At 47.7% G+C, this 46,217-nt stretch carries 38 protein-coding genes and 1 riboswitch; of the genes, 20 read left to right on the top strand and 18 right to left on the bottom strand.

Features of this window, described 5'->3' with window-relative positions; translation table 11 throughout:
• Positions 1–592: 592 nt before the first annotated feature.
• Positions 593–895 (top strand): hypothetical protein, encoded by a 303-nt coding sequence (locus H595_RS0111855; protein WP_027671414.1) that lies wholly within the window; start codon positions 593–595, stop codon positions 893–895.
• 260 nt (positions 896–1,155) lie between these two features.
• Here H595_RS0111855 and H595_RS23485 read toward each other — a convergent pair whose 3' ends face one another.
• From H595_RS23485 to H595_RS0111840, 3 genes are all read right to left on the bottom strand, one after another.
• Entirely contained in the window at positions 1,156–1,923 is a 768-nt protein-coding gene (locus tag H595_RS23485) for a M15 family metallopeptidase (RefSeq protein WP_051219860.1), read from the bottom strand.
• 110 nt (positions 1,924–2,033) lie between these two features.
• Entirely contained in the window at positions 2,034–3,917 is a 1,884-nt protein-coding gene (locus tag H595_RS0111845; protein WP_037054617.1) for a putative bifunctional diguanylate cyclase/phosphodiesterase, read from the bottom strand.
• Between the two features lie 123 nt (positions 3,918–4,040).
• Entirely contained in the window at positions 4,041–4,886 is an 846-nt protein-coding gene (locus H595_RS0111840) for a cation diffusion facilitator family transporter (RefSeq protein WP_276202261.1), read from the bottom strand.
• Positions 4,887–5,118: 232 nt separating this feature from the next.
• Between H595_RS0111840 and H595_RS24600 the strand changes: the two genes are divergently transcribed.
• Positions 5,119–5,424: a hypothetical protein gene (locus H595_RS24600; protein ID WP_037054614.1), complete on the top strand. Its 306-nt coding sequence runs from the start codon at positions 5,119–5,121 to the stop codon at positions 5,422–5,424.
• Positions 5,425–5,563: 139 nt separating this feature from the next.
• Positions 5,564–6,754 (top strand): methyl-accepting chemotaxis protein, encoded by a 1,191-nt coding sequence (locus H595_RS22205; RefSeq protein ID WP_240474879.1) that lies wholly within the window; start codon positions 5,564–5,566, stop codon positions 6,752–6,754.
• A gap of 58 nt (positions 6,755–6,812) precedes the next feature.
• On the opposite strand, the gene H595_RS0111830 is transcribed toward H595_RS22205, so the two are convergent.
• Positions 6,813–7,637, bottom strand: coding sequence for a nidogen-like domain-containing protein (locus H595_RS0111830; protein WP_051219858.1), 825 nt, complete (start codon positions 7,635–7,637; stop codon positions 6,813–6,815).
• A 162-nt stretch (positions 7,638–7,799) separates the two neighbouring features.
• Positions 7,800–7,896, top strand: a riboswitch (TPP riboswitch).
• A 39-nt stretch (positions 7,897–7,935) separates the two neighbouring features.
• Between H595_RS0111830 and H595_RS0111825 the strand changes: the two genes are divergently transcribed.
• Genes H595_RS0111825 through H595_RS0111810 form a run of 4 tightly spaced genes read left to right on the top strand, consistent with a single transcriptional unit; the run spans position 7,936 to position 11,724 of the window.
• Positions 7,936–10,023: a TonB-dependent receptor gene (locus tag H595_RS0111825; protein ID WP_027671410.1), complete on the top strand. Its 2,088-nt coding sequence runs from the start codon at positions 7,936–7,938 to the stop codon at positions 10,021–10,023.
• A gap of 11 nt (positions 10,024–10,034) precedes the next feature.
• On the top strand, positions 10,035–10,283 hold the full coding sequence (locus H595_RS0111820) for a YkoF family thiamine/hydroxymethylpyrimidine-binding protein (protein WP_027671409.1): 249 nt from the start codon (positions 10,035–10,037) through the stop codon (positions 10,281–10,283).
• Entirely contained in the window at positions 10,280–10,909 is a 630-nt protein-coding gene (gene pnuC / locus H595_RS0111815) for a nicotinamide riboside transporter PnuC (protein WP_027671408.1), read from the top strand. Before H595_RS0111820 ends, pnuC begins: the two co-directional genes overlap by 4 nt.
• Complete coding sequence (locus tag H595_RS0111810; RefSeq protein WP_027671407.1) at positions 10,861–11,724, top strand: choline/ethanolamine kinase family protein; 864 nt, start codon at positions 10,861–10,863, stop codon at positions 11,722–11,724. Before pnuC ends, H595_RS0111810 begins: the two co-directional genes overlap by 49 nt.
• Before the next feature lie 3 nt (positions 11,725–11,727).
• Here H595_RS0111810 and H595_RS0111805 read toward each other — a convergent pair whose 3' ends face one another.
• On the bottom strand, positions 11,728–11,910 hold the full coding sequence (locus H595_RS0111805) for a MerR family transcriptional regulator (RefSeq protein ID WP_027671406.1): 183 nt from the start codon (positions 11,908–11,910) through the stop codon (positions 11,728–11,730).
• A gap of 185 nt (positions 11,911–12,095) precedes the next feature.
• Between H595_RS0111805 and H595_RS0111800 the strand changes: the two genes are divergently transcribed.
• Complete coding sequence (locus H595_RS0111800; protein ID WP_027671405.1) at positions 12,096–14,219, top strand: S9 family peptidase; 2,124 nt, start codon at positions 12,096–12,098, stop codon at positions 14,217–14,219.
• Between the two features lie 38 nt (positions 14,220–14,257).
• On the opposite strand, the gene H595_RS0111795 is transcribed toward H595_RS0111800, so the two are convergent.
• Entirely contained in the window at positions 14,258–14,911 is a 654-nt protein-coding gene (locus H595_RS0111795) for a hypothetical protein (protein WP_156885974.1), read from the bottom strand.
• 172 nt (positions 14,912–15,083) lie between these two features.
• On the opposite strand from H595_RS0111795, the gene H595_RS22200 reads away from it, so the two are divergent.
• Positions 15,084–15,944 (top strand): DMT family transporter, encoded by an 861-nt coding sequence (locus H595_RS22200; RefSeq protein ID WP_051219857.1) that lies wholly within the window; start codon positions 15,084–15,086, stop codon positions 15,942–15,944.
• A 55-nt stretch (positions 15,945–15,999) separates the two neighbouring features.
• On the opposite strand, the gene H595_RS0111785 is transcribed toward H595_RS22200, so the two are convergent.
• The gene (locus H595_RS0111785) at positions 16,000–17,502 is read right to left on the bottom strand and encodes a S10 family peptidase (RefSeq protein WP_027671403.1); all 1,503 of its coding nucleotides are present in this window, start codon (positions 17,500–17,502) and stop codon (positions 16,000–16,002) included.
• 256 nt (positions 17,503–17,758) lie between these two features.
• Here H595_RS0111785 and bfr (H595_RS0111780) point away from each other — a divergent pair, with 256 nt between their 5' ends.
• From bfr (H595_RS0111780) to H595_RS0111760, 5 genes are all read left to right on the top strand, one after another.
• Positions 17,759–18,232 (top strand): bacterioferritin, encoded by a 474-nt coding sequence (bfr, locus tag H595_RS0111780; RefSeq protein ID WP_027671402.1) that lies wholly within the window; start codon positions 17,759–17,761, stop codon positions 18,230–18,232.
• 2 nt (positions 18,233–18,234) lie between these two features.
• Entirely contained in the window at positions 18,235–18,702 is a 468-nt protein-coding gene (bfr, locus tag H595_RS0111775; RefSeq protein WP_027671401.1) for a bacterioferritin, read from the top strand.
• 245 nt (positions 18,703–18,947) lie between these two features.
• On the top strand, positions 18,948–21,827 hold the full coding sequence (locus H595_RS0111770) for an insulinase family protein (protein WP_027671400.1): 2,880 nt from the start codon (positions 18,948–18,950) through the stop codon (positions 21,825–21,827).
• 383 nt (positions 21,828–22,210) lie between these two features.
• The gene (locus H595_RS0111765; RefSeq protein ID WP_027671399.1) at positions 22,211–23,260 is read left to right on the top strand and encodes a hypothetical protein; all 1,050 of its coding nucleotides are present in this window, start codon (positions 22,211–22,213) and stop codon (positions 23,258–23,260) included.
• A gap of 6 nt (positions 23,261–23,266) precedes the next feature.
• Complete coding sequence (locus tag H595_RS0111760; RefSeq protein ID WP_027671398.1) at positions 23,267–24,325, top strand: DUF4785 family immunoglobulin-like domain-containing protein; 1,059 nt, start codon at positions 23,267–23,269, stop codon at positions 24,323–24,325.
• Between the two features lie 11 nt (positions 24,326–24,336).
• Here H595_RS0111760 and H595_RS0111755 read toward each other — a convergent pair whose 3' ends face one another.
• From H595_RS0111755 to H595_RS0111725, 7 genes are all read right to left on the bottom strand, one after another.
• Positions 24,337–24,858 carry a response regulator transcription factor gene (locus tag H595_RS0111755; RefSeq protein WP_027671397.1) on the bottom strand — a complete coding sequence of 174 codons (522 nt, stop codon included), beginning with the start codon at positions 24,856–24,858 and terminating at the stop codon, positions 24,337–24,339.
• A complete protein-coding gene (locus tag H595_RS0111750) occupies positions 24,855–26,180 on the bottom strand; it encodes an ATP-binding protein (protein WP_027671396.1) in 1,326 nt (441 codons plus the stop codon). Before H595_RS0111750 ends, H595_RS0111755 begins: the two co-directional genes overlap by 4 nt.
• A gap of 166 nt (positions 26,181–26,346) precedes the next feature.
• Positions 26,347–27,756: a PepSY domain-containing protein gene (locus H595_RS0111745; protein ID WP_027671395.1), complete on the bottom strand. Its 1,410-nt coding sequence runs from the start codon at positions 27,754–27,756 to the stop codon at positions 26,347–26,349.
• Between the two features lie 8 nt (positions 27,757–27,764).
• Positions 27,765–29,918: a TonB-dependent receptor gene (locus H595_RS0111740; protein ID WP_027671394.1), complete on the bottom strand. Its 2,154-nt coding sequence runs from the start codon at positions 29,916–29,918 to the stop codon at positions 27,765–27,767.
• Between the two features lie 112 nt (positions 29,919–30,030).
• Positions 30,031–30,600, bottom strand: coding sequence for a DUF1826 domain-containing protein (locus H595_RS0111735; RefSeq protein ID WP_027671393.1), 570 nt, complete (start codon positions 30,598–30,600; stop codon positions 30,031–30,033).
• Positions 30,597–31,817: a zinc metallochaperone GTPase ZigA gene (gene zigA / locus H595_RS0111730; RefSeq protein WP_027671392.1), complete on the bottom strand. Its 1,221-nt coding sequence runs from the start codon at positions 31,815–31,817 to the stop codon at positions 30,597–30,599. The genes H595_RS0111735 and zigA overlap by 4 nt, the downstream gene beginning before the upstream one ends.
• On the bottom strand, positions 31,804–32,178 hold the full coding sequence (locus H595_RS0111725) for a MerC domain-containing protein (protein ID WP_027671391.1): 375 nt from the start codon (positions 32,176–32,178) through the stop codon (positions 31,804–31,806). Before H595_RS0111725 ends, zigA begins: the two co-directional genes overlap by 14 nt.
• A gap of 202 nt (positions 32,179–32,380) precedes the next feature.
• On the opposite strand from H595_RS0111725, the gene H595_RS0111720 reads away from it, so the two are divergent.
• The 5 genes from H595_RS0111720 (at position 32,381) to H595_RS0111700 (ending at position 40,157) form a co-directional block, all read left to right on the top strand.
• Positions 32,381–34,822, top strand: coding sequence for a TonB-dependent receptor (locus H595_RS0111720; RefSeq protein WP_027671390.1), 2,442 nt, complete (start codon positions 32,381–32,383; stop codon positions 34,820–34,822).
• A 63-nt stretch (positions 34,823–34,885) separates the two neighbouring features.
• Positions 34,886–36,265, top strand: a complete 1,380-nt coding sequence (locus H595_RS0111715; protein WP_051219856.1) for a YncE family protein — start codon at positions 34,886–34,888, stop codon at positions 36,263–36,265.
• A gap of 144 nt (positions 36,266–36,409) precedes the next feature.
• Positions 36,410–37,438, top strand: a complete 1,029-nt coding sequence (locus H595_RS0111710; protein WP_037054609.1) for a Fe(3+) ABC transporter substrate-binding protein — start codon at positions 36,410–36,412, stop codon at positions 37,436–37,438.
• Positions 37,439–37,476: 38 nt separating this feature from the next.
• On the top strand, positions 37,477–39,117 hold the full coding sequence (locus tag H595_RS0111705) for an ABC transporter permease (RefSeq protein WP_027671387.1): 1,641 nt from the start codon (positions 37,477–37,479) through the stop codon (positions 39,115–39,117).
• Positions 39,117–40,157: an ABC transporter ATP-binding protein gene (locus H595_RS0111700; protein ID WP_027671386.1), complete on the top strand. Its 1,041-nt coding sequence runs from the start codon at positions 39,117–39,119 to the stop codon at positions 40,155–40,157. The genes H595_RS0111705 and H595_RS0111700 overlap by 1 nt, the downstream gene beginning before the upstream one ends.
• 37 nt (positions 40,158–40,194) lie before the next feature.
• Here H595_RS0111700 and H595_RS0111695 read toward each other — a convergent pair whose 3' ends face one another.
• Positions 40,195–41,307, bottom strand: coding sequence for an AraC family transcriptional regulator (locus H595_RS0111695; protein WP_027671385.1), 1,113 nt, complete (start codon positions 41,305–41,307; stop codon positions 40,195–40,197).
• A 174-nt stretch (positions 41,308–41,481) separates the two neighbouring features.
• Here H595_RS0111695 and H595_RS22195 point away from each other — a divergent pair, with 174 nt between their 5' ends.
• Positions 41,482–42,588, top strand: coding sequence for an alkane 1-monooxygenase (locus H595_RS22195; protein WP_051219855.1), 1,107 nt, complete (start codon positions 41,482–41,484; stop codon positions 42,586–42,588).
• A gap of 66 nt (positions 42,589–42,654) precedes the next feature.
• On the opposite strand, the gene H595_RS0111685 is transcribed toward H595_RS22195, so the two are convergent.
• From H595_RS0111685 to H595_RS0111675, 3 genes are all read right to left on the bottom strand, one after another.
• Positions 42,655–43,020, bottom strand: a complete 366-nt coding sequence (locus H595_RS0111685) for an HPF/RaiA family ribosome-associated protein (protein ID WP_027671384.1) — start codon at positions 43,018–43,020, stop codon at positions 42,655–42,657.
• Between the two features lie 242 nt (positions 43,021–43,262).
• Positions 43,263–44,426, bottom strand: coding sequence for an E22 family MetX-like putative esterase (locus H595_RS0111680; protein ID WP_027671383.1), 1,164 nt, complete (start codon positions 44,424–44,426; stop codon positions 43,263–43,265).
• A gap of 9 nt (positions 44,427–44,435) precedes the next feature.
• Positions 44,436–45,737 (bottom strand): GntP family permease, encoded by a 1,302-nt coding sequence (locus H595_RS0111675; RefSeq protein ID WP_027671382.1) that lies wholly within the window; start codon positions 45,735–45,737, stop codon positions 44,436–44,438.
• Positions 45,738–46,217 lie beyond the last annotated feature (480 nt).

Raw genomic sequence — 46,217 nt, 5'->3', positions numbered from 1 at the left:
ATTAGAGTGAATACCCCGGCCAATGCTGGTGACGGTAGCGGCACTGCCGTTTGCCAGGCTTTGCACGCAATCAATCACTGCTTTTTGTCTGGTTGCATGCATTTTGGGTGTGACAAATGAAACGATATTGGTCAAGATAGTACGAACATTCATGGCTGTTTGGTCTCAGTGATGTTTGGCGATTGATCTGATCACCGAACGCCATGAATGTTCCTTCTGAGTTCATCTTTTTGTTTTAGCTAATAATTTTGTGGGGATACCTCAGGGTCGGAGCTAATTAGCTTTGTAAAGTGATAACAATGATAAAAAATAATTTAAGCTACCATAGCCTTATTGTTTTCGGTTGGCGTGCACACTGATATTACAGTATCGATATATAAAAATATTATGTATGAAGGCAATAACCTGATTATAACTTACCTTGTAGATGAGGTTTAATATGTGCTGGAATGTTTATTTCGGTGACGTTATTAAAATTAATGGCAATACTCGAATTATATAATGTTACTTTTTGTATGAACGTTAATTTTTTTTGATTTTTAAATAGAGTTATTTTAAAATAATTTATATTTAATTTTAATTTGGAAATAATATGAAAATATATTTATCTGTTGCGGCATTGCTGCTTTCAACGAGTGTTTTTGCCAATGTTACTGTACAAGGTGAAATCGAGCGGATCTTTCCTAATCTTGGAGTGGTTAACTTTAAACTTAAAAATGACCGGTGTGGTAACACAGGCCAATACTATTATTTCCCTTTAACAAATGAAAGAGAAAAAGCGTGGTACAGCATGATTTTGGCCGCTGCTAATACCGGTAAACGTGTAGTCGTATCCGTGCCTCAATGTCCTACAAACGCGTATGTACAAGTACGTTATATTTATCAAGAATTTTAATGTTAAAGGGGAGTGTATTAATTAATTTAAGCAATAAATACATATTAATAATCTCCCCTATCATTCTTGGTTTTTTATTTAGTCAAACGTGCCTGTAAACTTGTTATTTATTAAATTAAGTTGAATTTTTTAATAGCAACATTACGTTGGAGTTTGCCTTTATTATGCTACAGGCTGTGTTCTGTATCATTAAACAGTATTAACTTTGTAAGCTTAAACCCCAATGCTTCAGGGGTTATTTGATACCACAGCACTAACAGCTAACGCAATGCAGCTAAATAACCACTATGGCAATACCCGTCGGCCAGCCCATCTCCTTGAATATCTATCTGGCTCCAGTCACCGCTGTGTTGCATGATATAGATTAACTGGTTGGGTTTTAGCGTGCTTTTAATGTCAAAGCTGGTACCCGGGCCGGCGCGCAGACGCAAACCATCCCGCGCTGTTACTCTGGCTTGCACGGCTTGTTGCACTTCCATTACGTTGTCAACCGAGAGCGAAGTGGCATTGCTAAGTTCGGGCCTATTGGGTGCGGCATCTGGCACCGGTGGCGCGCTGGGTGAGCCGCGCCAATCAAGTATGGCTTGTTGCAGGTTTTCAGCCCAACTGCTGTCACCTCCTGCCGGATAATGCCCTGCTTTTAGCTGCGCCAGTTGTTGACCTTTTTGTTGCAAATGCGGCAGCTCCCAACTAAGAGGCTCTAAGTCGACTGTTGCCGCAAGCTCGTGCAGTTTTTGCCACCATGCTTTACGTGGACCCTTATCGTCCCAGCTCCACTTACCATCGATGAACAACACAAAGTCTGCAGCCACGCCGTATTGGTGAAAAGAACTCCAGGCATCAGCATTGGTGACTTTGGCACCTCGGGTAGTGCGGCCTTGGCTATACAATTGATGTTGACGCTGTGCGGAACGAAATCCTTCAAATAAGCGAAACGGCAGGTCAGCCTTTGTTAATTCAGACTGCAGTTGTTGTACTTTTTGTCTGAATGTGGGATGCAGGTGCTCAAGGGCAGTATCTCTACTCATAACATGATCTCTTTAAAAAAATTAACCTGATACTGCGAGGGCCGAAGCAGAGTATAGCGGTTTAGTGGCAAGATGCTGTGCTGCCGTTAAAATTGTTGTTTCGATCTGGTTTATGGCTGGGTGTTTAACATGGTTAAAATAGATTGTTCTGGTAGTGCGGGCGCCCAATAGTATCCCTGACCTACATCACAGCCAAGCTGTGTTAGTAATTGGGCGGTTTGGGCATCTTCTATGCCTTCAGCAACTGTTTTTAAACCGAGGCTGGCAGCCATTTGAATGATAGCCTTCACTAAGGGCTCATCACGTTCTGACTGGCAAAGTGACATAATAAATGAGCGATCTATTTTTAATGTGGTGGCGTTAAAGCTTCGAAGATAACTAAGGTTAGAGTAGCCAGTGCCAAAGTCATCTATGGCAAAGGTAACGCCTAACGTGCTAAGCGCATCTAACTGTCGTTTGATAAAATCATCGTCATCAATAAGTAAAGACTCGGTCAATTCCAGCTCCAGGCTACTGGCTGGAAGAGCAGCTCGCTGCAAAGCCTGTTTTATAACATGCTCTAGTTGCCCGTTTTTAAACTGTACGTAGGATAAATTTACTGCAATGCGCAAATGTGGGTAACCTTGCCTACGTATACGTGCGCAAGCTTGACACGCCTCATCAATAACCCAGGCACCTAACTCCGTGATGAGGCCACTGCTTTCAGCCAGCGGAATAAACTCAGTGGGGCTTACAAATCGTCCATCTGCTTGCTGCCAGCGTAACAAGGCCTCCACAGAGGTAATCTGGCCGCTGCGTAGTGAGATTTTAGGTTGATAATACAGAGAGAATTGTCTTGAATTTATTGCCGACCTCAGGTTTTGCAGCAAGTTAAACTTGTCTACATTTGCCTGATCCATATGGCTATCATAAAAGCGAAAGGTATTGCGCCCATCTTCCTTTGCTTTGTACATTGCCATATCTGCTTTGCGGCAAAGTACGCTAAATTCGTCATCATCAGCGGAGGCTACCGCAATACCCACGGACCCTGAAATCTGTAGTTGTGTGTGCATAATATTAAAAGGTTTCACTGTTTCTGTAATAATTCGGTTGGCTAAAACAGTAAGTGAGTCAGTGCTTTGTTCATAAGGTACTAAAAATAAAAACTCATCGCCGCCAAACCGAATCACATGCTGTTGTTCATTCAAACAAGAATTTAAACGACTCGATAACTGGCTTAGTAAGATATCACCTGCAGAGTGCCCAAGTGCGTCATTGACCGGTTTAAAGTTATCTAAATCAAGAAATAATACTGCAAGTTGTAGTTGTTTTTCCTGACAGTAATTCAGCTGTTGTAGATATAGTTGCTCTCCAAATACCCTATTTGGCAGGCCTGTTAGCAGATCATAATGTGCTAGCCGCTCTATTTTTACTCGGCTGTGTTTAACTTTGATATTTTCCTGATGCAGTACCTTCATCAAATTTCGCATGTCTTTAACCATCAGGTAAACACTCATAGCAGTGACGGTGAGGATGATAAAGACAAAGATAAGGTCAAACCAACTTAGCACTTGAGTATGTGGAACTAACAGGCCGCTTAATGTTAGCCAGGTTAGCAAAGTACACGTTGCCAGGACAAACAACAGTAGCGAATAAAATAAGGCCACGCTACCCAGAATGGCGGCATACATTAGCAAGCCCGGATAACCCAATAACGCATAATCGAGCATGCCAGCGCCTAAAAATGCTAAGGCAGATAACATAATCGTCATAGACCACAGTAAAATGTAGGCTGCAGGGAGCGGTCGTTTGTTTACTGAGAATCCAATAGAGCAAATAAGTGCAATACAACCAGTTATAAAGATGAGTTGTGCGATGCCATATGAAATAAATGCAGCAATAAGCAAGCCTATTAAGGTAAACCCGGCTATTTGTATTAGACGGCGCATCCTAAACTGACTGAAGCGCTCGATAAGGTCAGGTTCTAGCGTTGGGCGAAAGTACTTTTTCAACATACTGCTTTAGCCGAAGTATTTTAACATAGTCGACTTACTGTAGCGCCAAACAGGCTAAACACCAAATGCCGTATGTGTTCTTGCCAGCTCTGTGAATTGGCACCACTAATTGTTAAGTTATTATCAGGTGTTTTCTGTATGTGCATGCTGTGGTTCAATATGAATGGTTAACGTTATTCCTTCTGCCATAAGAGCAATTTCGACCTCATCTGCTAGTTGGTGAGCTCGCTCAACACTCCAGTTTCCCGGAACTTGCATATCGACCTGAGCAAATTGCAATGTAGCTGCTGCCCGTGTACGCAAGTTAAGAAAGAGTACCTGCTGGTTGCTAAATGTGGTCAATAATTGATGTATTTCAACTAGCTTTTCATCTGGTAAGGCGTTGTCCATAAGGCCATTAATAGCTTTATAGAGAATTTGTCCGCCTTCAAACACGATATGAACCGCCACGGCAATAGCCACTAGCGGGTCTAACCAGCTGTAACCACTAATCGAAGCCAATGCGACGCCCGCAATAACGCCGGCTGTGGTCCAGACATCGGTCATCAAGTGTTTGCCCCCGCCTTCTAATGCTAGTGAATTATAGTGTTTGCCCCCACGCAACAACAAAAACGCAACACCAAGGTTTATCAGGCTGGCCAATACGATAAACGTGGTACCAATACCCAACGTAGAAATGGGCTGAGGATTAATTAGTCGTTCTAACGCTGTGATACAGATGGCCAGAGCGGCGAGTACGATCAGGCCCCCTTCAAAAGCTGCAGATAAATACTCTGCCTTGCTATGCCCATAAGGATGATTATCGTCTGCAGGACGGCGTGCTAAGGTGACCATAAATAGTGCAAAACCTGCACCAGCTACATTCACCAGTGACTCGATTGCATCAGACAAAAAACCAACAGAGCCGGTGATATACCAAGCGAGGGTCTTTAACGCCATGGTTGCAAAAGCCGCCAATAAAGACAGCATGAGTAGTTGGCGCGGTCGTAGGCTTTGCATAGAGGTTATTGGCACATTTCAAGGCGATAATTGCAGTCTAGAGCAGCGTCAGCGCAAAGTCACCTAGGGTATCTTGCTTATATAAGATAATTAAACCAAATTACTGCCATGACATTAAGATGACATCAAGCTAGTGGGGTCACAATTTTGTCATATTGCAGGCATAGACTTACGCTTAGTGAACACCGCTGAGGATTGACTTGTGCTGGCAAAACTGAAAATTTCTGGTCGGATATTACTGTTGGGTACTATACCGTTAGTCATGGTTGTTTTGGTATTAATTGCGGCATTTTTCAGTGTTCAAGAAAAAGATAAGCTTTTCAATACACTCTACAACGATCACTTGGCTATTTTGTCCGATGTCATGTCTGTACAGCAAATCCTGCAGCAAACGGCACTGCAAGACATACGCAAGTATCGTACCGGATGGGCATCTGCTCAGGCAACAGAAGAGGCGATAAAGCAACACTTGCAGCTGGCAGAGGCCAAATGGCTAGGCTATTACTAATAGTCGGCCAAAGCAAAACAATGCAGAACACTACGCAGAATTAGATCAGGCGTTTGAAAAATCCATTAAGCACTACCAAGAGTGGATAACCTATGCAGGCAGTGACGCGCTGTTGGTGCGTATTCTCAATGAATCTACTGTGAATAATGAAATTGAACTACGCATTACCGGTTTTACCAAGTTGGCCGAAGCCTTTATTCAAAAACAATTAGCCGCAGGTGCGGAAGTTCGTGATTCTGCGGAGCAATTTACTGCGCTGTTGGTCCAAGCCTATTTAATTGCTGGGATCATACTTTTGTTGTTAATCAGTGTGCTAATTTGGCGGGTACAGCGTTCAGTGTGTCAGCCATTATGGGCACTACGCGACATAGTAAAGCAAGTGCAACAACAGTCAGATCTAAGCTTAAGGGCAGATACCCGCGGCAAAGATGAAGTTGCAGAAGCCGCGCAGGCATTAAATCAGATGATAGCGCATTTTCAACAGTTGGTGTTCAGACTAGGTAGCAGTGCAACGGCGCTAAGTGCGCAGGCAGCAACCGTTTTTCAAAGTAGTGATGATGTCAGTAACAGTGCTGAACGTCAGGCTGATCAAGCTGCGCAGCTTGCTGCAGCAGTGCAGCAAATGAGCGCCAGTGTGTTGCATGTAGCCGGTAACGCAAAAAACGCCGCTGATGCTGCACAAAAAGCCGAGCAGTTGTGTAATGCGGGTAGAGGTGTCTCATCCGACAGTGCGAAAGGTATTGCTGCGCTGACGCAACAACTTAAACACAGTACTCAGGCTGTAAGCGAGCTAAAGCAGGAGTCAAGCCAGATTTCGACCGTATTAGATGTGATCCGTAAAATTTCAGAGCAAACCAACCTACTTGCACTTAATGCAGCGATAGAAGCCGCACGTGCTGGCGAAGCCGGCCGTGGATTTTCGGTTGTTGCAGATGAAGTGCGCACCTTGTCGGCAAATACACAGCAAGCAACTGAATCTATAGATAAGATGATTAGCCAGTTGCAGCAACGGGCGGTAAGTGCTGTCGACGCTATGCAACAGGCATATAGTGATGCTGATAACAACGTAGCCTTGGCGCAAAGTGCAGGAGAGCGATTTGCAGAACTGGCTCGTGCTGTTGAAAGTATTGCTGGGGCAAATCTAACTATTTGTAGTGCTACGGAGCAACAGCAAATTGTCTCAACGGATATTGCTAACAGTATTAACCTGCTAAACAGCGATATCTCACAATTAAGCGCAGGTGCTGGCCTTGCAGCTAAAGCAAGTGAGCAACTTAATCAACTGGCAAAGCAATTAAATGATGACTGGTTGGTGTTTGAGCAAAAATAACGCGAACATGTAGAGTCTCTGTGGCGGCAAAAGCGCCGCCAACAGATCTTGTATTGACTTAAGCTTTACGTTTAAGCAGCTTACGACTACCAATAAGCAATAAACCTGTAGCCAATAAAATCATTGTGCCAGATTCTGGAACTGGGTTTGGCTCAGCAGTAATATCGCCATTTCGGGCATTAAAAATATAACGCCCATCCATATTACTGTTTAGACGTCCGTCAATCAGCGAATTAGCACCACCATTTAACAAAGCGCCATTGATGGCTGAACCTTGCAATTCAAAAAAAGTGCCCGCATTGCCAGTACCATTGGAAAAACCGACCCTGGCAGACGAACCACCTAAGCCGTTGGCATCACTATCACTTGCCGTGCCTGCTTCCCATAAGATACTGTCATAGTTAAAGATAATGTCGAAATCGCCAACCGCAATATCATTGCGATTAACTAAAAGCAGTTGAAAGCTATTGAAGTTGGTATGAGTAATTGAGCTAGAAAAATAATCAACATTAACCCAATTTACACCAAATGCATCCATACCATCAAATGAGCCGTAGCCATAAGTGACAGGTGAACCGTTTTCGCTGGTATCAACATCACCAAAAAATGGCGCAATAATTTGCCGGCCAGTTGACGTTAAATCAAAAGGGGTAAAAGTAGACAATGGACTGTCAAAGGTAATGTTGGCATTGTTATTAACAAATAATTGGCTAAAAACCAAGCCAAAAAAATCTACATCAAAACCGATAGATACGGCTCCTGTAGAACCATCATCATTTGGATTAAGGGTAAAATCATTGAAACCAGCGGTAATTGCACCGCCAAAGGCTGGCGCGCAAAGTGATAAGGTCAAAATCCCTGTAGCAAGTGCTTTTTTTAACATTTTAGTCTCCATTAATTAATGTCGTGCTCGCAATGCAATAAATGCGCCATTAAAATAATTTATTTATTTCAAAGCATTACGTACCATCTGGTTTGTTGATGTAAAAAAACTGTCATTGCGGGGGCTAATATTGCGATGGATTTGAAAAAGCTATACACTTGCGACGCAACCAAGGGGTGCAATTGCTGAGATGCCGAAAGGCAAACCCTTAGAACCTGATCCGGATTATACCGGCGGAGGGATGGTGCTAACTCCTCAAGCTGGTGTGATCTCTGTTTTTTTGGAGATTCATACGAAAATGCGTTTTATACCGTCATTAATTACTGTTGCAATATGCAGTAGCTACCCTCTTTATGCTTCTGATGCTGAAACGGCCGTCGAACGTATTCGTGTGCAAGGCGATTTCCGTCAGCAAGCGTTACAGAATATCTCAGGCAGTGTTGCCGTTGTCGGTGAGCAAGATACTAAACGTACCTCAGCGCAGCATCTTGATGATGTGCTCAATCAACTTGCTAATGTAAACTTTACTGCTGGGGCATCTCGCGGTCGTTATATTCAGGTGCGTGGTATCGGAGAGCGTAGTGAATTTGTCGATACTATTAACCCTTCGGTAGGTATTTTGGTCGATGGAATTGACTACTCCGGGCTTGGGATTACCGGCATTAGCGATTTGGCACAACTAGAGGTATTTCGCGGCCCTGAAGCTACCCGCTTTGGCGCAAATGCACTGGCAGGCATGATAAACCTGACGACCAAGGGCCCAACAGCTGCTGCGGAAGGTAAAGCCAGTGTAACGTTAGCGAATTTTAATAGTCGTCAGTTAGCCGCACAGTTTAGTAATAGTGTGAATAAGCAAATAGGCTATAGCTTGTCACTTGAGCAGCAAAGCTCTGATGGTTTTATCGAAAATACCTACTTGAATCGTGATGATACTAATAATATCGACGAATTTACCGGGCGTTTAAAGCTGCGCTATCAAGCCTCAGATGCGCTTACGCTGCAGTTAGTTAGTCACTTTGTCGACCAAAACAACGGTTATGATGCGTTCTCATTAGATCGTAACCGAACCACCTTGTCAGATCAGCCAGGTCAGGATCTAATTCGCAGTAAGGCCATTGCGCTGCAAGCAGATTATCGCGGCCTGCCGTTTGCTAATGTGCTTGCTCAGCTGAGTTATTTAACAGCTGACAGTGACTATGGCTTTGACGAAGACTGGAGTTATGTTGGACTGCACCCCGATGAGTATTCTACAACTGACCGTTATTTACGTCAGCGCGACCAGTTAACGCTGGACTATCGCTTTATTTCTTCGCCTGAGGGCAAACTTGGTAACAGTGATTGGGTATTGGGGCTTTATGCAGCCAATAAAAGCTTTGATTTAACCCGCCAATTTTGGAATTGGGATCTGTGGCAAGCAGATGCTTTTGTTAGCGAGTTAAGCCGCAGCAATGCGGCGGTATATGGAGAAATAAACACGCCACTTTCAGACGGTTGGAGTTTGACATCAGGCCTGCGTCTTGAACGTTACGAAGATGAGTACAGCGATAGCAGCGGCGGCAGTATCAACAATGATGACACTATGTGGGGGGCAAAGTTAAGCTTGAACTATCAGGTAAACCCGCAAGCGTTAATCTATTTACTGACATCTCGCGGATATAAAGCCGGTGGTGTAAATGGCGATGCGTTAGCCAAAGCGGCGGATGACAGCCTTGCAGATCTAAGTAGCAAAGCCAGTTTTAAACCTGAAACGCTGTATAACGCCGAGTTTGGCGTGAAGGGAGTGGCGCTTGACAATAGTGTAAGCGCACGTGTTGCTGCATTTTATATGTGGCGTGAAGACATGCAGGTAAAAGGCTGGCTAAATCCGGATAGCGGGCCGCAGTTTGCCGGTTTTATTGATAACGCAGGTAGTGGCCGGAATTACGGTATTGAGATGGAAAACCGGCTGCAATTGCATGCGCAGTTTGCGTTGTCTTTGTCGGCTAGCTGGCTCAAAACCGAATTAGGCCGCTATATCACCTTAGATGGGGATGTTTTTACCGGGCGGGAACAAGCTCAGGCACCACGGTTTCAATATAGTGTAGCGGCAGATTGGTACCTAAGTGAAGCACTGCTGGTTAATGTCAGTGTACAGGGCAAGGATGAATTTTATTACTCAGATGGCCATAACGCCCGCTCCTCACGCTATGAGTTGCTTAATGCGCGGATCAGTTATCAGCTTGCACACTGGGAGCTTGCGCTATGGGCACGCAATATACTGGACAAAGACATTGGCGTACGCGGCTTTTATTTTGGTAATGACCCAAGAGACGGTTACGCGCCGCATGTTTATGAGCAGTTTGCTGAACCGCGCCGCGTTGGTATGAGCGCCAGCTACCAGTTTTAACGGAGACAATAATGCAATTATCAGTAGAAATTAGTAAATATCCGCTGGCCGATGACTATATTGGCCCCATCACTGGCTTTATTGAGCAGTTAAACACTTACGCAGACGTGACAGTACTAACCAACACGATGAGTACCCAATTGTTTGGCGAGTATGAAGCAGTAATGCAAGCGTTGCAGGAATGCATTAAATGGTCGTTTGAACGTTACGGTAAGGTGGTGTTTGTCTGCAAGTTTATCCATGGTGATTTGCGGCCATGAATGAGCTTATCACGCAGGCTATTGCACAATGGCAGCTAATGCATAGCCTTGAGCTGGTGGCAACGTTGTTGGCATTGGCTTATGTGATATTGGCATTGAAACACAGTTTGTGGTGTTGGCCAGCGGCGTTGCTGAGTACGCTGTTGTTTACCCATGTTATGTGGCAGTCGGCATTGCTGTCAGATGCGCTGTTACAGCTGTACTATGCAGGTATGGCGTTGTATGGCTGGTGGCGCTGGCAACAGCTGCGCCAAGCAACACCGGGTGCGAAGGGCTCGGTGTTTGAATGGCGTTGGCAATGGCATCTGGTGCTCATTGTCATAACCGCTTTGGCAGGCTGGGCGCTGGGGATGTTTATGGCAAGCTATACGCAGGCTGATTTTGCTTATCTTGATGCACAAACCACCGCGTTCAGTGTTATGGCGACATTTTTGGTTGCACGTAAACTGGTATCAAACTGGCTGTATTGGGTAGTAATAGATGCGGTATCTATTTACGTATATGCGCAAAAACATCTGTATTTTCTTACCGGCTTGTTTATGCTGTATACGGTTATCGCTATTGCAGGGTACTTTATTTGGCGCAGTCATTATCAGCAGCAGCCAGCAGTGAAATTGAGCGTGTAACGCGGTTATGCCAACGGCTGGAATTTTTTGTCAGCCAGCCACTGTTGCAGGTTAAGCCGCTGTCTCATGGTGAAAGCAATCAAAGTTATTATGTTAAAACCGCGCGTGGTGAGTATGTGCTGCGCTGCTATCCTGCTGATTCTATGGTTTGCCGGCAGCAAGAGTTGCGCTGCCAACATGCTGCTGCCGCACAGAATCTAGCGCCGCCTCCGTTGTGTTTAAACAACCATTATCAGATTATGCTTAGTGAGTATATTCCGTTAGGTGTGGCATTCGACTATAACCTGCATGGTGCAACGGTATTGCTTACGGCACTGGCCAAATTCCACCAATTGTCGGTGCAAACCCCGCTGCTGGAGTGTTCGGTTTATTTGCAGCAGTTAGTGATGGCGTTACCTGAAAGCGATAAACCGGATGCTGAACTTGTGGCACTATTATGTAATGCAGCAGAACAAATGCATATTTTACAAAGCGATACCGTGCTCTGTCATTTGGATTTACATGCCGATAATATACTGTTTGCTGGCCAACAGCTGTGGTTACTTGATTTTGAATACAGTCAATTGGCAGACAGCAGCCTGGATTTGGCGGCGATAAGCTTACATTTTAATTTAACGCCAGCACAAGAAATGGCTATGTTGCAGGAATATGTTGGCTTGCGCCAGCAATCCGAGCTTAATACCGTAATAGAAAAAAAATTAATTGCTGCAAAGCGACTGTATTGTGGTTTCTGTTGGCTTTGGTATTTGGCAATACCAGGCTATCAGCAACAGGCAAAGCGCTGGCAACAGCGCTTGCTGCAGTTATCTGTGTAGATATCAAAGCCCGCCGAGTCGTTCAGCTAGCGTTTTATAGCGTTTTACATCATCTTCATTAAACATGGGTTTGCCACTTTCGTCTTTTTCAGCAGGAACTAATAAGTTTTCCCGCGCCAGACGTTCAACCCTAATGGTTTGCACACCTAAAAACTCTGCTACCTGCTCAACCGTCATTAACGCCATTTTGTTTTCCTTTTACGTAATAAACCTAAAAGTAATAGCCTAAAATCAGCCATTTGTGAATAGGTTAAATTGCCCTGTGTATGATATCAGCAGATAAACATACTCCGTTACACTTTTTGTCACAAGCAGCTTCGCCAGTCTGTAATTTTCATGTTAATTTCTGTGCCAAACCGAATCGGAGAATTATGATGTATAAATATGCGATAGCCCTGTTAAGTTTAAGCTGTATAAATTGTGGTTGGGTCACAGCGGCTGAGCTGCCTGTACCTCTGGCTGTGCAGCAACCTTATGCGGTGAAATCAACGCACGGCGAGCGGCAGGACCCGTATTACTGGCTGCGTGACGACAGCAGAACCTCACCGACGGTACTAGACTATTTGCATCAGGAAAATAACTATTTTGCTCATTACAGTGCAGGCTATCAAGCACTTACCGATAAGCTGACAGCAGAAATTATCGGCCGCATTAAGCAAGACGATAGTTCAGTGCCTTATACCAAAGGCGACTACAGCTATTATAGTCGTTATGAAACAGGCAAAGAGTATCCAAAATATTTGCGAAAGGCACTTGCAGGTGGTAGCGAGCAGGTCATGCTTGATATCAATGAATTAGCTAAAGGCAAAAGCTATTACGCAGTATCAAACTGGCAGGTAAGCCCTGATCAGAATTTTATTGCCTATATGGAAGATGACAGTGGCCGTCGTCAGTATACGTTAAAAGTGCGCGATCTTCGTACCGGCCAGGATTTGTCAGATGTTATTGCCGGCTTATCAGCCAGTATTGCCTGGGCCAAAGATAGCCAGACGCTTTATGTAGTAAAAAATGATCCGGTTACCTTACTTAGCACGCAGGTGTTGCAGCACAAGCTTGGACAGGCGCCGGCCAACGCAAAATTGGTGTATGAAGAAACAGACAACAGTTTTTATATGGGCGTGGGCAATACCACCGATGATAATTATGTTGCGATATACACCAGTAGCACGGTCTCCAGCGAAATAAAGGTGCAAGATGCCAGCAAACCAGGCAGTGACTTTAAAAGCCTTGCACCGCGTGAGCGCGATGTAAAATACAGTGCTGACCATGTGAATGGCCGTTGGATTATTCAAACTGACTGGCAAGCTCCTAACTACCGTATTATGTCGGTAGCAGCAGACAAAATAGGTGACCGCAATAACTGGCAGCCCCTAATTGCGCACAGCGACAGTGTGTTTATTCAGGACTTTGTTGCGTTTGAAAACTTCCTTGCCATCAACGAGCGCAGCGACGGTTTACGCCGTATTAAGGTTATGCCATGGAATGCTGCTGACAAAGCGTTTTATGTCGCATCTGATGAAGCGGCTTATGTTGCAGGTTTTGAGGTAAACCCACAGCAAAACAGCAACTTTTTACGCTACACCTATACCTCGTTGACCACACCTGCCAGTGTCTATCAGCTGAATATGCAAACGGGTGAAAAGCTGCTGTTAAAGCAAACTGAAGTGCCCGGTGGTTTTGACAAAAATAATTATGTAACTGACCGGGTGTGGGCAACCGCGCGTGATGGTGTAAAAGTGCCGGTTTCGCTGTTGTATAAAAAAGACGTTAAGCGCGACGGCACTGCGCCGCTGTATCAGTATGCTTATGGTTCTTATGGTGCCTCAATGGATCCATCGTTCCGCTCAAGCGTATTATCACTGGTGGACCGCGGTTTTGTATTTGCCATCGCGCACATACGTGGTGGACAGGAAATGGGCCGGCAGTGGTATGAGGATGGTAAGTTATTAAATAAAATTAACACCTTTAATGATTACATCGATGTAACCGATTATTTAGTGGCTCAGAAGTATACTGCAAAAGACAAAGTGTTTGGTATGGGCGGCAGTGCAGGAGGATTATTGATGGGCGCGGTGGCGAATATGGCGCCAGAGAAATACCGCGGTCTGGTGGCACATGTGCCTTTTGTTGATGTTGTGACCACTATGCTGGATGAGAGTATTCCACTGACGACCAATGAGTTTGACGAATGGGGTAACCCTAAGCAAAAAGCTTATTATGATTACATGTTGTCGTATTCGCCTTACGATCAAGTGAGTAAGCAAGCTTATCCGGCAATGTTAGTGACGACCGGTTTGCATGACTCGCAGGTACAATATTTTGAACCGGCAAAATGGGTAGCCAAACTGCGCACTCATAAAACAGATAGCAACCCGCTGCTGTTTAAAACCACAATGGAAGCTGGGCACGGTGGTAAATCAGGCCGTTTTGCCCGTCAGGCACAAATTGCTGAGGAATATGCTTTTATTTTGAATTTGTTGGGCCAAACTGAGTAATTTTGACGTGGTTATCAAGCCGGGCATTGCCCGGTTTTTTATTGCAGAGAGTCTGCGACGATGGCAGTTAGTTGCTCAGTAAGTGGTGGTAGCAAATGTTGCCAACGGTTGTGCAACACATGACATACGTCGAAGCGTTGCACTTCTTGTTGCGTAATATTTGTTAAAACATCATGCTCGCGTAGAAACGTTTCTGCCGTAAAGCTGTCCTCAAGGACGATATCCGCTCTGCCTTGTAACATTAAGCCAAACGCCTGTTCGTCGCTGTTAACACTTATCCGTTTACCCGCAAACTCTTGCTGTTCGGCCATTTTAAAGCCACGAATATGGCTTATCAGATAACGGGGTTCTTGTTGCCAATTAACCAGTTTAGCTGGATCGAGGCTATAGGCATTCAGTGTTAGGTGCTGCAGTGGTACGGGGATAATTAATAAGTCATTGTATTGCGTTTCAATGTCACAAATACGGAATAAGTCAGCATCAAGTTCGCCATTTTGTAATAGTCTTAAGCGTCGCTCTGACGGCAGTGCGATAAACTCCGGCGTTAACTCAAGTGCCTGATAAGCGGTGGTCAGCTGTAGCTGAAGATTGGTTGTCAGTGTTGATTTGCCAAGTGGCATGCCAATACGCAAAGGTTTAGCCTGAGCGCAGTAACATGCAAGCAATAATAAAGCCGAAATAAGTATGTTCACCCAAAAATCCATGCATAAAACAATGTTGTATTATAGCTAACAATCACCCAAGCAATGAAATAACTCTGCAACGAAGCTGGCCAATTTGGTGCCAGACAATGTGCAGAGATCGCTGCCCCAACCCTAAATTAATGTTAGCCTGCCTGCTTATTACATATCGTTGAGTTGCTCCATGCTTCAACTTAGGCCCATGCTATTAACCTTTTTAGCTCTTATTGCTTTTGCTGGTAACTCATTACTGTGCCGTGCGGCGCTGGCGAACACTCAGATTGATGCAGCGAGTTTTACCAGTATCAGGTTGCTATCAGGTGCAGTGGTGTTATGGATTTTACTGGCGCTGCGTCGCAGAGAACATTGTGAAGGCGGAAATTGGCTATCGGCATTAGCACTGTTTGTCTATGCGGCAGGGTTTTCGTTCGCTTATATCCAACTGAATACCGGGATAGGTGCGCTTATCCTGTTTGGCGCCGTGCAAACCAGTATGATAGCGTTTGGCTTGTGGCGCGGTGAACGTTTTACAACAGCGCAGTGGCTGGGTTTGTTACTGGCTTGCGCGGGGCTTGTAGGTTTGTTATTGCCGGGGGGGTCGGCTCCGCCATTATTGGGCGCTGTATTGATGCTGGCAGCAGGTGTGGCGTGGGGGATTTACTCGTTGCGCGGTAAAGGTGCCGTTGCTCCGCTTCAGGTAACTGCCGGTAACTTTATCCGCACTATACCAATGGCACTGCTGCTAAGCTTCGGCTTTGTAAGCCAGGCGTCATTAGACAGCGCGGGTGTTTACTTCGCATTAGTGTCAGGTGCCATAACCTCTGGTGTTGGCTATGCTATCTGGTACAGCGCTTTGCCGCTGATAAAAGCTACCACTGCTGCTACGGTGCAACTAAGTGTGCCCCTGCTGGCAGCAATGGGCGGGGTGTTGCTATTGCAAGAGCCATTAACACTGCGCTTGTTGCTAGCCTCGTTGGCGATTTTGGGCGGTATTGCCTTGGTCGTGTTGGCTGTGAACTGCACACCATTTTCGCGCAAGCGTTAATAAAAATCCCCGTCGAAGCAGGGATTTTGTTAAGTCATAAGGTTTTGCGACGATTTCAATACTTCGCTGCGACACCTTCAGCAGGCAAGGCACCTAAGATAAACTCGCGTAAATCGTCATTCGACTTTTTCAAATCTTCACGGCGCAGGTACATCATATGGCCGCTGCGGTAGCCTTTAAAGCTCAGTCTGTCTTTCATCTTGCCGCTGGGGTCTAACTGCCACATATTGTATTTACCATCGAAATAGTTAGTAGCGCCGTCATAGTAGCCTGACTGCGTTAATACCTTTAAGTAAGGGTTTTGTGCCATTGCCTGACGCAGGTTTTCACCGGTTTCATCTCCGCTTCTATCCCACGGGTGTACCGGGCCAAACATATTGTATTTAATGTCGGTTTTGTAGTTCAGCTCTTCACGCAGGTAGTAGTTAATCGCTGGGGTAAACGAGTGCAACCAAGAGGTAAGTTCAGCATTGTAGTCTGGGCGGTCGCCCGCATCGCGCTTATCAATCCCTAAGTAGCGAGAATCTAAACGGCCAACAGTCTGGCCGCGGTCACGTAACAGCTCTTTCCAGTAATAGTTAGTGGGGATATCCAGATTGTTCTGCAGCACAGCTTGCAAGGACAGGCCAGAGTAAGCAGCGACTTGCTGCGCAATGCGCTGTTTTTCTTCGTCACTGATGGCGTTACCTTTGGCCAGTGCTGGTAAGTACTGGTTTAAAGTAAACTGCTCTACTTCCGGTAGAATGTCATATAAATCTTTGTGCTGCAGTTCGTTATTTAGTTGTTTATGAAACCAGGCGGTGGCGGCAAAATATGGCAAACGATTGGCCGATTTTACCGGGCCTGCGCGTTCTATACCTAAATCAGTGGGTGATACTAAGACTACGCCGTTTAAGTACATCCATTGCTGGTTTTGCAGAGCCAGTGCCAAGCCGGACACACGAGTGGTGCCATAGCTTTCACCAATTAAAAACTTTGGCGACTGCCAGCGCTCATTGCGGCTAACAAAGGTATTAACCCATTCAGCCAGGTATTTAACGTCGGCGTTAACGCCAAAAAACATCTTTTGTTGCTGATCTTTTGACGGCATTTTTCCGTCTTCACCAGGCAGTATGCGCGAGTAGCCTGTGTTTACCGGATTCACAAACACAATATCTGCCACATCCAGCACCGAGTAGGGGTTTGTCTGCACACCGTAAGGTTGTACCGGATAACCTTCGTCATCAATGCGCAGCGTCTTAGGACCGGTATAGGCTACATGCATCCACACTGAGGCGGAACCGGGTCCACCATTAAACGAAATGAGCAAAGGGCGCTTACTGCGATCTTTAATATCACTGCGTTGATAATAAGTATAAAACAAGGTTGCGGTTGGCTTGCCTTCGTCATCCCATACTGGCTGTGTGCCGGTGGTGGCGCTATAGCTAAAACGCTTGCCGTTAACTTCGGTTTTATGCTCAGTGACTACGTTACTATCAATTTCTATCTGGCGCTCCGTTGCCGTAAGTGTTGTGCTGCACAACAGCATTAGTGCGGCAAATGTTTTAATTAGCTGCATAAGCTCCTCTGGTATCGTTAATTAAATTAAATTTCGTCTGTCCTGTGTAACGCAAAAACTGAATAATTTCAAAGCACATGAGACCAGCATACTAAAATACGCTGTTATATCCTGTATCGAAAGCGAGAAGCGAAACAAGTTAATAACGCGAATCGTTATCAGTATTATGTTGTTGAATTTAAACATAATTTTGTTTTTGTTGCTGTTTTGAGCTACACTTGATGGCATATTTTCGCGACATAGAAAAGGTAGCACGATGAAAGGCAATCCACAGGTACTGTCAAAACTTAATGAAGTGCTGACAGCTGAGTTAACCTCAATTAATCAGTACTTTCTACACGCCCGTATCTACAAAAATTGGGGCTTAAAGGCACTGAATGATGTGTGCTATAAGAAATCGATTAAAGACATGAAGCAAGCGGATGAGCTGATTGAGCGTATTTTAATGCTCGAAGGCCTGCCAAATTTGCAAGCCTTGGGCAAATTGCGCATTGGTGAAGATACACCTGAGATGCTGCAGTGCGACATGGACTTTCAGATTGAGCAATTACCCTTATTACGCAGCACTATCGCTTTGTGCGAAGTGGAGCAGGATTATGTTAGCCGCGACATACTAACCGAAATACTGGAATACGAAGAAGAACACTTAGATTGGCTGGAAACACAGCAGCATCAAATTAGCAGTATGGGGCTGGCGAACTATCTGCAAGCTCAGTTAGGGGGCGAATAAAGATGAAAGGTAATAAACACGTTATTGATGCATTAAATGTATTATTGGCGAATGAGCTGGCAGCAATGGACCAATATTTTATTCATTCCCGTATGTACCACGACTGGGGTTTGCATAAGCTGTTCGAGCGTATTGATCATGAATTTGACGATGAAAAAGGTCATGCCTCTGCTTTGATAGAGCGTATAATCTTTTTAGAAGGTACGCCGGATATGACCAAGCGTGATGCAATTCACGTTGGCCACGATGTACCAAGCATGCTGCAGAGTGATTTAAACGTTGAATACACCGTGCAAAAGCTGCTGAAAAAAACCATGGCGTTATGTGAGCAAGAACAGGACTATGTTACCCGTGCTATGCTGCAACAATTGTTGGATGATACCGAAGTTGATCACGCTCACTGGCTTGAGCAGCAACTGAATTTAATTAAACTGCTAGGCATTCAAAATTACCTGCAATCGCAGATGTAAGCCGTTATAGCCTTGTTGTGCCATTTTCGGTGCAGCAAGGCGCAACCAAGCACAGTTGTGCATTACCAAATAGACCCACCCAAATATAGGCTGGAAAGTGAGTATGACTTTATTAAGTTGTAACAACTGCCCCCACAACCGACACATTTCATTACAATACACCTAAGTCTCAGGCTAGCCGCAGACGCCAGTTTTCATTACATTGAACTTCACAAAAAGTAACAAAATTTCTAATGTGGTGGAAAATGAAAAAAATCTTTGTCATTAGTGCTGTGGCACTGGCCGTGTTAACCGGCTGTGCAGTGGATAAGCAATCTGCATTAACAGTAACAGCGGCACAGCAGCAAGTGCAGGGCCAGGTTGTCGCCAGCCCGAATGATACCCGTGCTTACAAAACACTGGTACTGCCAAATAAACTGGAAGTGATGCTGGTCTCTGATCCGGTGGCAGAAAAATCCGCTGCAGCCCTAAGTGTCGGTGTCGGCTTGCTGCATGACCCTATGAGCCAGCAAGGCATGGCGCACTACCTGGAGCATATGCTGTTTTTGGGCACAGAACGTTACCCGGATACCAACGAGTACAGTGCCTTTATGACGGCCAATGGCGGCGCACAAAATGCCTACACCTGGCTTGATATCACCAACTATATGTTCAAAGTAAACAACAACGCTTATGACGAAGCACTGGATCGCTTTTCAGACTTTTTCAAAGCGCCGAAACTGTACCCGGAATACACCGACAAAGAAAAAAATGCGGTAAATGCCGAGTGGTCAATGCGCCGCGAAATGGACTTTTTTGGCCAGTATAAACTGGCGCGGGAAATGATGGGCAGCCACCCGGCAAACCGCTTCCTGATTGGTAACCTGGAAACGTTGGGCGATAAAGAAAATAGCAAGTTGCACACTGAAACGGTGGGGTTTTATAACAAATACTATTCAGCCAATATTATGAAGGCAGTGCTGCTGAGTAACTTGCCAATTAATGAAATGGAGAAGCTGGCGCTCAAACATTTTAGCAGTATTGAGAATAAAAACATTGCCAAGCCTGAAGTTAAAGACAGCTTGGATTTCTCTACTGCCAGTGCCAAACGCATCCATTATGTCCCTAATCAGGACGTAAAACAGCTGAAACTGGATTTCACTATCCGCAATAACAGTGAACAGTTTGCCAGTAAACCGAATGAGTTTATTACCTATCTGCTGGGATCAGAAATGCCGGGCACGCCTGCTCAGCAACTTAAAGCGATGGGGTTAATTTCGCGCTTAAATGCTACTGCTTCACCGGACTTATACGGTAATTATGGTTCGCTCAGTATCGATCTCGAGCTGACCGACGCCGGTATGCAAAACCGCGAAGGTATTGTTGCCACTATTATGCAATATATCGATCTGGTGAAAAAACAGGGTGTTAACAGCAAATACTTCAGTGAAATTCAGACCAGCCTGAATAACCAATTCCGCTTTCTGGAAAAAGGTGACGAGTTTGGTTATGTGTCAAACCTGGCTGATGCCATGCAAAAGGTACCGTCACGTAACGCCATTAATGCACCTTTCTATTATCAGCAGTTTGATGCTAAGGCTGTGAATGATGTACTTGCACAATTAACGCCGTCACATCTGCGCGTGTGGTACATCAGTAAACAGGAACCGCATGACTCAGCTCTGCATTTCTATGATGGTAAATACAAAATTGCCGATATTAGTGCAGAAGAGCAGCAAAGCTGGCAGCAATCACCGCAGTTAGCACTGAACTTGCCGGCGGTAAACCGCATGTTGCCGCAAAACTTTGATTTAATTGCAGCTAAAGCGCAGGAAAAGCCGGAAGTCGTGCTTAAGGAAAATGGCGTATCGGCTTGGTTATACCCAAGCCAGTTATTTGCCAGCCAACCACGCGGCGTGGTTGAAATTTTCTTTAACACTGACGCGCCATTGAACGATATTAAAGCTAAGGTGCTGCTGGCACTGTGGGATGATTTATACAGCCTGCAACAAAGCGCGCTGGCCACTGAAGCCGATATCGCCGGTATGCAGCTGCGCCTGAGTACAGGTACCGGTCTGGCATTAACGGTTGGCGGCTTTACTGATAAACAGCCAGAGTTGCTTCAACAAGCGCTGGCGGGTTTACAGGTGAGCACTGATGCACAAAGCTTTGCTCAGGCCAAAGATCGCTATGTACGTGGCCTGCAGAACATGGGGAAACAGTTTCCGTTCCGTCAGGCATTTGCTGCCTATAGCGGTTTAGTGCGCAATGGTAACTATGAAATGTCAGACTTAATTGCTGCAGCACAAAGCCTGACTGAGCAGGATTTACTGCAATTTATGAATACCACACTTGGCAACAACCAGCTGCGTATTTTCGCCTTTGGTAACTACGATAATGCCGCTGTTGCTAAAATTGCCAGCGAAGTGACGCAGGCGCTGCCGAAAAAACGTACTGAATTAGCTTACAGCCGCACTAAGTACTGGCAGCCGGCAAAAGGTGAAACCCTGGTGCTGCAGCGTGATATAGATGTTGCTGATGTTGCACTGATCGATGCCCACATTCACCCACAGCCGAGTTATGCTCAATTGGCCCGTGCCACAGTGCTACGCAGCCACTTTAGTAATATCGCTTTTGATAAACTGCGTACCGAAGAGCAGTTAGCCTATGCGGTTGGTGGCACTTCAATGCAGCTGGAAGACTACGTAGGCTTTGCTATGTATATTCAGACGCCGGTAAAAAATGTCGTTGATATGCAGGCGCGGTTTGACAGCTTTAAACAGCAATATGCTGCTGAACTGGACAAGTTAAACGAAGAGGAATTTGCCAAACTGAAAGCCAGTACGCTGATCACGCTTAAAGAGCCTAAGAAGAACCTGCGCGAAGAGTTTGGCCCGTTTATCACCGACTGGTACCGTGAAAAGTTCAGTTTTGACAGCGAGCAACGTCTTATCGATGCCGTTGAACAAGTATCATTGGCAGATGTTAAAGCGTTTTACCGTGAAACCATGCTAAACAAGGACGCAGCACGTATCTCGGTGCAAATGCGCGGCACGTCGTTCCAGAACCAACCGTTTGCAGATATACCGGGCCAGAAAAAAATAACGGATATCGCCGCATTTCATAAAGAAATGAAAAAGCAGTAAGTCGCTTGTAACAAAAAAACGCAGCCTGGGCTGCGTTTTTTGTCTTTGTAGGCTGGGGAAATAACAGCCTGACTAAAAATAATTCGAGTAATCACTTTAAACAACTTGGTTGTATGTCGGTAATGGCCGTTATAACAGCAAGCAAGGTGATTACGCTGATACCCAGCATCACAACTTTTTCACTAATGGGAAATTAAAACAACCGGTTATACCGCTGGCCTTGTCTTGCCATCTTGTGTAATTAATGCGCAGTTGCAATCGAATTGATCTGGTCTATATTGTGGGTGGAGTTGTAACCAGTCACACGGAAGAGACGCAAAATAATAACACTTTGCTCACAAATATTGATGGGCAAAAGCAGATAAAAAGACGAGGACAACCCAATGAAAAAATCCATTATCTTACTCATAGCAGGCTTACTTAGCGGCGCAACGCAGGCTGAAGTAAGTGGCTACCCTGTTGTACTGGTACACGGTTTTCAACCTGATAATTTGGCCAGCCGGCCAACAGGTAACCAGGTCACCACAAATGGCGCAGAATACTGGGCACAATACTGGCGAGACCGCGCTGATGTGCGCATTGACTGGCCATCACAGGAACGTGTCGCCGGTAAAATTGCCAGTGATTATGTTTGGCCGAAATTACAACAAATGTCGCGAAATGGTACCTGTGCCAGTGGCTGTATTTTTGTTAGTCATTCTACGGGTGATTTAGTGACCCGCTATATTATCGACAACCAGGCATTGTGGCTGCAAAACGCCGGCCTGCAACCGCTAAATATTGTCGCCAGTTTTGATTTTGCTGGTGCCGGTGGTGGTGTAGAGCTTGCTGACTTAGCGGTTAATGTTGCCAGTGGAGGTGGCTTAATTGATGGAGCGCTGCGGTTAGCTATTTCACTATGGTTGGGACAAATTCCTTCGCCATCAAATATTGGTGTGTTAAATGATCTGCGGGTCAATAGCGCGCGACAACTGGCTGCATTCCCTGACGATCGTGTCCCTCGTTTACGTTTTGTCGGCGCGGGTTCAGACTTCCTGGGCGCAACAGGTGGCTTTTTACCCGGAGAGGACGATGGTGTAGTCGCCAGCCACTCCAGCTGCGGTGCTTCTTCGGTGGCTAGCTTTAACAGTTGTTCTCGCAGTGTTGCGATGGACGGTAAACTAGCCTCAGTAAGCGGCCCAAGTAGCTTTATGCCATATCACTATCCCATGTTAATGAGCGAAGGCTATAGCCACAGCGATATGATTAACAACAGCGCCAAAGATGAAATAACTGCAGCAAATAGCCGTGGCAGTTATCTTAATGGCGACACTCTGCAATTTAATACCTACGATGAGAAACGCGGCTGGTGGATTTTTAGCTCGAGATATCGTGTGGTAAGTAACTCAAATAACACCAGTATGTCCGCTTTAGTGTATCAGGCAGCGAACTAAACCGATATGAAGTGGATGTTTGTCACTGCAATTTCCCTGCTGGCGTTGCTGGCAGGGTATGTCTATTTTAGCGCTGAACCGGCAAAAAATGAGCCTGCGCAGCACCTTTTAACGACTAAAGTGTTGGAGCCAGAAACAAAGCAAGTAGCCAAAAAGTCAGAGCCTAAACCAGCACATATCGAAGTAACTGAAACCATACCGGAGCCCATAAGCCAAAGCTTTCAATTACTGGCGAAAGCGTATGCCAGTGATCTTGAAATGCCTGCATACTCGCAGCCATTAAGCGCGGACGATAAGCATCTGCTTGAGCCCAATGCTTATGTGCCACAAGCTGTGACATTAGAAGGCGGCGCCAGTGCCAGTATTGTGTTGTCACAATATCGCTATAGTTATCCGCAAGCCATTGATGTCAGGTTAGAGGTGCAGGGGTTAGCCGTGTCCGCAGTTACTGTGCAACTGCAAGCGGAGTCTGTTGGAAGCGAGGACATATTAGCAAATGACGCCATGCTGCAAAGCACCCAAGGCTGGACGGCACAGCTTGATGCAGAACCTGAATGGGATGGCCCGCTGCAGGTCAGTGTGACATTTCATGCCAATGGTAAACAACAAACATTAAAAACCGGCATAGTGTATAGCAACCCGGTTGCTACAATCACGGGGGTTGACGCTAGCCAAAGTGGCGGTAGTGACATGCTGATCCCAGTACAACTTGACGTAAAACAAGCGGGTTATTATCGGCTACGTGCTAATTTGTATACTGAAGACAACCAACCTATTGCTTTGTTGACGAACACGGAAAAGTTATCTGCCGGTACAACTGAAATTACGCTACGTGCATATAAAGCGGTATTAAAACATCAAAGTGGGCCCTATTTACTCGGAAGCTTTGTGCTAGAGCGCCGTCCCGCGATCCCTGGTGAAGCGACCCGTTATGGCGATAGTGACAAGCCCTTTTATCAACTGGAATATTTTGCTTTAGAGCAATTAACAGATGAGCCCTGGCAACCTGATGCCGCAGAGCAGCAGCGCTTGCAGTTTTTACAAAAAATGGCCGGGCAACAGTAACGGATATAGTTTTATGGCCGGTGTTTGGCCAGTTTTCGTTGCAGGGTGCGCCGGTGCATGCCCAGCAACTCTGCGGTGCGGCTGATATTACCGTTTTGCTCGGACAGCACGCGGTTAATATGCTCCCATTCCAGTTGATCAGGTGATAGCACTGCGGCTGTGTCTTGCATAGTGTGGGTAATGGCTTGAGATTCACTACGAATGGCCTGTTCCAATTGCAACAAATCGACCGGTTTGGTCAGATAATCATCGGCGCCCAGCTTTACCGCCTGCACCGCATTGGCAATACTGGCATAGCCGGTTAGCAACACAATACGGCAAGCTGGTAGCGCCTGGCGCAGCGGCGAAATAAAGCTTAAGCCTGACTGGCTGGCAAAGCGTAAATCTAATAAATAGGTATCAGCTTGCTGTGCAGTTAGCTGATCTGTAGTAACGGCCTCTGCAAAGCTGACTACGGTAAAACCGCGTTGGCTAAAGCGGCGCGACAGCGCATTAAGCAGCGCGATATCATCATCCACTATGACCAGCTTCATGCGGCAGGCTCCGTGTGCGGGCGCGGCATCGTAATCAGTGTTAAGGTGCCGTTGCCAGCATTTTGCCGGCGCACACTACCGCTTAAGCGCTCAATCGACATATTGGCAAGAAACTGACCTATGCCTAAGCCTTGCTCACTTTGCTGCGGCAGTTTACCCAGTTCAGCAAGCCGGCTATCAGATAGGCCTTCGCCAAAATCGCGTACCTGCAGGCTTAAACCGCTGCTGTCCAGGCTTAGTTGCAGCTCTAGCTGATTACTGTTGTTAGCCAGGCTAGCGTCAGCCGCGTTATCGAGAATGTTTAGTAGCGCTGCTGTAAAACCTTGACTATCAGCCAGGCTAAAATCTTCTGCATGTAAATTACGTTGAATGCCAAGACAGATTTCCGGCCGGCTGTTAAGCCAGCGGGTAACCGCCTGCTCGATTTGCTGGCATAGCGGTGCGGTGCTGTTCTCTTCACGTAGACTGCCTGCATCGCTACGCAGTTGCTGTACTATCTGTTGACAGCGCTGTAGTTGCTGCTTTAACTCCTGAACTGCTGGCTCTGTCGTGTCCAGTTCATCGGCTAGCAGCTGTATAGTTTGTATAGGACTGGCTAAATCATGCGCCGCATTGGCAGCAAAGGTGGCTAAGGCCAGTATTTGCTCGTTACGAATTTGCTGTTGTTGTAACTCGCTGATCTTTCTTGATTTTACCCGGTTTAATTCAGCCTGAGCGCTGATAAACCAGCTAATTAGCAAGGCAGATATGGTGAAGGCCCACCACATTTGCTGCATATGCTGGCTAAAGCCGTCGCTGTTATGCTGCGCATGCATGCCATGGCCCGTGTGGCTGGCATGGGCGGCTTGCTCCGCGGTTTGCGTCAGCAACGTATCGATATCCGGAATATGTAAATCGCCCACTTGCAATAGCATGCTATAGCCAGCAATGGCCAGCAGAGCAATAAAATAACAGCTGCGTCCGGGCAGCATTACTGCGGCCACCGCCACCGGTAACAACAGCATAGCCACCAGGCCATTGCTAACGCCGCCGCTTAAGGTCAGTAAACAGGTGAGCAGCAGAATATCCAGCGTGCAGCACAGTAGGTAAATTACCTTTAACGGCATTTTACTGGCTGCCAGCCAGTAAGGCAGTAAATTGGTGCAAATATGGGTTAACAGTAACAAGCCTAGCAGGGGCCAGGAGCTTACCGGGTAATGTAGCAGCCAGCCAGCGGAAAGGGCGATAGTTGCAAACCCGAGCAGGCCCCAGCGAAACTGCACAAAGTGTTTAAGCTGATGTTGCTCAGAAAGTTCAGTGGCAATAATAAGTTGTCTGGCCATAGCGAAGCACTACCTGCTACGAAAAAATACGGCTGCCAGGCAGCCGTTTGCAAAATGTCAGAAGAGACTAAACCATTGCAGCGGTAATGTCATTCTGAGTGTGTTAAGTGTAACGCCAACAGCAGCTTATGTCGCTGCGGCAAATTGTCGCAGTACTTTAGCCAAGCTATTTACGCCGCAAGCGCATGGCGAAGCCCAGGACTGCCATTAGCAGCACTAACAGCATTATGCCAACCACCACCATGTCGCGGCCTTCACGGCCGAGCAGCGGTTGCAAAACGCCCCATTTATGCACAAATGAAAAACTGTAACGTTCAAACCGGCTGGCTTGGCTTTGCTGCTCGATTAACTGGCCGCTAACGGCATCGACAAACAGCCGGCCACCGGGATAGTCAAACTGCCATACCGGCAGGCGTTTATTGCGAAAATCATAATCAGGGCCGAAACGGCTAATCAGCGTTTGATTAGTCAGTTTATCTTCAGTTAAACCGGTAAAATTTTGTGCTAGCAGGCGGGCGTATTGCGTATCGTCCAACGCCGGTGCCGCTGGGTTTAGCGCTAAAAACTGCGCGCCTTGCTCACTTTGCTGGCCGCTAAAGCGGCTATGGCGGTCGGCCTGTAGCTGGGGGTTAAATTCGGACAAACGCCAGTACCAGTTGCCAGCGGCCTGCACCAGGCTGGCGCTGTTGTACAGGGTGTTGTTATCCAGCCGTTGGGTTAGGCTCAGGCTGGTTGGCAGCGGCCTAGCTGCGGGCAGGGTTAAGCCGGCATTGGTGGCGGCAATTTGCTTGTAGCTAAAGTGGTAAATACCGGTAAGCAGATACAACAGCACCGGCAGGGCCAGCATCCAGGACAGCACATAGTGCCAGCGGCGCAGGCCACGGCGGCGCGCGCTAAAGGGCAGTTTCAGCAACAGCCAGATGCCGCTCAGTACCAGCAACAGTGCGCTGCCAAGCAGCACTGTCATCAGCAGCACCTTTAACAGCGGTGTGCTATCCAGCCACTGCCAGCTATGCAGCTGGCGAAACACCGCCTGCACTGCGGTTTTATATGGGTTGGTAATGCCGGCCATACTCAGGCTTTCGGTATGAATATACAGGCTTAAACCGTTCTGATAATCGACCTGATACACCGGCAACAGCCGATTCACCGACGGATAAGCATTGTTAAAGCGGGTCAGCAAGGTTGTGCTGCTAACCTGCTCTGCCGGTAAGCCGCTGTAATGGCTGGCCAACCAGATAGCGACGTCCTGATCGCTTGCCGGTGCACTGCCGTCCAGTGTCAGATACTGCCGCTCTACACTCAGGCTGTTGGTCAATTGCAGTAATACCTTGTCCTTATAGGGCAACAGCTTAACCAAAGCCTGTGGCGGCAGTGCAGTGTTGTTTAGCTGCTGCATCGCCTGTTGTAAGGTTGCGCCGTCCAGCTGCAGTGCCGGCGGGCGCATGGTGACGGCTTGCGGCCCGGTCCAGCTCATCAGCGGGTGGGTGATACCGGTTAAGGCAAAAATCAGCAGGGTGGCGCCACCCAGCCAGAGCAGCAAGCGGTGCCATTTTACTAAGGTGAAGGTTTTCATGCTGGCCCCTAAAAATTAACCGTGGCACTGACAAAGACACTGCGCGGCATACCCGGCCGGTAGTCGATGGCACTGGAGCCAACCTGATTACTGGTGTAGGTCGAGTAGGTTTTATCACTGATATTCATCAGCCGCGCGGCCAGGCTAATATTATCCGTTAGCTGATAGCGGGCGCGCAGGTGCCATAAATCATGGCCGGGATAAGTGTTAGTATTGGTTTCGTCGGTAAAATAGCGGCCTACTTTTTGCCATTCCAGCTCTAGCCACAGGCCGGCAAGTTGCGCGGGCTGGTAGCTCAAGCTACTTTGCCACAGCTGTTTGGGTGCCTTGCCAACATCAAAGCCGGCAAAGTTGCGGGTTTCTGACACCGGCGGCACACAGGCCGGTGGGAAGCAGCTGTACAGATACTGAAAATCTTCATATTTCTGCCGGCTATAGCTGCCGCTGGCCTGCCACTGCCATTGCTCATTTAGTACCAGTTGCAGCATCAATTCAATGCCGCGATGGTTGGTTTCGCCGGCATTGGTCACTTTACGGGTATTGCCGTCGATATAGGTTACGACGTCATCTTTAATGGCTAAATCATAGATACTGGCATCAAGCTGCAGTCGTTTAAACAACGGGTTGGCAAACTGGCCGCGCCAGCCCAGCTCATGGTTTACTGCGGTTACCGGCTCCAGTTCAGTGGTGTCGCTACTGCTACCGGGGCGGAATACCTGGCCTACTGACGGCACCCTGAAGGCGTGGCGCCGGTTGGCATACAGCTGCTGATTGTCAGCGAATTTCCACACGATACCGGCCTTGGGGCTAAGCTGGCGGTAGCTGATTTTTTGCGAGTCGGGTCTGAACCAGCTGTTGCGGCCGATTTGTTCTGGTACATCCTGTGGCAAAAGATCAGTGTAGTCGACACTGAAATAATCATAGCGTGCGCCCAGGCTAATAATCAGCTGCTCGCTGGCAAACCACTGTAACTGCGCATAGGGTGACAGCACCGTTTGCTTGGCATCATAGTTATAGTTGGTGCGCCCTGTCAGGGCGTAATCAGTATAAATATCGCCGTCGCGACTTACACTAATTTGCTGCTCGGTAAAATTGGCGGGGGTGTAATCGATATCCAGACCGGTGGTCCAGTTAAACCGGTCGTTTAACTGCTGGCTGTACTGCGCCAACAGGCCATAGGATTTAAACCGGGTTTGCTGCAGCACCGGATCGTAGCTTAGCATCCAGCTTGGCATCAGATCGGAGCGGTTATCGCGGAAAAACGGCATCAGCATCAACTCGCTGTTATCCGACAGCTGATGACGCAGCTCGGCCGATAAACGTAGTGCCTGCACATCACGGGCACCCATGTCACCGTGATAGTAATTGCGCTCCGGGTTTTGTGTGTAATCTTCAAATGACAGGCCCGAGGTACCGCTTTGATCTACCTTGCCAAAGCTCAGCAGGGTTTTAAGGCGGGTGTGCTCACCCAGTTCACTATCAAGGCGCAGGTTAGTGGAAAAACGCTGGTAATCGGCCTGTTCGCGCGCGCCGTCACTTTTAGTGCTGTTAAGCTGCCAGAAGGCGCTATGCTTGTCGGCTACAGGCCCGCTGACACTGAGCAAACCACGTTGCCAGCCGTCGCTGCCAAGTTCTGCCTGTAGCCGGCCGCCAAACTGCGGTGCAGGCTCAGGCGTTAAAATATTAAAAATGCAGCCTATGGCATCGCTGCCGTACAGCGTCGAGCCTGGGCCTTTGGTCACCTCTACCCGGCCGGCGTTGGGGATATCAATTTCATACAGGCCATTATGGTTAAAAAAGCCGGTTGGTCGGGTGGGTAAGCCGTCTTCTAAAAACAGGTAAACACCACCGGTGGTAATCGGTTGGCGAATGGCGGTCATATGGCCTTCACCGCCTAAATCATTTACATGCACGCCGGATACGCGGTTCAGTAGCTCAGCTGGGTGGCCGGGACTAACATTTTTAATGGTGTCTTCATCCAATACCGCGACCGATTCAGCCAGATTAACCCGCGCCTGCGCCTGACGGCTGCTGGTCACCACCATTACTTCAATCTCTGTTGTTGCAAGTTGTTTGGCACTGGCTGTTTCGGCACTGACGGCAACCGGATTAAGTAGTAAAGGTAGACCAACCAGGGCCAAGGAAATGTTGTTGGAGGGCATATGCTCAACTCTGTTATTTAATTGATTTTATTCAATTAAGATAACAAAAGCCGGCGCAACCGTGGATGCGACAAATTGTCGCAGTACCTGAGCAAATGACTTAGACGCAGGTTTACATCGGATCCAGCGTCAGCAACACCCGGGGCGTGTCAGACGCCGGGGAGCGGTGCACTATGGCATTTTGTTCATTGCCCTCCCAGCCGGAGCCTTTGAGTAAAGTCACAGAAAATGTCCGGGCTTGTGCCGGCTTGCCATCTGTATCCAGCCACTCAGTGCCGGGGCCAAGGTAAGTGGCTACCAGACGGCATACCAGATGATCGGTATGAAACTTCGGGCACATGGGCTTGCTCAGGGTTTCCAGCCGCAGCCCCAGCTGCTGACAATCCATCAGGCAGGCGAACATCTGGCATTGCAGGGAAATATCGGCCAGCAACGCCGATTTCCCAGGCGCATCAGGTAGTGCAAAGCCAATATCCTGATGCACGCTGTCTGCGCTGACAATGCGTTTTAGCGGCATAGCGAAACTAAGCCTTCGGCAATAGTCTGTGATGGCTGTATCAATGCTGCGTTGCCAGCTGACCAAATTTACGTCGTTGGCAAAAATGCCGGTAAGCACGTGCTGATTTTTGTCAATCAACTGGCGGCTTGCCGGCTTAAACTCAGTAAATGATAAGGCACTCATGCTGCTTGGTCCGCAGTAAACGGGCTGGGTAGCTGCTGCCAGAGTTGTTCGCCTTGTGCTAACTCATCGTCGGTTAGCAGGCAGGCATTCAATTGTGCCAGCATGGCCGTTTTATCCAGTTGCTGGCCAATAAACACCAGCTCCTGGCGCCGGTCGCCAAAGGGTTCGGCCCAGCTTTGTATAATAGCTTCTTGCAGCTCTGGCTCTTGCGGCCATTGCTCTGAGGGCACGGCCTGCCAGAATAACCCGGCCATATTGTACCGGGCGATACCGCCGGCCTGATGCCACAACCAGGCATGTTGCGGCGTGCTGGCCAGCCAGAAATAACCTTTAGAGCGCAGCAGGCGGCCGGCAGGCCAATCCTGATGTAAAAAAGCATGAAACCGCTGCGGATGAAACGGCTTACGTGCAGTAAAGGCAAAGCTGCTGATACCGTATTCTTCGGTTTCTGGCGTGTGTTCGCCGCGTAGTTCCGCCAGCCAGCCTGGCGCTTGTTGTGCCTGTTCAAAATTAAATAAGCCGGTATTCAGTATTTGGCTTAACTCAACTTTGCCGTTATCGGCACGAATAATTCGGGCGCGGCTATTTAAGCTACGTAATATCGCGCTAAGACGTTGCAGTTGTTGTGACGTAATTAAGTCGGTTTTGCTGATAACCAACACATCACAAAACTCAACCTGCTCTATCAGTAAATCAGCGACGCTGCGATCGTCGTCTTCGCCTAAGCTTTCGCCACGCTCGGAGAGATCTTGGGCGGCGTCATAATCAGCCATAAAGTTGACTGCATCCACCACCGTAACCAGGGTGTCTAATCTGGCAATATCGGCCAGGCTCTGGCCGTCTTCATGCTCAAAGGTAAAGGTTTCAGCTATAGGTAACGGCTCGGAGATACCGGTCGATTCAATCAGCAGATAATCAAAGCGGCCGGCTTTGGCCAGTTTGCCGACTTCCAGCAGCAAATCTTCACGCAAGGTGCAGCAAATACAGCCGTTACTCATTTCTACCAGCTTTTCTTCGGCGCGGTTAAGGCTGACTTCTTTATTTAGCTGGTTGGCGTCGATATTAACGTCGCTCATATCGTTAACGATAACCGCTACGCGCAAGCCGTCGCGGTTATGCAGTATATGGTTAAGCAGGGTAGTTTTGCCGGCCCCTAAAAAGCCGGACAATACCGTTACCGGCAGGCGTGTATCGGGTGTGATGTTAGCTGGCAGCATCTTGTGGCCCTCGCAGTTTGTGCAGCAGTTTACGGTTAAATAAATGGGCGCTAATAAGCAGCAAACCGCCGCTTAGTGATAGCGCTGTTTCGGCTTCGTGTGGCGCAAGCAAGGAGGCAACCAGAACTAAGAAGCCGCTTAAGCCCAGTGCAAAAGGCGCTTTACGCTTGTGTACACACCAGCCGCCCGGCAGGCTCCATGCTAGTAACACACTAATTGGCAACAGCATCAGATAGTGAAACCACTCAGAGCTAAACATACCCAACAACAAGCCGGAACTGGCCAGTGCCAGCAGTACTGGCGTGGCCAGGCAATGCACAACACAGAGGCCGGATAAAGTAGCCGCTATCAAATCTTTCATACAACCTCGCTTAATACGGCACGGTTAGCAGCTATGCCGTTTAGATTATTCACCGTGCACAGTAGTTTTGTTGTCGTAAACATTGCAGCGCACTGCAAAAATGTTATAACATCACAATATCCAAAATATGTTATAACGTAACACTTAGATCGTCAAATCGATTGATCAGGTTGTGACAGCGAATGGCTAACATGGAGTGACAATGTTTAAACCGACTCTGTTAACCGCAGCAGTGTTTGCTGCTTTAACGTCAACGGCTTACGCCGACAGTATTAAAGGTACCGTTACAGATGCCGCCGGTAAACCAGTAGCGAATGCCCGGGTGCAGCTAATGGGCACTAATGGTGAAACGCGCACCGACGAGCAGGGGCGTTTTGTGTTGGCTAACGTCAATGCCGGTGAAGCTGAGCTGCATATAGAGGCTAGCCGTTTTGCTCATCGTGATGTGCATGTCGAGGTACCTGCGCAGGGGTTGGCTAACCTGAGCGTGGTATTATTAACCACGACTATTGAAACTATTGATGTAAAAGCTAGCCCGTTGCATGCATCGGTAACCGAATCAGCCTTACCGGTAAGCGTACTGGCTGGTGACGCACTGAAAATGCGTCAGGCGTCGACACTGGGTGATACGTTAAAAAACGAAGTCGGTGTGCATTCTAATTTTTATGGCGGTGTCGCCAGCAGCCCGATTATCCGTGGTTTAGATGGCCCGCGCGTACTGATTACACAAAACGGCCTCGATGCCGGTGATGCTTCACGCGTTGGGCCTGACCATAGCGTAGCGGCTGAAGCCAGCACGGCAACGCAAATTGAAGTGCTGCGCGGCCCGGCCACGTTGTTTTATGGTAGTGGTGCTATTGGTGGTGTGGTGAATGTGGTCGACGAGCGTATTCCTACTGACAACAGCACCCGCGCTGAATGGATGGTGCAGCGCGATTCTGTTAATAATGAAAAGCTTGCTGCCGGCTCTTTAGTGACCGGTACCGGTAATGTTGGCGTGTATATTGATGGCTTCTGGCGTGACAACGACAGTTATAGTATTCCTGGCTTTGCTGAAGCAGAGCCTGAGGCAGAAGCGAAAAAAGGTGTGGTAGAAAATACCGCAGCTACCGCCAAAGGCTTTACGTTAGGGGGCAGCTATTTGCTGGACAATGGCTATGTTGGCTTATCTTATGGCCGCTTAGACCGTGAATATGGTATTCCCGGCCATTCGCATGGTGGCCATGAAGAACATGAAGATCATAGCGAGCATTCTGATGAGCATGATGAACATGGTGCGGAAGAAGACGTTTTTGCTGATCTGACCCAGCACCGTGTACAGTTACTCAGTGAACTGAATTTTTCGTCTGGTTTTATCCGGGCGGTAAATACCCGTTTTGCTGTTACTGACTACGAGCATGCTGAAATTGAGCATGGTGCAGTGGGTACTACCTTTAAAAACCGCAGCCACGAAGCTCGGGTTGAGCTGCTCCACCGCACCTATCAGGACTGGCGCGGCGGTTTAAGCCTGCATTACAAGTACAGTGATTTTGAAGCAGTAGGAGCAGAGGCTTTTACGCCGCCGTCAGAAACGCAAATGCTGGCACTGGGCTGGATGGAAGAGCGCCATTTTGGCCCCTGGCTGGTGCAATTAGGTGCGCGGGTTGAGCGGGTAACCATTGATGCCAGCAATGTATTGCTGCCGTATTTAGAAGCGCATGGCGACGATGCGCACGACGACCATGATGATCATGACGACCACGACCACGGCCATGGCAGTGATGCTGAATTTATCCGTGTATTTGATGTTAGCCAGAAATTTACGCCATACAGCCTGTCTGCCGGCGCGGTGTGGGATTTTGCCGAAGGTTATAACCTGGGCGTGTCGCTGTCACGTTCGCAGCGGGCAGCCTCAGCATCTGAATTGTTGTCATTTGGCCCACATATTGGCACCGCTTCTTATGAAGTAGGTGCAATGTTTACGCTGGATGATAACGAATTTGTATTAAATACCAAACCGATTGAGCTGGAGGTGGCCAATAATCTGGATATTACGCTGCGTAAATTCAGCGGTAATACCGGTTTTGTCTTGAACGCCTTCTACAACCAGGTAGATAACTACTATTACCAGCAAAACACCGGCTTATTTGCCGAAGATGGCCATGATCATGGCGATGAACATGACCACGGCGATGAGCATGATCACAGTGGCGAGCTGCCGGTTTATCTATTTACCGCGGCGGATGTCACCTTGAACGGTTTGGAAGCCCAGTATGTCTGGCAAATTAATGCGCCGTTCAAATTAACCCTGCAAGGCGATTACATCCGAGCCCGTTTAAATGGCGGAGGCGATTTACCGCGTACGCCGCCGCTGCGTTTTGCAGCTGAACTGGCTTACGAACAGGATGCTGTTAGTGCCGATCTGCGCGCTACCCGTTATATGAAGCAGGATAAAACCTCCGGGCTGGAAACCGCAACTGACGGCTATACCCTGCTTGATGCCAGCGTCAGCTACCGGTTTGATGTTGGCTCATCACAGCTAACAGCTTACCTGAAAGGGCAAAACCTGACTGACGAAGATGCGCGAGTGCATACCTCATTTTTAAAAGATATCGCCCCGCTACCGGGCCGCACTGTTGCGCTGGGCGTGCGCGGTAGTTTCTGATTTTTTGCCGCAGGTACGCTGGTTCCTGCCCTGCGGCAACTTTTTATTTTACACGGAGATTTTATGTTACAAGCTCAATTAAAGGCAAAATTTAGTTTGGTTGCGTTGCTGGTCGCCACTTCCATGTTAGCTGCGTGTGGTGACAGTACCACTAACATCGTAGAAAAAGAGCCAATAGCAGTAGATGATGATCATGACGATGATCACGACCACGATCATGATGAAATTAGCAGCGCAGGCCGGTTGGTCATTTCGGCCAAGGATTCAAACCTTGTGTCGGTATACGAACTGGAAGATGGTAGCCTGTTAGATACTTTTGCCGTAGCTGATACGCCTTCTGCACTGGCCGCGTCTGCCGGTAAACGCTATGCCCTGGTCGTACAGCGCACTACCGACAGAGTAGAGTTTGTGGATGGTGGTTTATTCCAGGAAGATCATGTTGATCATCTGCATCCTTACCAGCAAGCACCTGCATTAAGCAGTTTTGTTCTTAGTGACAGCCGGCCGACACACATTACCAGTACTGACAGCCAGACTGCGGTATTTTTTGACGGTGATGCCGCAAGCTCTACACCTGCGGCAGTAGCGGTGATTACCGATGCGGATATTACTACCGATAGCAATGGTTATCCTGTGCTGAATTACAGCATCCATATGCATGGTGCCGCTCAGGCGCGCGGTGAGTATTTGATTTCGACGCTACGTGAGGCCGACAGCGCGACTACCTTGCCAGATAAAGTCGCGTTGTATCATTCGCATGATGATCACTTCGATGAAGAAATGGTGTTTGCCGAAACTTGCCCTAACTTACATGGCAGTGCGCAGAACGAGCATGTTATTGCCTTTGGCTGTACTGACGGAGTGTTAGTGATTACCCAGGAAGGTGAAACCTTTGCCGCCAGCAAAATTGCCAATACCGACGATTTTACCGGCACTATGCGCATTGGTACTCTGGTTGGTGCTGATCATGCCGAACATTTGGTGGGGTTTGCGGGTAGCAGCATGTTTGCTATTCATGCAGAAGATGGCGAAATGGAGCTGGTAGACTGGCAGAGTAGTGAGGAGGCCGGCGTTATAGGCTATGGCTTTGCCGATAAAGGCGAAAAATTTGTCCTGCTGGATAACCAAGGCTATTTGACCATTTTGCACTACCACGGCCACGAGCATGAAGGTGCTGCTACTGCGGCGGAAGAAGCGGCGTTTGAGTTTGCCGCGAAAGTCCAACTGACCAGTGCGGATCTTAGCACTATGCCTACTGGCAGCCGCTTTGAATTAGCTATTTCAGCCAGTGACGATAAAGCCTATGTGCTAAACCCGATTGACAGTAGCTTGTTAACCGTAGACCTTAAAGATGCTGAAGTTGTTACGACGAAACAGCTAAACTTTGTCCCGCACAAGCTTGTGTGGTTAGGCATTGCTGAACCAGCTGCCCATGACCATTAACTAGGTTGAGTTAAATTCACTACCTGCAAAAGCCGTTAAGCGATGTTTAACGGCTTTTTTAATGTAATAATCTGAATCTCGTTGAGAACTATTCGTATTTATGCTTATATGGCGTAAATTTTATGCTATCTATCTGCTGGGAGTATCAGTATGAAACCACGTTACGCATTAAGCTTATTGGGCGCCGCTATTGTTAGCGTATTAGGTAACATTAGCGCAGTGCAGGCAGCGGAGGTAAATATTTACTCTGCCAGACAGGAAGAGCTAATCAAACCACTGCTAGATAAATTTAGCCGTGAAACGGGCATTACTATTAACCTGATTACCGGTAAGCCTGATGAATTGATCAGTCGTATGGTAAGTGAGGGCCGTAACAGCCCGGCAGATATTCTGATTAGTACTGATGTGGGCCGTTTGTCCCGGGCAAAACAGCAGGGTGTGCTGCAAAGTGTCGAGTCGGATGTGTTAGCAGAAACTATCCCCGCATCATTGCGAGACCCGATGAATCAATGGTTTGGTTTAACCATGCGTGCCCGGCCTATTTTATATGTACCTGGCAAAGTTTCCCCCTCTGAGCTATCAACCTATGAAGATTTAGCCAGTCCTAAATGGCGCGGCCGTATTTGTATTCGTTCTTCTGACAATATTTATAATCAATCGATGACGGCAAGTATGATTGCCAATGACGGTGCTGATGCAGCGGAAAGTTGGGCCAAAGGGTTATTGGCTAATTTCGCCCGTCCGCCCAAAGGCGGCGATCGTGACCAAATTAAAGCCGCCGCAGCGGGCATTTGTGATATTGCCATTGCCAACACTTATTATCTTGGCGGTATGTTGGCCGATGAAAAAGAAAAAGTCGCAGCTGACGCCGTTAAGGTGTTTTGGCCAAACCAAGACGGGCGAGGCACACATATCAACATTTCCGGTGCCGGTGTGGCTAAATATGCGCCCAACAAAGCCGAAGCGGTAAAGCTTTTAGAGTACATGACCACCACCGATGCCCAACAATGGTACGCCGACACCAACCACGAATATCCTATTCGTGCTGATGTAAAGGCCAGCGAGATTTTACAAGGCTTTGGTGAATTTAAGGCAGACCAGTTACAATTGGAAAAATTGGGTGAATTAAACGCTGATGCGATACGGGTAATGGACCGCGCTGGCTGGAAGTAATTATTGAACGTTGTATGTTGTAGCAGGGCCCAGGCCAGATGATGCGCGGATGGCGTGATATCTGGCGGTGGTCGGTATTGTTGCCAGCCGCTGTGCTGGCCGTGCCGGTATTGGTTATTTTTGCCAGTATTGGCTATCCGCAACCTGACGTTTGGTTGCACTTGCGCCAAACCGTGTTGGCGGATTACGTTATAAACTCCTTGCTGCTGGCCGGTGGTACAGGCATCGGTGCCCTGTTAATGGGCACTTCAACAGCGTGGATTATTTCTCAATATCAGTTTATTGGCCGGCGTTATCTGCGTTGGCTATTGTTACTGCCCTTGGCGATGCCAGCCTATATTATTGCTTACACCTATACCGGGATGCTGGATTTTGCCGGGCCGTTGCAAACAATATTACGGGAACAGTTTGGTTGGCGTTATGGCGACTACTGGTTTCCTGAAGTCCGCTCACTAGGCGGCGCAATACTTATGCTATCACTGGTGCTATACCCCTATGTATACATGCTGGCACGCACGGCTTTTCTCGAGCAGTCTGCATCATTATTTGAAGCTAGTCGTACCTTAGGGTTTACGCCACGACAGCACTTTTGGAAAGTGGCCTTACCGTTAGCACGACCAGCCATTCTTACTGGTACAGCGCTGGCAATGATGGAGGCGTTTGCGGATTACGGCACAGTGCAGTATTTTGGTGTTACCACCTTTACCACCGGCATTTTTCGTACCTGGTTTGGTATGGGTAATCAGGTTGCTGCTGCACAATTGGCGGCGCTGCTGACCAGTTTTGTCTTGCTGTTATTAGTGCTTGAACGTTGGTCAAGACGGAAAATTCGTTACTACTATCAAGGCCAGCATCGTCATTCTCATGCAAGACGGCCAGTGAATCTTGCCCATCAGCTTTTGTTATTTACCCTATGTTTATTGCCGGTATTGTTAGGCTTTATTGTGCCAGCCATTCAGTTAATCAGCTGGGCGCTGACCAACTACCAGGTAACACTAAACCGTGAGTTTGGCGTATTAGTATGGAACAGCTTTACGTTAGCCGCCATGGCAGCCATTATTTCTGTGCTGCTGGCGCTGTTATTTGCTTATGGCAAACGGCTGCGTCGTGACGTTATGGTGCAAGTACCGGTGCGTATTGCTGCGTTGGGTTATGCCGTACCGGGTACTGTTATCGCAATTGGCGTAATGTTGCCGTTAGCCTGGGTAGATGGCCGCATAGATTTGCTGGCGGAGCAGTGGTTTGGCGTGCGCACCGGGCTTATTTTTTCCGGTACCTTATTCGCACTACTATTAGCCTACAGCGTGCGCTTTCTTGCTGTGTCACTTCACAGCGTTGAAGCCGGCCTGGAACGCATTAAACCCAGTATGGATAATGCCGCACGTTCTTTGGGCTATAAACCTTTGCACGTGCTGCAAAAAATTCATCTGCCACTGTTACGTACCAGTGTATTAACGGCATTGTTGCTGGTATTTGTTGATGTACTCAAAGAGTTACCCGCCACGCTTATTTTGCGACCGTTTAACTTCAATACCCTGGCGGTGCGCACCTACGAGCTGGCGTCAGACGAGCGCTTAGCCGATGCTGCCTTGCCCGCATTGGCTATTGTTTTGGTAAGCTTATTGCCTGTAATAGTATTGGCACGCTCGGTAGACTCAAGTATTAAAGGAAAGCCTTAATGTTGAATTTGCAACAGGTTGCTGTGGCATACAGTGGAAACACGGTTGTTAAAGACATCAGTTTATCGCTAGCCAAAGGCCAGATTGGCTGTTTAGTGGGGCCTTCAGGGTGTGGCAAAACTACTTTACTGCGTGCAATTGCTGGCTTTGAGGCTGTGTGTGCCGGCAGCATTAGCCTGCAAGGCAACATAGTGAGCAATGCCGAGCAGCAACTTCCGCCCGAGTTACGCCAGGTGGGAATGGTGTTTCAGGATTTTGCCTTATTTCCACATCTCAGTGTGGCGAACAATATTAGCTTTGGCTTGCGCCATGTAAGTAAAAGCGTCAAAGCCACCAAAGTGAAGCAGTTGCTGCAGCTGGTGGGGTTACCGGATTTGGGCCAGCGCTATATTCATCAGTTATCCGGCGGCCAACAGCAGCGCGTCGCGTTAGCACGCGCACTGGCACCAGAGCCTAACGTATTGTTACTGGACGAGCCGTTTTCCAGTTTGGACACCGAACTGCGAGAAGGTTTAGCTCGCGAGATCCGGCAAATATTGCAACAACTGCAAATCACCGCAGTAATGGTAACGCATGATCAAAATGAAGCCTTTGCAATGGCTGATATGATAGGTGTTATGGCTCAGGGACGTTTGCAACAATGGGCCAGCCCGTATGAGCTTTATCATAAACCGGCCAGCCGTTTTGTCGCCGACTTTATTGGTCGTGGCGTGTTATTACCGGGTACTGTTTTGGCCGCGCAGCAGGTTCAAACCAGCCTGGGCATATTCCAGCAGCGGTATGTCAGTAGTTTGCAGCCGGGTGACAAGGTTGACGTGTTAATACGACCGGACGACATTGTTCATGATGATAGCAGCAGTGTTACCGCACAGGTAGCAGACAAAGCCTTTCGTGGTTCACATATTTTGTATCAGTTAAAGCTCGACAGTGGCGAGCAGGTACAGTGTCTGGCACTAAGCCATCATAATCATGCAATGGGCGAGCATATTGGTATTCGGCTCGATTTAGACCATTTGGTGTTGTTCCCGAGAGACCATTAGTAAGGTTGTGCAGATATAACAACCGTGGCGAAGTGGCTTATTTCTCAAGATCAACAGTACATTTTGTCTGCTGTTTTGCCCGGAATTGTTGCGGCGATACACCATTCTCCCGCCGAAAGGCACGGCCAAAATTAGCCGGATCGGCATAACCAAGCAAAAAACCAATTTGCTGCACCGGCAGGGCCGTTGTTAACAGATAATGGGTCGCCATTTGCTGACGCCAGTCTGTAATTAGCTGGTGGTAACTGGTTTGCTCGTTGTCCAGACGTCGGCGCAGTGTGCGGCTGGACATGGCAAACTCGGCGGCAATTTTTTCTATACAGGGAACCCGCCCTTTAGTGCGGCCCAGCATAAGCCTGATTAACCCGGCAATACTCTGGCTTTGCTGCCAGCGCTGCAATTCTTGCTCGCATTGGGCGCTAAGTTGGTTTTGTACTTGCCGGTCAGCCCAGGGACAGGGGATTGCCAGGTCTGTGGCGTCAAAAATAAAGCGGTGTTGTGGTTGGGCGAAACGAACTGGGCAGGGAAAAAATGCCTGATACAATGCACTGTAGCCTGGTTCTGCAAAGGCAAATTGCACCTGACGCAGGCGATATTTGTGTCCGGTAACAAAGTCCAGCGTAGCATGCAAGGTCACAGCAAAGGTTTCTACCACAAATTGGCGAATGTCTGCCAACGGATGCAGTTCTTCCAGCGTTAGATGCACTTGCTGTTGGTTCTGGCGCATACTAAGTGTCAGTAGTGGGCTACGAGTGGCGGTATACTTGCAAATAAGTTGCAAGGCTTCATGCATGTTAACGCTGCTGATTGCAGCTAACCCCAACATACCATGAGTATTAATGGTTAGCTGGCTGCCCAGATAAAGTCCTAATGCCGGTTCATTTATTTCGTTACAGCAGAGCTGAATTACGGCATGAAACTGTTGCCAGCTTAGCGTGGCATTTATCTGATTTGGACCCTCTGGTGGCAGCCCTGCTTTAGCTAGCACCGCCTCAACGTTGCCACCACGGCTTTGCAGCAAATCCAGCAAGTTACGCACATAGTGGCTAGGCAATGTTACCTCATTACCGAGGGTATTGCTGTTAACGGCTGTGCTTTTTGCCTCGGGATGAGTAAGCCGATACTGGCTTAAACCGCTGCTACTTACCATGGCACTATGTAACCTCTTAATGCTGTACTCAAACCCAGTTTATGTAGTGTACCTTACTCGCTTTGATGTCAGTATTATTTGTCCGAAAATGACCAGAAGTTGGCTGCTATAACACTGCCGTTAGTGCTTACGATGTCATACGCTTATAGCCTGAATTCTTGCGGGTTGGCGTCGATGATAAAATATTTAAAATTCAGTTTGTTTCATTTGCTTACACTGCCGTTTTTGCTGGGTATCGGCTTGGGTGGCAATTGGATGGCGCTGGGCTTTATTGTGGTGTTGCTGGTTGTGGTGTTTGGCGATGTGCTAATGGGTGATGATCTTAGCGAGCCAGCGTATGCTCACACCTGGCTGTTAAATGCTCAGCTCTATAGCGCTTTAGTCTTTATTGCGATGATTTTTGTCATGTTGTTGTGGAGCGTGGCTGAAAATGACGTGTTTGGGATAGGACAGTTTATTTACCACTATACAGGCTACGATGCGTTGGCGGCACGTGCTGGTAATCAGTGGTGGCACTTTGTCCCGGTATGGCTTGGTGCCGGATTATTAATGGCTATAGTGGGTACTGTGCCAGCGCACGAGCTGACACACCGCACGGCAGATCGTTTGGCCATGCTAATTGGCCGCTGGTTACTGGCTTTTAGCTGGGATTGTGCTTTTGCAATCGAGCATGTGTATGGCCATCACCGTTATGTTGCTACCCTGCAGGACCCTGCAAGTGCGCCGCGAGGAAGAAATGTATATCAGCATATCGTTATTTCTACTGTTGCAGGTAATATCAGCGCCTGGGCAATTGAAAAGCAACGTTTAACACATTTAAACCTGGCGTTGTACAGTTACCATAACCGATATTTACGCGGCATTGTGATGTCTTTAGTATTAAGTGTAGTGGCTTTGATTCTGGCCGGTTTACCGGGGTTATTGTTATTTAGTGCTTGTGCTTTACTCGCCAAAGCCTTGTTAGAAGTGGTTAATTATATTGAGCATTACGGCATTGTGCGCCAGCCTAAGCAGCCTGTACGGCCTTATCATAGCTGGAATAGTACTAAGCGCATTAGCAGTTGGGCCAGCTTTAACCTAACCCGGCATTCACATCATCATGCCAGAGCGCAACTGCCGTTTTATCAATTAAAAGCCATGCCTGATGCACCGGATTTACCTACCGGTTATTTAGGGTCAATTTTGCTAGCGCTGATCCCGCCATTATGGTTTCATTTAATGACGCCAAAATTACAACAATGGGATGCACGTTATGGACAGAAGTGTGAGGCTAAGGAATAAATTGCAGCGCTGGGCACAACATGCCAGCGCTGCATCAAAACATCAAAAGATGTTAAACAACAGAGGTTAAATTACTTCGTCGGGCTCGGCGAATTCTGGGGTAGTAGCACGAACATGTTTGTCGCGTAATTTGCCTACTACCGAACTTAATTTACGTTGCATTTTGTCGGCAGCACCGGTTAAGGCTTGGTTTACTGTAGCGGCATGTTCGGTTATCGCTACCGGGTCCAAGCCTTCAAAGCGGGCTTCCAGCATGCAGCGTTTATCACTGCCATCATGCTTGGTGTTGCCATTCTCATCACTAAAATGCACTTCAATCCGCGTTATGTGGTCAGCAAATCGGCTGAGTTTGTTTTGCAATGTATTGCGAACAATTTCTGCCAGCCGCTCATCGGCCTGAATATTACGATCACTGTTAATTTGAATTTGCATAGCTTACTCCTGTTGTTAACTCTGTGGCGTGTTAGGCCTAACTAACAGACCTCGCCTACATGGATTAGTTTCCACTTGCTGATACATATCTGGAGACTATACGTGGCGTATTCAATAGCTAAATTAGCTTTTGTTATCGAGTAACGGATTAACATATTGCACGCACTTAAGTATTGGGGGAGTTAGGTATAAAAACAGGGAGCCCAAAACAGCAGCTCCCACCAGGAAAAGTTGAATGAAAATTACTGCAAGAAAAGTTGTATTTTATTCGCGACCGCTTCTATACCCACGACACCATCTAAATGGCCCCAGTCGCCCGGAATTTCAGCATATTGGGGCGGATTGCCTGCGGCATTCATAGCGGAAGCGCTTTGCTTACTAAGATAGGGCGGTAACAGTAAGTCACCGGTTGCCGGTAAGAATAACGTTTTAGCCTGAACTTTAGCGACCGCCTGTTGCCAGCTGTCCCCCATGCCAGCACGCCATAGCTGCGATGCTCTGACTAAATACAAAATGTGATTAGCATCCTGATAGGTTGCCCGAACTTTGGCATGTTGCATGAGTTCGTCCCACGCAGTAAGGCTGGCGCGAATATCTTGCAAAGCGGCTTTATCTGCAACGGGAGATGGGTAGCGCAGGTTAAAGCCCACCGGATGCACGGCATCCTGAGTAATATAGGCTAACGTCGTGGTTAAGCCCTGAATCGGTTGACCTTTGTCGTAGTAATCGCCATTGTTCCACGCTGGGTCGACTTTTATCGGGTAAGCCCAGCGCTCAAGTTTCACTGCGCCAAAGGTGTCAATAAAGGCACTGCCTATTACCGGTATTAAGCGCTCGACGCGCTCCGGGTATCGCACTGCCCATTCAATCGCTTGAAACGATCCCATTGACGGGCCAATAACGGCATACAATTTAGTAATGCCGAGGCTATCAAGCAGGGCTTTTTGCACCTCAACAAAATCGCCAATGGTAACCACGGGAAAGGTTAAACCATAAGGCTTGCCTGTAGCAGGGGAAATAGTCGCAGGCCCTGTTGTAATAACATTGGGGTCAAATACATTGGCATTAACTAAGGTATCACTGCTAATAACATAAAATTTATTCGTGTCGATGGCTTTACCTGGGCCAATAATGCTGTCCCAATAACCCGGTACGGCATCTGTTGCTTGGTATTTTCCGGCCGCATGGCTGGTGCCAGAGAAATAGTGGGTAATTAATATTACGTTAGACTTATCTGCATTAAGCTTGCCATAGGCTTCCCAGCCAATATTAACCGGGGCAATAGTCTGGCCATTCGCTGTAGTAAAGCTATCAAGCGTAAAGCGCTGTTTTTTTACATCTACTGTATTTGCTGCTGCCGTAAAGCCCAAACTTGCCGCTAGCAGTATACTTAATAAAACTCGCATCTATCTTCCTTAAAACCACTGAAATAACAGTATTGCCAGAGCTGTGCCTAATACCGGCACCAGCACACTCACAACGGCTACTGGCCAATACGCATTTTGATTACTCTCGCCACAGATTGCACGAATAGTGGTAACCACGTAACCGTTATGCGGCAACGAGTCTAACGCACCGGAGGAAATGGCAACGACACGGTGCAGTTGTTCGGCATCGACACCCCGGTCGAGATAATGCGGGGCAATTTCGGGTAACGCAATAGCTTGCCCACCCGATGCCGAGCCGGTTAAACCCGCGATAGCACTTACTGCTACTGCAGCGCCAAGCAATTCCGGCCCAGGCAGGTGGGTCATGTAATCTACTACATTGCTAAACGCCGGTGTTAACTTTGCAACAGAGCCAAACCCAACCACTGCCGCTGTGTTACCTATGGCTAATAACGCACCTAATACCCCTTCGTTAGTTGCTGCTGCTGGGTTATGTAAAAAACGAAAATTAAGCAAATACAAACTGACCACACCGCCGCTAAGCGCAACAATAAGCGCGGCTTGCTGTAGGCTATCGTGTAGCATATAAGACAACAGTAACACCACACCTAGCGGAATAATGCCCATTAGCGGGTTAGGCAGGGCGCGGGAGGTTATTTCCGGGTCACTGGCGCGCTGGTTAAACTGTTCGCCCTGTTTTACGGCGCGGTTTATCATCCACATCAGCAATGTATAGCCACCTATCGCCATAAAAATGGCCACCACGATGCTAACTTGCCAGCCAGCATAGGGCGAAGTATGTAAATATTGAATTGGGATCCAGTTTTGAATTTCCGGCGAACCAGCAGATGTCATGGTAAAGGTAACTGAGCCCAACGCCAGTGCCGCCGGAATAAAACGTCTGGGTAAGTTTGCGCCTTTAAATAAGCTCACCGCCATGGGGTAGGCAGAAAACGCCACCACAAACACACTAACCCCGCCGTAGGTTAGCACGGCACAGGCCAGCACAACGGCCAGAACCGCTTTACCTTGCCCTAGTTTTTTTACAATAGCCAGCGCCACTGCATCAGCAGCGCCGGTATGTTCCATGAGTTTACCGAACAAAGAACCGAGCAAAAACATTAAAAACCAGGCTGCGACAAAGCCAGAGAAACCCGACATATAACCGTGCACGAAGTCGAGTTTGTCGCTTACCTGCCAAAATGGAATACCATTGGTTACCGCCACCAGCAAAGCACACAATGGTGCAGTAATAAACAGGTTAAAGCCGCGCATGGTCAACACGATTAGTAGCCCAAGCCCAGCCATTAATCCGATAAGACTCAACATCTCGTTATCCTTATTTTCATTTTCGTTTAGTCTGATACAGGACTGCAGTCATCACCATAGTACTAAGGTACAGGTTAAAAATTCTGCGTTTGCGCCTACAGTAAGGCTACACAAATAAAAACAAAAGATGCGAACCCAAACAGCAGGAGAGCCAAGATGGCCCATAACTATAATACTGATGCACCGCACAAGTTTAGCCGAACCTTACTCAAACCCTGAGGTATCCCCACAAAATTATTAGCTAAAACAAAAAGATGAACTCAGAAGGAACATTCATGGCGTTCGGTGATCAGATCAATCGCCAAACATCACTGAGACCAAACAGCCATGAATGTTCGTACTATCTTGACCAATATCGTTTCATTTGTCACACCCAAAATGCATGCAACCAGACAAAAAGCAGTGATTGATTGCGTGCAAAGCCTGGCAAACGGCAGTGCCGCTACCGTCACCAGCATTGGCCGGGGTATTCACTCTAAT

Source organism: Rheinheimera baltica DSM 14885 (assembly GCF_000425345.1).
Classification (GTDB): domain Bacteria; phylum Pseudomonadota; class Gammaproteobacteria; order Enterobacterales; family Alteromonadaceae; genus Alishewanella; species Alishewanella baltica.
This window is presented reverse-complemented; position numbering and strand designations above follow the sequence as displayed.

What these genes read in the sequence shown, in the direction of transcription:
- H595_RS0111855 (WP_027671414.1), top strand. Translation starts at nt 593, where the DNA reads ATGAAAATATATTTATCTGTTGCGGCATTGCTGCTTTCAACGAGTGTT.
- H595_RS23485 (WP_051219860.1), bottom strand. Translation starts at nt 1,923, where the DNA reads ATGAGTAGAGATACTGCCCTTGAGCACCTGCATCCCACATTCAGACAA.
- H595_RS0111845 (WP_037054617.1), bottom strand. Translation starts at nt 3,917, where the DNA reads ATGTTGAAAAAGTACTTTCGCCCAACGCTAGAACCTGACCTTATCGAG.
- H595_RS0111840 (WP_276202261.1), bottom strand. Translation starts at nt 4,886, where the DNA reads ATGCTGTCTTTATTGGCGGCTTTTGCAACCATGGCGTTAAAGACCCTC.
- H595_RS0111830 (WP_051219858.1), bottom strand. Translation starts at nt 7,637, where the DNA reads ATGTTAAAAAAAGCACTTGCTACAGGGATTTTGACCTTATCACTTTGC.
- H595_RS0111825 (WP_027671410.1), top strand. Translation starts at nt 7,936, where the DNA reads ATGCGTTTTATACCGTCATTAATTACTGTTGCAATATGCAGTAGCTAC.
- H595_RS0111820 (WP_027671409.1), top strand. Translation starts at nt 10,035, where the DNA reads ATGCAATTATCAGTAGAAATTAGTAAATATCCGCTGGCCGATGACTAT.
- pnuC (WP_027671408.1), top strand. Translation starts at nt 10,280, where the DNA reads ATGAATGAGCTTATCACGCAGGCTATTGCACAATGGCAGCTAATGCAT.
- H595_RS0111805 (WP_027671406.1), bottom strand. Translation starts at nt 11,910, where the DNA reads ATGGCGTTAATGACGGTTGAGCAGGTAGCAGAGTTTTTAGGTGTGCAA.
- H595_RS0111800 (WP_027671405.1), top strand. Translation starts at nt 12,096, where the DNA reads ATGATGTATAAATATGCGATAGCCCTGTTAAGTTTAAGCTGTATAAAT.
- H595_RS22200 (WP_051219857.1), top strand. Translation starts at nt 15,084, where the DNA reads ATGCTTCAACTTAGGCCCATGCTATTAACCTTTTTAGCTCTTATTGCT.
- H595_RS0111785 (WP_027671403.1), bottom strand. Translation starts at nt 17,502, where the DNA reads ATGCAGCTAATTAAAACATTTGCCGCACTAATGCTGTTGTGCAGCACA.
- bfr (WP_027671402.1), top strand. Translation starts at nt 17,759, where the DNA reads ATGAAAGGCAATCCACAGGTACTGTCAAAACTTAATGAAGTGCTGACA.
- bfr (WP_027671401.1), top strand. Translation starts at nt 18,235, where the DNA reads ATGAAAGGTAATAAACACGTTATTGATGCATTAAATGTATTATTGGCG.
- H595_RS0111770 (WP_027671400.1), top strand. Translation starts at nt 18,948, where the DNA reads ATGAAAAAAATCTTTGTCATTAGTGCTGTGGCACTGGCCGTGTTAACC.
- H595_RS0111765 (WP_027671399.1), top strand. Translation starts at nt 22,211, where the DNA reads ATGAAAAAATCCATTATCTTACTCATAGCAGGCTTACTTAGCGGCGCA.
- H595_RS0111760 (WP_027671398.1), top strand. Translation starts at nt 23,267, where the DNA reads ATGAAGTGGATGTTTGTCACTGCAATTTCCCTGCTGGCGTTGCTGGCA.
- H595_RS0111755 (WP_027671397.1), bottom strand. Translation starts at nt 24,858, where the DNA reads ATGAAGCTGGTCATAGTGGATGATGATATCGCGCTGCTTAATGCGCTG.
- H595_RS0111750 (WP_027671396.1), bottom strand. Translation starts at nt 26,180, where the DNA reads ATGGCCAGACAACTTATTATTGCCACTGAACTTTCTGAGCAACATCAG.
- H595_RS0111745 (WP_027671395.1), bottom strand. Translation starts at nt 27,756, where the DNA reads ATGAAAACCTTCACCTTAGTAAAATGGCACCGCTTGCTGCTCTGGCTG.
- H595_RS0111740 (WP_027671394.1), bottom strand. Translation starts at nt 29,918, where the DNA reads ATGCCCTCCAACAACATTTCCTTGGCCCTGGTTGGTCTACCTTTACTA.
- H595_RS0111735 (WP_027671393.1), bottom strand. Translation starts at nt 30,600, where the DNA reads ATGAGTGCCTTATCATTTACTGAGTTTAAGCCGGCAAGCCGCCAGTTG.
- zigA (WP_027671392.1), bottom strand. Translation starts at nt 31,817, where the DNA reads ATGCTGCCAGCTAACATCACACCCGATACACGCCTGCCGGTAACGGTA.
- H595_RS0111725 (WP_027671391.1), bottom strand. Translation starts at nt 32,178, where the DNA reads ATGAAAGATTTGATAGCGGCTACTTTATCCGGCCTCTGTGTTGTGCAT.
- H595_RS0111720 (WP_027671390.1), top strand. Translation starts at nt 32,381, where the DNA reads ATGTTTAAACCGACTCTGTTAACCGCAGCAGTGTTTGCTGCTTTAACG.
- H595_RS0111715 (WP_051219856.1), top strand. Translation starts at nt 34,886, where the DNA reads ATGTTACAAGCTCAATTAAAGGCAAAATTTAGTTTGGTTGCGTTGCTG.
- H595_RS0111705 (WP_027671387.1), top strand. Translation starts at nt 37,477, where the DNA reads ATGATGCGCGGATGGCGTGATATCTGGCGGTGGTCGGTATTGTTGCCA.
- H595_RS0111700 (WP_027671386.1), top strand. Translation starts at nt 39,117, where the DNA reads ATGTTGAATTTGCAACAGGTTGCTGTGGCATACAGTGGAAACACGGTT.
- H595_RS0111695 (WP_027671385.1), bottom strand. Translation starts at nt 41,307, where the DNA reads ATGGTAAGTAGCAGCGGTTTAAGCCAGTATCGGCTTACTCATCCCGAG.
- H595_RS22195 (WP_051219855.1), top strand. Translation starts at nt 41,482, where the DNA reads ATGATAAAATATTTAAAATTCAGTTTGTTTCATTTGCTTACACTGCCG.
- H595_RS0111685 (WP_027671384.1), bottom strand. Translation starts at nt 43,020, where the DNA reads ATGCAAATTCAAATTAACAGTGATCGTAATATTCAGGCCGATGAGCGG.
- H595_RS0111680 (WP_027671383.1), bottom strand. Translation starts at nt 44,426, where the DNA reads ATGCGAGTTTTATTAAGTATACTGCTAGCGGCAAGTTTGGGCTTTACG.
- H595_RS0111675 (WP_027671382.1), bottom strand. Translation starts at nt 45,737, where the DNA reads ATGTTGAGTCTTATCGGATTAATGGCTGGGCTTGGGCTACTAATCGTG.